The sequence below is a fragment of the Endozoicomonas sp. genome (assembly GCF_051008435.1).
In the GTDB taxonomy this organism is placed as follows: domain Bacteria; phylum Pseudomonadota; class Gammaproteobacteria; order Pseudomonadales; family Endozoicomonadaceae; genus Endozoicomonas_A.
Genome location: NZ_JBPCXO010000344.1, coordinates 1 through 55,179, shown reverse-complemented (window position 1 = coordinate 55,179; position 55,179 = coordinate 1). Strand labels below are relative to the sequence as shown.

Below are 55,179 nucleotides of genomic sequence, written 5' to 3'. Positions count from 1 at the left end.
CCCTGCCCAGGGTTTCACCTGAAACATAAGTGCCTGCTGTCCAAAGGGCTGCAGCCAGGGGCATATTTCCCGCTTTTATGGCCATCAGGTCGGCGGTGACGAAACCAACGCCTTCTATGCCCGCCAGAATTATATGAGCAACCGCTGTTGCCCGGCTGGCCCGGATGCTGTCTTTCCAGCCATCAGCGTTGCTGTAAGTGAACAGGCCGGTGGCCTGCAGTTCCAAGATCTCCTGGCCGAAGTTTGAACCCACTTCCTGCCAGTCTTGCAGTTGATCGTGGTAGGCGTCCGAGGGGTGAACACTGTCCGCGCAGTGGGTCAGAAAACAGGCGGCTGCTTTGTACCGATCCTGTTGCTCCGGTGTCCTCTTCTCTATCTTCTGCCACAGAGCACCCACTTCTTCTGAGTGCAGCTGGCGGTTATACAAGTGCTGGGCCTGACCAATGTCGGCCCCGGTTTCCGGGTCACCGCCCGTTATCTGGGCCGCTATTGCCGCACCAAGAGTGCTCAGAACTTCAAGCACTTTTGTATAAATAGACTCCTGCTGTTCGGACGATAAATAAAATCGCTCCGCTTCTGGCGCACAGGGGGGTTCCCAACATTCATCTATATCCCATGGATCCGCGTCCCCTGGAATACTGATTCTGGCCACTGCCTGGGCGGCTGCGCCTGCTGCTGCGGCAGCCAGTGGTTTACCGTCTTTCAACAAACCATACAGGGCTCCCGTACCGGCATGCAGTGCTACTTTTTCCAGGCTGCCTTCTTCCCAGCCCTGTTGTTGAGCGTAATTGCCCGCCCAATAATTCAGCTGTGCAGCCAATTGTGTAAAAGCTTCTTTGCTGGCTGCATCTTCAAGAGCCCCGCCCAGGGAACCGCCTTTAATAACAGCTCCTGCCGAAGCCCTACCGGAAATTCTTACCGCCGCATTTTGGATCTGCAGTGCCAGAGGCGCTTCAGGTGTCATTCGATAGGGTACGTCAAATCCACCCATGATAGCGCCAGCCAGTACTTCAACGCCGACCGATTTTATGGCCTCTTCTGCAAACACTTCCTCAATAGCCGCCGCCAGGTTACCTCCGTGGTTGACCACCGCTACAGAGCTACGCGCCACCATAGACGAAAAGGCCGCATTGGCTACATTGGTGGCAATCAGGTTAGAGCCCATGCTGACCGGCAGGAAAGATGCGCCTACTCCATAAGTCGCCACGGTAACCGCCGCCCCTATCACGATACCTGCCAATGGCGATAACCCCGAGTGTTTCTGGTTCCAGGATCGATAACTGGTTTCCAGTGTCTGCCAGTGGCTGTGGTGGCTCCCGACCTGGTTTAACCAGGCCAGTTCTGGGTAGGCGACCACCAAGCGACCAAGGGATTGCTCCAGAGTTTCTCCCGGCACTATGCCCACCTGGGCTTCTATGGACTGAGCATTGATCGTCACCTCAGGCGCGTCGAGCCGGGTATGAACAACATTTGTCCACTGCTGGCCACTGACTTTATGCTTATTCTTTAACCAACCTTCCCGGCGCGTTTCGTCCTGTACAAAGTGTTCTTCAAGGCCTGCCAAAGCAAACCATTGCTCAGTATTCAAGGTAATTCCCGTACCAGCCTTGAGATAGGCGGCTTCTGAAACAAGCGTACGAACCTGAATATTAATGTACCCAAGTGCCTCGATAGCACTTGGGTTAAGTCGAGAATGGTGCTCGGTATGAGTTGCTATCTTCTTGCTGCCAAGACCTCTCTTTTTACTGGCACTCTGCAAGTCTTCTGTATGACGGCTGGCCAGCAAGTGCAGTTCCGAAGCCGTCACGCTCACGGATTCTGCCTTAACCTGCGTATTGGTGAGTGAGACGGCTTGTCGGGGGACTTCGAAGGTGATGGGCTTGTTGGATGAAATCTCGGCACTTTCAATGCGTATATTGCCGTTCTTGTTATCGTTGGCCGGTTTTATTATAGTGCCTTGCTCACTGCCAATAATATCAATGAAGCCACCATCATCGCTGGTAATGCTACCACCTTTGAAGTGAAAAACCGTCTGAGCCTGGGTCGGGGCTACAAGATTGAGCACAAAAAACACCAGCGCGACAGTATTGAACAGGATTCCTTGCATGCTTTATGGCTACCAGTCAGTTTATTGGTTTTTAGTTAAATGCTGGACAAAATTTAGATGAACTTTTCCTGAATTCCCAACCCACCTGTCCAATGTATCTGGTAGCCAAAAGGGTTATCTGCCGCTATCATAGCGCCCCCTCAATGGCTCGTTTAGTTTGTCAAAAGCATGGCTGAAATTCCCTATCACAAGGCCCGTAAACGATTTGGGCAGAACTTTCTGCACGATCACGGAGTCATTCAACGGATTATCCGTTCCATACACCCAAAAGCGGGTGATCGAATCGTGGAAATCGGCCCGGGTCAGGGCGCGCTGACTGAATTCCTGCTGGACGGCGCCGGTCAACTGGATGTCGTTGAACTGGATAGGGATTTGATCCCAACCCTGAAACTGAGATTTGGTTTAAACCCTGAATTCCGGATTCATGAAGGCGACGCTCTCAAGTTTGATTTCTCTTCTCTCATCAATCAAGGCGGGAATAAAGGCGAGACACTCAGACTGGTAGGCAACCTGCCCTACAACATCTCTACTCCCCTGATTTTTCATCTGCTTGAGTTTCAGGGATTGATCAGTGACATGTACTTCATGTTGCAGAAAGAGGTTGTAGAAAGACTGGCTGCCCAGCCGGGTGAGAAGCATTACGGTCGACTGGGCATCATGGCTCAGTATTATTGCAGGGTAGACAACCTTTTTGTTGTAGGTCCTGGTTGCTTCAAACCAGCACCTAAAGTTGATTCTGCCATTGTACGACTTTCGCCTTATACTGAATTACCTTACCCGGCAGATGACGTAAAACTTCTGGAGAGAGTGGTTCGTGAAGCCTTTCAGCAAAGACGCAAGACCATGCGCAATACACTGAAAACGTTGATTAGTGCTGATGAACTGTCAGAACTGGGCATTGATCCAGTCAGCCGACCTGAAACCGTGACTCTGCCAGAGTTTGTTTCTATCGCCAATTATCTGCACAAGAAAACCACCAACCCATGATAGACGACAAGGCAACTTGAAAGCCTGCGGGTGAGTGAGTTACTACTATTCATAGGGAAATAAAATTTTCAAAACTGTTCAGATCGCTGACTGATATCCGATAACTCAGTCAGCTCTCCAAAGGACAGTATCAATCCGGTCAACGAAGAAAAGGATGATTTTTCGAGCCGGCCATAAGCCCGTCCTGAAGCGGTCACACATTCAGAACAGGCTTTTGAGCATTTCAATCAAGAATTCCTTAATTTGATGTTAAAGGCCAAGAACCTTTATAAGACCTGTAATGTGGATAGCTACCCCACGTGTACAGGTTCAGGAGATTATTGTTAATGACCGTGTACGCTGTAGGTGATATCCAGGGATGTTACGAGCCTCTCAGACGCCTGCTGGACAAAGTCCAATTCAATCCAGGCCGTGACCAGTTATGGGTGGCGGGCGATATGGTAAACCGTGGACCAGACTCCCTGGCTACGCTGCGCTACCTGAAAAGTCTGGGCAGCAATTGCACTGCTGTGCTTGGCAACCATGACCTGCATCTACTGGCTGTAGCAGCCAGAGTGCGCCGAACCAAGAAGAAAGATACCTTTGCCCCCCTTCTCAGCGCCCCTGACAGAGACTCTCTGATTGAATGGCTGAGGCATCGCCCACTCATCCACCATGATAAAGAGCGGGAAGTCACTATGGTGCATGCCGGCATTCCTCCGATCTGGACCCTGAAACAAGCGTGTCTTTATGGAGCAAAACTGGAGAAAGCGCTAAGGGGTGAGAACTATGCCGAGTTTTTGCAGTTTCTCTTTAAATCCGACAGCATCAGCTCAATGGAAGAAGCCTATACACGCCGGGCGAAACTTAAACTGACTGCGGCTTATCTGACCCGGATGCGATTTTGTGACCAGTACGGTCGGCTTGATCTTGATAACAAGACGGCTTCAGCCAGCAAGAAGTTTGCGCCCTGGTTCAGCTTTCCTGATAGTCCGGTATACAAGGAACGTATTATTTTTGGCCATTGGGCAGCACTGGAAGGCAACACTGAGCGTAAAAAAATCCACGCCCTTGATACTGGCTGTGTCTGGGGACGCTGCCTGACCGCCCTAAACCTGGATGACTACAGCCTGACTTCAGTAGACTGCTGTTATCGATAAGGATTCGCTGAAGGATGACGACCTAACTGAAATGAGCTTATCAACGACCTAACCCTATGATTACAGTGCAAAAAACCATCAAACTTTAGGACTTTTGTCACCTTTTTCTGATTTTGTTCCCTGCTTCGTATCAAGTTTCTCTAAGGTCTCGTACAATAGACGCCGACAAAGCCTATAGCGGACTCCGTTAAAAGCGGTACAACGACACTGCATTTAAAGCAGTGGCTTACTAAGAATTACAAAGAAGCTACGGAACGGGCTAGATATGGCACGTAAACCAACGAAAACAGCCACATTCGTCTGGGAAGGTAAAGACAAGAGTGGACGGAAGGCCAAAGGAGAAATTCAGGGCACCAGTATTGCCCTGGTAAAGGCCGAACTCCGTAAGCAGGGAATCAATTCCGCCAAAGTCAAAAAGAAGGGTATGACTCTGGGCACCAAGGGCGGCAAAATCAAGCCCATGGATATCGCTCTGTTCACCCGTCAGCTCGCCACCATGATGAAAGCAGGGGTTCCCCTGCTGCAAGCTTTTGAAATCACCTCAGACGGTTTAGAAAAGCCTGCAATGAAAGATCTTCTTGGCAAAATCAAAAACGATGTTGCCGGGGGCACTACACTTGCTGACTCACTGAGAAACCACCCTCTTTATTTTGATGATCTTTATTGCAACCTGGTCGCCTCCGGTGAACAGTCAGGTTCATTAGAATCACTGCTGGACCGAATTGCCACCTATAAAGAGAAAACCGAGGCCCTTAAGGCCAAAATCAAGAAAGCAATGAAATACCCCATTGCGGTTGTGGGTGTTGCCATGGTCGTAACCGGTATTCTGCTGGTCTACGTAGTGCCTCAGTTTGAAGAAGTTTTCCAGGGTTTTGGGGCAGAATTGCCTGCCTTTACCCAGCTGGTCATCGGTATTTCTGAAGTCGTCCAGAATTCATGGCACATGGCCATTGCAGGGCTGGTTGTCTTTGGTTTCCTCTTTAAGAAATTAATGCAGAAATCCAAAGCAACTCGAGACAGGATGGATCGTATTCTTCTTAAGATACCGGTCATTGGCGTGATTCTCGACAAATCGGCTGTTGCCCGTTTTGCCAGAACGCTCTCAACAACCTTTGCAGCCGGTGTCCCCTTGGTAGATGCTCTTGACTCGGTAGCCGGTGCTTCAGGAAACGTCGTCTATTCAGACGCTACTCAGCGCATCAAAGAAGATGTATCCAGCGGTCAGCAGCTGCAGTTTTCTATGAAAAACTCCGGCATATTCCCAGCCATGGCAGTCCAGATGGTAGCCATTGGTGAAGAGTCTGGCGCCCTGGATGAAATGCTCGATAAAGTCGCCACCTTCTACGAAGACGAAGTTGACAACATGGTTGACGGTCTCACCAGCTTGATGGAGCCTCTGATCATGTCCGTACTGGGTGTACTGGTTGGCGGCCTGATCATTGCCATGTATCTGCCTATCTTCCAGTTGGGTGCGGTCGTGTAAAAAAGCTCAGATTTTCTACACATCGCAGAACAAGCAACCATAACAGCACAGAACCAAACTCTATGCTGTTATGGTTTTTTGATTTTTCAATTCCATCCATACCTTTCTGGCAACCCACTCAACAATGCACTTACCGGTAAAATCAAGTAGAGTAAGGCCAGAAACAGCCATGAAACAAAGTGTCGCCAGCCTCAAATTAAAACGCGTTTCTTAACCTGATCGAGCGGCACTTTCATACTAAAAAACCGGACTTATTGACTAATGGCACTCCTAGAGTTACTGCAATCGTCACCCACTTATTTTTATATCACCCTGACTATTATTGGTTTGCTGGTCGGTAGTTTTCTCAATGTTGTTATTTTGCGTCTGCCAACAATGATGGAACGCCAGTGGAAACTGGAGTGCCTTGAAGCTCTGCATCCGGACAAGGTTCCTTCGGAAATGGAGCCCTATAATCTGATCAAACCGGATTCCACCTGCCCAAGCTGTGGACACAAGATCAGGGCCTGGGAAAATATCCCGGTACTCAGCTATCTGTTTCTAAAAGGTCGCTGTGCTTCCTGCAAAACCTCTATTTCTGCCCGCTACCCCACCATTGAAATCATTTCAGCCGTATTAACTGTATCTGTGGGTATCTACTTTGGGGCCACTTTGCAGACAGTTTTACTCTGCTTTATGGTCTGGGCACTGATCGCACTGACCATGATCGATCTGGATACCCAATTGCTGCCTGACAGCATCACTCTGCCTTTGCTCTGGCTGGGACTGCTGGCCAACAGTTTTGATCTGTTCATTCCATTGCAGGATGCTGTGCTGGGAGCTGCTGCTGGCTATCTCTCCCTATGGTCGGTCTACTGGTTATTCAAGCTGATCACCGGCAAGGAAGGTATGGGCTATGGCGACTTTAAACTGCTGGGTGCCTTAGGGGCCTGGATGGGATGGCAAATGCTGCCACTGATTATCCTGCTGTCATCACTGGTAGGAACAGTTGTGGCCGTTGTACTGATTATTCTAAAGAAGCAGGAACGCAGTAACCCTATTCCTTTTGGTCCATATCTGGCCGCTGCTGGTTTTATTGCCCTGCTGTGGGGAGAAACGCTGGTTCAATCTTATCTGCAGATAATGGGACTGTGAGCTGAGTATGAGTAAGCTGGTTATTGGGGTTACAGGTGGCATCGGCAGTGGCAAAACGGCAGTGACTGACTACTTCTCCAGCCTGGGTATTACTGTGGTTGATGCAGACCAGGCTTCACGTATGGTTGTTGAACCGGGTCGCCCAGCTCTGGTTAAAATTGCAGAGAGACATGGTCAGGATATTCTCACAGACGAAGGTACCCTGGATCGCAGGAAACTCAGAGACATTATCTTTGATAGCGACAATGAGCGTGTATGGCTGGAACAGTTACTGCATCCGCTGATTCGCAATCAGATTGTTCAGCAATTGGAAGAGTCCGAATCCCCATACACGATCATGGTTTCCCCCCTGCTGGTTGAAACCGATCAGCATGTGCTCACTGACCGTATTCTGGTTGTGGATGTGCCTGAAGACATTCAACGGGAAAGAACCATGAGCCGAGACGGCATGAGCAAAGAACAAACTCAGGCGATTATGGCCAAGCAGGCTTCCAGGAATCAAAGACTGGAAAAAGCCAACGACGTTGTTGATAACAGTGGCTCTCTGGAACAACTGTTTCAGCAACTCGATCAAATTCATCAGACTTATCTGGGTCTGGTAAAAGCATAAGCCATATTGGGAGTCGCATCCTGAAGCCCGAGTTTAACCAGCCGGGCTTCTATGGCAAACGGCGTTCTTTCCAAAGTCTCTGCCAGCTCTTTGGTACCCAGTCCATTGTTATAATCCGCTTTCAGTTGTTCATCTTCCTCCCTGCTCCAGGGCTTACCGGCCTTAATGGGTTTATTGGCAGCGGCTTTTCGTCGTGATGGTTCCAGCAGTTGGATAGCAGAATAAAGGGAACGAATGATCAGTGGATGCTGGTAGGGAGCAGAGTCCGGAAAGATTTCCCCAGTCGAAGGATGAACACCTTCAGCCAGTTGCTTAGCCAGTTGCTTAAGTACTTCAACCGTTGTTTCTTTGTCCATGACAACCTCTTGCACTGTTCATATATACAGTGCAAGAGTAGAAGAAATTTTGCGCTCGTCCAGTCAGAAGATCAAATCCCTGGTCGCCAGCCATTAGTAATCGGGTAACGTCGGTCACGTCCAAAGCCACGAGGGGTGATACGAACACCCACTACTGCCTGACGACGCTTGAACTCATTCACATCGATCAAGCGAAGAACCCGATAGACTGTATCCCGCTCAAAACCGGACTCAATAATGGCTTCAGCACTTTTATCCTCTTCCACATACATCTCGATGATTCGGTCCAGTTCATCGTAGGGAGGCAGGCTATCTTCATCGACCTGATCCGGAGCCAGTTCAGCTGAAGGTGGACGATCAATCACTCGTTGCGGAATAACATAGCCCAATGTATTGCGGTATTCAGACAATGCAAAGACCAGGGTTTTTGGCACATCTTTCAGGGCATTGTAACCACCACACATATCGCCGTAGAGCGTGGCATAACCTACCGCCATTTCACTCTTGTTACCGGTGGTGAGGACCATGTAACCTTTCTTGTTGGAAATGGCCATGAGCATGACACCACGACAACGGGACTGAAGGTTTTCTTCCGTCGTGTCTTTCTGAGTATTCTCAAATTGGGTGCTCATGGTTTCCATGAATGCATCAAACATAGGCTCTATGGGCATGATGGAATAATCCACCCCCAGAATGTCAGCTTCTTCCTGAGCGTCTTCCAGACTCATGTTTGAGGTGTAGCGAAAAGGCATCATAACGGCCTGAACCCGCTCAGCCCCCAACGCATCAGTGGCAATGGCCAGCGTCAACGCAGAATCAATCCCGCCGGATAAGCCAAGCACGACTCCTTTAAAACCATTTTTATTCACATAGTCACGAACACCTGTGACCAGAGCCTTGTAGACTCTTTCGTGCAAGCCAGGCAGCTCCGCAATTTCTTCCTGATCAAAAGCCTTCTCAGCTTTATCGAAACAGGTTTTGTACAGACCTTCCGTAAAGTAATCTGCTCTAACGGCTAACTGTCCATTGCCGTTCATTGCGAAAGAGCCGCCATCAAACACCAGCTCATCCTGACCACCGAGAAGGTTGACATAAAGCACGGGTAGACCCGTTTCCTGGCAACGATTTCTGATGGTTTCGTACCGGATAGACTGCTTGTCCATGTGGAATGGAGAGGCATTCAGACTCAGTATCAGATCAGCACCCGCATCCAGGGCCTGCTGGGCAGGAGATTGATACCAGAGATCTTCACAAACCGTCAGAGCCAGCTTTACGCCTTTACACTCAAAAACGCAGGGTGTTTGCCCGGGCACAAAGTAACGCTTTTCATCAAACACCTGATAATTTGGCAGATGCTGCTTAGCGTATCGGGCCACAATCTGACCATCTCTCAATACTACTGCCTGGTTTTCAAGGCCATGAGCACCTATGGCTGGCAAACCAATCACCAGGTCAATACCTTTAACCCCACAGAGCTTGTTAATAGCCTGCTCAACTCTCAAGACCATACTGGGCCTGAGCAACAGATCCTCAGGTGGGTACCCACAGAGTGTCAGTTCCGGAAAAACCACCATATCGGCCTGATGACGATCACGAGCTTCTTCAGCCGATTCGATCACCCGGTTGGTGTTGCCGTCGATATCACCCACTTTGAGGTTCAATTGGGCCATGACGATATTGAGCTTTGCTGACATTGAAAAGCCTGATGTCTTTATCTTCAATCTGGAAGCGGGCTATTTTCAACGATGTTGCAGTCAGTGTAAAACTCAAAATCAATCTGCAGTCTTTCTAAAACTCCCCTTCAAAGTCGAAATCCATGTGTTCTGCAGGTTCTTGCAAGAAGTCACCCTGTATAAAATCAACACCCGTGTGCCAGAGCGGAGCCATTTCAACCGCACTTTGAACCTGAGGCACAATCACTTTCTGACCTTCTTCCGACAGCGCCAGAATCATTTCCTTGAGTTCTTCACCCTGACTTTCGCTGGTCAGGTCTTTTGTGAAGGAGGGATCTACCTTGACGTAATCCAGTGCCAGTGGCGCTATGGTTTCCATGGGATTTAGGCTACAACCGAATTCACTGATACCGGTACTGCAGCCCAGCGCCTTAACCGCTTCGAAAAAGCCGGGAGCTTGCTTATTGAAACGAACGATGTTTTGTTCACTGACTTCCACCACAACCGATGAAGTCGGAATACCGGCAGCCTTCAGAGCCACACCCATCCAGGGAAGAAATTCCTTCTCCAGGATGGCGTTTCCGCCAAGATGCAGGAAGAGTCGGATTTTATCCTTACTGCGGGTAGAGTTTAGAAGTTCTTTACCGGCTTCTATAACCTGCCAGCGATCAACTTTGCTCCAGAGAGTATTTTTATCCAACTTATTTCGGAAAGTCACCGAGTCATGCTCACGACCTCTGACATCAATCATACGCAGCTGAACTTCAAAGTGCTTTTCGGAAGAACCTTTCAGGCTGACAACAGGTTGATACTTCAGTTTAAAATTATCATGTTTCAGAGCCTGACTGACCATACCAGCCAGATGCTTCTCGACCGAACTGACGGCATTAATCTTGCGTTTCTGGTAGAAGCAGAGTTTGCTGCCACCTTCTTTTTGTGCCTGTGTGGCTGCATGTCTGGCCCTCACCAGCTGGGTCTTGAGGTCACTGCTTGAATCGGTCAGTATGACACTCCCCAAACTGAGCTTAACCGGAAGCTCATTATTACCCAGGACAACCGCTTCTTCCGTGACGCCTTTAATAATCTGGCCTGCCAGTTCCCGGACCGCTTTTTCATCACCCGCTTTGACCAGAGCCATGATGCAGTCGCCACTCCAGCTGGCAGCCTTGTGCTCAATCAATTCCAGACCGAGACGAGAACTGACTTCCTTATGATAAGGTTGACTGACTCTTTTCCCCCCTTTGGCATGAAGGGCACGCAGTGAATCCAGAGTAATACAAAGCAAAGCAAATTTGTCTTTACCTGCCACCACTCTCTGCATGGCAACATCCAGCTGCTCCTTGAAAGCATTCTTGTCATAAAGATGGGTTTCACTGTCAGGGCGCGCAACCTCAACTTCTTCCTGCTCTATTTCCGGTGTATCTTCCAACTCCTGAGGCCTCACCAGCAGGCTCAGGGTGTAGCGACCATCGAATGATGTAGGACTGACCATTGCCCTGACGGGAACTTCTCCTTCCTGATCAACCAGCAGTGGACACTGAATGGCAGCCAGAGCCTGACCACTGTCTTCAATACTGATCAGAAACTCTCCCACATCCTTGCGATCGTTTTCAGCGACCAGATCGCTGAAAGTCTTACCTGCCAAGCTGGCTCCAGCGTCCAGGCCCACTAATTCATTGAAAGCCGGGTTTGAATATTTCACCAGACCTTCGCTGATATAGATGATGGCATCAACCTGGTCATCCAGCAGGTTACGTCTTTGTTTTTCTGATTCATTCAGGGCAACGCTCATTCGCCGGTAATGCCGACGAGTATTAAGATCTTCTATTTCTCGATCGGAAGTCAGCAGCAACAATTCATCATTGTCCCGTGCAATGACACTCCTTACCCCCAGTTTGAACAATTCCAGATGCTCTTCTTCAGGATGCTCTTCTTCAGGATGCTCTGCCAGAACAATGGAGGGAATATCCCTGCCCTGTTGATCGACCCGATCAAGCACCAGGCTGACGGTCAGACCTTCTGGCAACTCTGCAGCAGAGATGATCATCAGATCCCATTTTTGATGACCCGACAGAGCGTCCTCCAGATTCTCCATTGAGGTGACATGGTGGGCTCTGGTCGAATATCCGGCGTCCCGATAGACATTCAGCAGTGCTTCGGCTTCTTCAGAGGAGGCATCAACAATCAGCAGTCGGACGGTATCCCTGTTTTCCTGCTCCATGGCATTGACCTGATTCAGCGAGAGTTTAAGGGTTTTCTCCCCCTTATAGCTGCCGTTACTTTGAAATCATTAGAGGCTGTCAATTTCCCGCCTCTGTTTTTATCCGGTTGATTGCTTTGTTATTAATTCCACAGATTCTCTGACCCTATTCCCAGATCCGGAAAAACCGCTTCTAGACTGATTAGATAAGCGCTAAAAACCGGTCAGATACTATAGGTCTGTAAATGCTATGGGGCAGTCAAACAGTCTTGAATCCAGAAACAGCCATGAGCGAAAAAAACATTTTTTCGTCACCCTTTGTGATGAAAAAATGTCCACGGTAAAAAAAACAGCAAAAGGATTTTCGTTAATAGAACTGATGATCACTCTGTTGATCGCAGCGATTATTATCGCCATGGGGCTGCCTCAGCTGAGAGAGATGTCTAACACCATCCGCTTCGCAAACCTTCAGCAAAACCTGATCTCAAGCTTGCTCTATGCCCGCAGTGAAGCGGTAAAGAACGGCAGTAATACCATTGCTTGTGCTTCTACTAATGGAATTAACTGTTCAGCTTCAGCAAACGACTGGAGTCAAGGCTGGCTCATTTTCACCGATGAGAATAATAATGGCCTTTATGATGGTGAACCTGTGGATACTCCAAGACGCTCCCAGACTGTCGATTCCATTGCGTCCATTACCTGGGGTAACACTACACCGATCGTGTTTGAAGGGGATGGCACCGTCAATAATACCAGCTCTGGTACCTTCCTGATTTGTGACGGTCAAGCTACATCGAGCATTGCTCGAGGTGTGACGATTAACCTGTCTGGTCGGGTCCGCTCTACCGATTCGGTAATTTGTCCATGAGTTCAAGAGTGTCCATGAGTTCAAGACGCTCCCAGACGGGCATGACCCTGGTGGAAATTCTGATCACCGTCATCATCCTGGCTTCTGGCCTGTTAGGTATGGCTGCATTACAAACCCGAAGTATCAGTTACAACAGCATTGCCTACCTTAATTCCCTCTCCAACATTATTGCCTACGACATGCTGGACAGGATCAAAGCCAATCCGGTTTATGCCGTCGACGGACCCGGTTACTCCGCCAGTGTAGGGAACGTGCCTGCTTCCTACCCTGATGACTGCAATACCGCAGACTGCACACCCGCTGAACTGGCTCGCTATGACGTAGCCCAATGGAAATTCATCCTGGATGCACAATTACCTAATTCAGATGGATCAATTGTCAAAACCGACACCCCGGAGGGTCGGAATTACACAATCACGGTCTTTTTTGATGACAGTAAAGGTCAACAGCCCCGTCGTCAGGTTATTCTCAGGAGCACAATGTAGCCATGAGCCGATCTAATCAGTATGGACTCAGCCTGATTGAACTGATGATTTCCATGCTGTTGGGCATATTCATCATTACCTCTGTCACCCAGGTGTTTTTAAGCAGTAATGACTCCAATCGATTGAACTTTCAGTTGGGATTAATGCAGGAAGCAGCCCGAATTGCGATGAGTTCGATGTCCAATGATGTCCGAATGGCCGGATACACTGGCTGTGATCACGAAGCATTGATTGGAAACGCCCTGCTTCAAAACAATGCCACCAACGAATGGCTGACGGCAGAACAACCGCTTCAGGGTATGAACCTTTCCGAAACCCAGTCAAAGATGGATGCTCTGGCCACGTCAGAAAGCCTGCTGATCTTCAAGGTGGATCCTGACAATGTATTCGCCATTACCAATCATGATACCTCCACCTCCACCCTGACACTGGACAGCAATATCGGCTCAACTCTGTCAACAGGCGACGCTGCCGCTCTCACACGTCAGGACTGCTCTCAAGTCGCACTGATAGCACTGAGTTCCATCAGTGGCAGTACTGTCACGCATACCACCAGCGGCGGGGGAGATTTCAGAAACTGTGTGACTCAACTCAAGGGCAGCTTTCGCTGTTATGACAGCTCTTCCCCTACCGGAGCCTTGTCTTTTAACCCTGGCTACCTGAAACCGATGGAATCGGTCGGATATTTTGTAAAACTGGACAACGGTCTACCCACCCTGTTCAGAAAAGAAGCGGGAAATGCCAACGCGCTGGCTGTCGTGGACGGAGTTGAAGATGTTCGGATTCACTATGGTCTGGATACCGATAATGATGGGGTGGCTAATCGCTATATCAGCGCCGGTGACAGAAGCTTCCGCCATGCCGATTGGCTTCAGACAACATCGATACGAATACATTTACTGACTCGAAGTGAGTCAGAAGTATTACCCATACCCGCTCCCGCTGCACCGCCCAGGACCTATCTTTTTGACGGTATTGAAGTCACCCAGTTCGATCGCTTTTTACGCAGGGAATATGTCATGACCATGGCCTTGAGAAACAGGGGATAATCATGAACCGTATCAGAAAGCATCGTGATGAACAGGGTACCGCACTGCTGTACACCATGATCTTTCTTACGCTCATGGTGATGGCCGCCCTGACTGCGGTTCAGTTCTCAAGCCTTGAGCAGAGAATGTCCGCCAGCTATCGAACTCATCAGGCTGCGTTCATTGCTGCAGAAACCGCTCTGCTGGAAGCGGAACGTTGTGTCAAAGGCCAAAATAGCTGCAATGACATTACAACGTTTGCCAATGACTGCGGTAATGGTCTCTGTTTCAATGGCACCGACAGCACCAGCATTATCAGCTGCCGGGCCGGTAATGCCCGCCCCTGGGAAAACACCTCACTCTGGACAGATACCAACAAAACCATTGCAGCCACAACACTGCCTTCCGGCACTTCTGCCCGTTATATTGTTGAATTTCTTTGCTATATCCCAAGAGCCCTTTTTGGTGTTACCCCCAACCCTGCCAACCCTTCAGACTGGTCAAGGCTTTATCGTGTGACAGTGCTCGCTTCAGTCGATAACCTCAATAGTCAGGTCATGTTGCAGTCCACCTATAAACGCTAAGCAGCAGAAAAAGGATTTACATTGTGAATAGATTGAAAGGGATCAGCCTGCCTGCTCTCTGTATACTTACGCTGTTTTGTCAACAGGTTATGGCGGCCTCTACCGACTATTCGGCAATCCCAAGTCAGGGAAGCACTACCTCTCCGCCACTCGTGATGCTGGCCATGCCTGTAGATCAGCAACTGTTCCAGAGAGCTTACTCTGACTACACAGATCTGGATGGTGATGACCTGATCGACACGACTTATAAAGACGATTTTAATTATACCGGTTACTTCGACAATAACTGGTGCTATGAATACAGCAACTCCAACAACTTCTACCGGCCAGTGCAGCAGGCAACCGGAACAAATGGTCATTTCTGTGAGAATGCTTTAGCTCCCTGGAGTGGCAACTTTATGAATTGGGTTGCCATGTCTAGAATAGAAATCTTGAGGTCGATTCTTTATGGCGGCCAGAGGTCAACCGATACCAGCTCACAAACTGTTCTTCGTCGGGCACCTCTCTCTACCGATCTAAGCGGTGCCTTTGCCAAAGTCTATTCGGCTTCCGACATAAACAAATATACGCCCTATAATTCACCGACATCCTTTTGCAGCGTATGGACAGGCTCTCCTTCTCTGAGAATTGCCAATGGGCAATTTCCCCGTTGGGCCAGTACTGAGAGTGCTCAGTGTCAGTGGGGCCGGTCTTTCAGCCCAGACAGCAGTAATGAACTAGCCACTCTCACCGTTCAAGTAGAGGCCTGCGTGTCTGGCAAAGATGCCAGTAATACTCAGCGTTGCAAACAGTATCCCACAGGGGTTCCAAAACCTATTGGCCTGCTCCAGCTCTATGGAGAAGATAACCGGATTCATTTTGGGCTCATTACCGGCAGCTATGGACGGAATAGTTCTGGGGGGTTACTAAGGCGTAACATCAGACAATTTGCTGGTAACACCAACGCCAGTGATGATGAAATTAATCTTTCCAATGGCACATTCAACACCGGTGTTCAAGGCATTATTCATAATATCAATGCCATTGGTTTGACAGCCTGGCGCAATCCGATTTCTGAAATATACCTGGAAGCGGTCAGGTACTTTTCCGGAAGCAGTGCAGGCTCACCCGCGTTCAGTACTTCTGATGCCGGTCGCGGCATGACCAACGAAACCTGGGTAACCCCTCTTGATACCACCAATGCCTGTGCCAGCTGCGCCATTATCCTCATTTCCAGTGGAACCAATGTATTTGACCTCGACGACCTGGGCAGCAGTTCAGATGTCACTGGTTTGAGCGGTGTATCCGACCTTGAAAGCAAGACCGATCTAGTCGGTAATATTGAATACAATGGCAGCTTTTCAGGCAGTTATTTTTATGGTGGCAATAGCAACAGCTGCACTGCTAAACCACTCTCCACACTTTCAGACGCCATTGGTATTTGTCCTGACGCGCCTCGCCGGAAAGGTAGCTATGCGGTTGCTGGCCTGGCATTTCATGCTCAACAGACAGATCTGAGAACAAATCTGGATGGCATCCAGAATATCAAAACCTACACCATTCAACTAGCCGATGATCTTCCTTCCCTGGGTTCCAAGGTCAACGGTAATACGTTCAACTTTCAACCCCTTTGCTCCTATTGCACCTTTAAAGATCTTGTTGTGGATAACCTGGCCGTCGATGGTTCAACAGGTTCATTTACTTTTATCTGGGAAGACTGCCAAGAAGGTTGCGACAATGATTATGACTCCAGCTCAAGTATCAGTTACTGCACTGCCAACGCTTGCTCTCCTTCTTTAAGCGCATCCCAGATAAAGCTGACTTCACGATTTGAAGGCAAACTCACATCAGGAAACCCTTCATTCTCTTTCAGCATATTCGGCACAAATAATGACGGTTTAGCCACTCCCTTCGCTTCGGGTCCTGATGGAGGAAATGCTCAGGGTCAAGGCACGCCCATAGCCCATACTTATGAAGTGACAGGAATGACTTCTGGTGTTTTACCAAACCCTCTGGAACTGGCAGCGAAGTACGGTGGCTTTAATGATCTGGATAATGACGGCACTCCCAATCATGACGCCAATGGTGATGGTGTACCTGACAATGACTCCAGAGAATGGGATATCAGAAATAATGCCACCGGCGCGCTGGGAACCGACAATATTCCTGACAATTTTTTCCTGGCTAATAACCCCTCTCTATTACGCACCCAACTGGAGCTGGTTTTTAGAGACATAGCCAGCCGTATTTCCTCTGGCACCAGCGCAGCCCTGGTATCCAACAGTGCCAGTGGTGTGGGCTCAGCCATTCAGGGGCTGTTCCGCCCCAAAGTGACGGTCAATGACATTGAGATCAGTTGGGTCGGCCTGGTTCACAGTTTGTTTGTGGACGCTAAAGGTCACTTCCGGGAGGACACCAATGCCAACCGGACACTGGATGACTACACTACCGACCGGATTGTGACACTGTTTTTTGACCCTACCAGTAACTCTACCGTTATTCAGCGCTATACCTCTTCAGACGACGGCGTCACATTGACCCCCGATGGCAGCACAGTCGACCTGACCGAACTGGAGCCTGTATGGGATGCCCGGGAACGCTTGATGGAAGTCAGTAATATTACCAGTCAAAGAAACTATACGGCTCTGTCCAATACCGGCCGACATATTCTGACCTGGCTCGACGCCAATAATAATGGCCGTGTCGATACCGGCGAAGAACAGTCTTTTGTCTCAGCTACTTTCTCCGGCACCAACAGTGATTATCTGGGTGTCAATGTTTCAGAGTCGGATAAGCTGGTGAAGTACATTCGAGGTGATGATCAAACAGGCTATCGCTCCCGTTCGGTGGATTTTGATAATGACGGTGATCTTGAAGTCTGGCGGCTGGGTGACATCATTCACTCCAATCCCATTGCTGTTTCCAAGCCTGAAGGTTATTACTCCGACAGCAAACCGTTTAACAGTAACGACACCACCTTTATCGAGTTTCAGAATCACTACGAAAACCGTCGTCAGGTGGTGTATGTCGGTGCCAATGACGGCATGATTCACGCCTTCAATGCCGGTTTCTGGAACGACAGCAACCAGCGTTTTGATCTGAACAGTGCAGCAGAGTCTCAACACCCTCTGGGCGGAGAACTCTGGGCGTACACACCAATGAATTTACTGCCTCACCTTCGCTGGTTATCCGAACCCGACTATCCCCATGTTTATTACATGGACGGTGAACCCCTGATTTTTGATGCCAACATTTTCACCCCGGATACCGATCACCCAAAAGGTTGGGGGACAGTGCTGGTCATGGGCATGCGGCTTGGAGGAGGGCCGATTGATGTTTCAGTCAACAGTGCAACCCGGACGATGCGTTCGGCCTACGTCATGCTGGATATCACTAATCCGGAAAAGCCTCCCAAATTAATGGCAGAAATCACCCACCCTGAACTGGGCTTCACCACCAATCGACCGGTTGTGATACAACGCCGTCAGCCCAATGCATCCGGTGACTTTAATTTCCCTACAGAAAACAACTGGTATCTGGCCTTTGGCTCAGGCCCCACTGGCACCGGCCTCAGCGGTATACGACAAGCCCTGGACGATGCCACCAGTGACCAGAACATGAAAGTCTTTGTCTATGACCTGCAGAACAAAAACTTTCTCAGTGCCTTTGACCCCATGGACAGTGGGATAGCCACGGCTTATGCCGGTAACATGGCAACCGTCGACTGGAATCAGGATTATTATGACGATGCCATCTATTTTGGCAGTGTGGAAACCACGGGCAATCTCAGTGGCGAGCTGTTAAGGATTAACCTGGAAGATCCTCTGGCCTCCAACTGGACACTGGGAACACTCACTCGTCCACAGAGACCCATTACCGCTCGCCCCACGGCGGTGACCAACAGTGACAACGAACGCTGGGTCTTTGTCGGTACCGGTCGGGAACTGACCCAGACAGACAGTCGCAACATCCAACAGGAATATTTCTTTGGTGTGAAAGAACCCACACTCAATGGCGTGTTCTCTTTCGGCACCGTGCCTTTCAGTGGCCTGGTGGATACCACCGACATTCAGGTGGAAGCTGATGGAGATCTGGTTTCGGGTTTCTCTGTGGGTAGCTCAACAGTCAATAATTTTGAGTCCCTGCGCAGTGCCCTGACCCCCGAAGCCGGTTGGAAAAACCGTTTGATCTACGATGGTTTGGACCCCGGTGGCAAAAGTGTCAGCTCTCCGGCTAATGCTTTTGCCCTGTTGCTATTTACCGAATACCAGCCACCGGCAGATCAATGTCTGGTGGATGGCACCAGCTTTCTGAATGCTCTGCACTATCAAACTGGCACTGCGATACCCGCCAGCATTCAGGCCGTGCTGACTCCGGATGGATTTACGGACGACACAGTATCGAATAAAAAAATCAGTCTGGGAGCGGGTCTGGCACCGGCACCGGTGATCCATCAGGGCAGTGATGGCAAGACCAGTATTATCATTCAGGGAGGAGCCGGTAATATTTCCAGCACCGACCTGGAATACACTCTGACGGATGATGGCCGACAATCCTGGCGACAGATATTTAATATCCCCAGATAAGCACGCTATAGTGAAAACAGCCGTGAGCGAAGAAAACAGCCGTGAGCGAAGAAAACAGTGCGAAGGAGCTGAGTTATGGACAACCAGCAGGCGTTTATCAAGAACAATGGATTCAGTTTAATCGAACTGATGATTGTCGTCGCGATCATCGGCATTATTGTGGCTGTTGCCATCCCCTCCTACCAACAATATGTCTTTGAAAGCCGCAGGACAGATGCTCATGTGGCGCTGACTACAGCAGCTGCTGAGCAGGAGAAGTTTTACACCTACGACAATGCCTATACCACTGATATCAATAACCTTGGCGGGGCAACTTCTCCGGACGGGCATTATACGATCGCAGTGATTGCTACAGACACCACCTACACACTGACCGCAACTGCCATCAGCAGTAGCACCCAGTTTCAGGATACTGACTGCCGCACCATGACGTTGAATCACTTGGGAGCTAAAGCCAGTTTTAACAGTATCGCGGCAGCATCAACAGATTGCTGGTGAATAAGCTCTATTCAAAATTATTTCCAGGCATCCAGGGGCGTTCTGGTTCCTCGACTGTTCAGTGTCAAATCACCATCTGATGCCTGAACCCCTTGGGGCACAGCAGTCAACACGACACATTGGGTAATCGTCAAAGAAGCACACGACGCCGCACTGATCAGATAGTGGTCATTCTCGGAAACGACTTCATTAGAGCCATTCAGGGTATAACCCAATTCTGAGAGATCATCGGTATAACTCAGCTGCTCGGTAAAATATCGTTCCTGCTGCTGCATAATTGTTAATAGAGCCGATATACCTTCACTGCGTCGGGATTGCATGACATATTCGTTGTACGCTGGAACAGTGATGGCAGCAAGAATACCAATAATGGCCACCACAATAATAATCTCAAGCAGTGTAAATCCTTTTACCTTACTCACTGGTTTTCCCTCCAGAAGGTTTTGTGAAAAGGTATCGAACCCGCTTCCCGGAGAATATCCTGAAAACACTCCCCTCCCACACAGATATCCGCGCCCTCACTGTTCCGGTTAAGAATGGCAGGTGCTGGAGATAACGTGCTGTACTGCAGTTGTCGCTTACGATCCCCCTTAACCACAGAACTGTCACCATCAAGATCAAGCACTGCACTGCCATTATCAATATTCAAAACATACAGAAAGTTAGAGCCACCGCCACCGGGAGCATAGGTGGTGAACGTCAGAACATTGTTGAACACGACGGGTCTGCCCAGTAACTTTTCCCCAGAAGTCTCAAAGCGGATATACCAGCCTTTCTGACTGCCAAGAGAACTCAGTGCAGTCGCTCTCTGGCTTGCATTGCCCTGCTGAACCAGATTCGCGGTGGCATCGTAAAGTGCCGATTCATTGATGATGGAGCTGCCACTGTAGTTGTAGCTGGAAGGGGCATTATAGATATTTGGATCTCTGAATACGTAAAGCCGATCATTTACCTGAGTGCCTAATGGCTTTGCCCTGAACCCACTGCCAACCACGATATTCAGGTGCTCAACCGATCTGGAAAGTGAAACATCCGGTCCTTCATAAAATCGTCGGGCATCCGCCTGAGAACTGCCAGAGAACTTGGCGATACGCCCTCCGGTAGCAAAATTCCCTGCCCCGCTATTACTCTGGTTGACATCAAATCGCCAGACCTGCCCACCAATATCGGCAGCAAAAAAGTAGTCCGTCAACCCATTCCTGTCGATATCGATGACCGCCAGGTCAGCCGGAATACTGTAATTCATATTCGACAGATTCAGGTTGGTACCACTGATGCCTGCTGACCAGAGCTTCTGGCCTGTACTGGCGTCCACCATGTAGATAGCACGACCGATGTCATTGTTGCCTATAGTCGTTTGTTCATCTGCATCCTGATCGTAGCCACCGCCAAAAAACAAAACCTGTCTCTCAGAGCCGTTAAAGCGAACCTTCGCCAGAACAGGGGCTGACCAGGTCTGACCCAGTTCCGGAAAATCAGGATTAAGGGAAGTGCTATCCGCCTGACGGTTTTTATCTTTATCACCCCGGATAACCCATTTCAGTACAGGGCTGTTTCTACGGGTAACATCCAGAGCATAAATATTACTGCCACCGCGCCTCATGGAGAGATAAAGATAAGCATGCTCACCGGAGTCGGGGGGACCATTATTAGCCTGTAGAATATCGCCGTCTCCGTTAGCATCGTTGATCCAAACCATCATTGGACCATCCATGCCGTAAACCTTGACTGGCAAGCTGTCCACGGTAGGAGGGGGAAGCTGTGGACTACTCCTGACCCTGCAACTCTGATCCAGGTTGGTATCTCCAAATCGATAGCGATACTCGCAGAACTCTCCATTCTGACAGCGGGCTGCTCCATAATCCCAGTTACAGTCACCATCGGACCCGGGGGCTATCAAACGACAACTTTCCGAAAGGTGAATATCAAACAGGCGATACTGGTAACTGCACCAGACGTCAGGAATACATTTACCTGGGATTTTGTAGTTCCAGACACACCCCCCATTGGAGGATGGACCGGTATCGTAGTCTGCGCCTTCAGCCAGATTGTCCTTGTAGATTTTCAGGTTAACCAACAGTTCTTTGGGAATGAACGAAAACTCTGTGCTGCCATTATCGGTATTCACACCATGCGCAAAACCATCATTGGTTGTGAAATACACCGTTCGATCCACAACAGATCCAGTACTGTTCTTGAAATAAGTGATGACTTTAGGCTGAGTATGAAGGGGATCACCAATACTGGTCCGATTATCTGAGGAAGACCCGTCGCTGTCTTCATCATCAACATCGACCCCTCTGGCCCATCTGAGAACATTGGTACGGTTTGTAGCTGCTGCACTTCCGGCCAAAGCCAGAATCTCAGTGGTAATACCCGAATTGCTTTCACTGACATGATTGCCGGAAGTATTAAGGGTGACATTGCTATCACCCGTGATATTGGAAACCACGAGCCTGTCTTGACTCAGATGAGCAGCCATGCCTCCCGAGGTAGCACTATTTCCATCATTGGTACTGCCCCAAAAGCTTCTGGAACCACTGGTGAAAAATCCGGTGGAGGAATCAATCGCCAGGCTGTCATTGTCATCATAAACCTTGTTATCCGTTCCCAATCGGTAACGCTTCAGATTCCCGCGCCAACTGGGACCATTATCAGATCGAAGAAGAATGTAATAGATTTCGTCTGAGCTTTGCAGGCGGTTCGCCGCATCACTAACCGAGCCTGGAGCAGCAAATCCCAGGGCGTGCACCTGACCACTGCCCAGAAGGTCAGTATCATCAGACTGAACCTCTGCAAAGCACAGCATACAGAGGACAACGACAAGAGACATAGGATGCTTCAAGAGGCGAAACCTGCGTCTGGCGTTTTTGTATTTTTCTTTGCTCATGGCTGCTTCCATCGGCAGAACAGCCTTCAGATTGACTCAGAGAGAGGTAACGTAGGTAAATCCCAGGGTTTGACTGGATCGTGCGCCTGTCGTACCCAGTGTTGCAACACTATCAATTTCAAACATCAGACCAATGAATTTTCCCAGGCTGTAGCCGGGAGGAGGCGGGGCTTCACCAATGTATCGCAGAGTGGCAGTCTGGCAGACTTGAGTGGGATCAGAACAACCCGTTGGGTTTTGAAAAATGGTCAGGTTGACGTCTGCTGCTGTGGCATCCAGCAAAACACTGGAGTTGGCTATCAGAGATTCATACTGTGCATCCAGCTCACTGTAGGCCACCTGATAGACCTGCAACCTTCTCTGCTCATTACTAACAGCCATCTCCTCAACAATGGCCATTTCCATGACAAACAACCCCGAAAATAACATCACCAGCATGATGATCATGGTCATTAACATGATCGCACCCTGCTGCCTGGTTTTCTGAATGTGTCCCATACTAGAACCCGGTATTGTTAAGTTTGGAGGCCGTGGTAAAGACATATCGGGGGCGCGCATCGTTCAGAGTCAGAGTGCCACTCTCCAGCAGGTTATAGGTTCTTGTTCGCTGATCAAATGAGCGAACCTGCTGACCGGAATTCACCAGAACCCCTACCCTGACACTTCTGACATCCTGCCAGTCAGTCACCGCACTGGCAGCCAGATATTGATGCACATTCCCGGTATCGTTATTAGTGACTCCGTAGACGACCTGAAGTCGTTCAATACCGATGATCACTGCTCTGGCTACTCCCCTTGCCGTGGAGTTGGCCGGGTTGTAGCCTCGACAGAACAGAGTGTCGATGTTGTCATTTGCCGGATCAGGTGCCACATAATAGACATCGGCCGTCAGTTCTCCTGCAGGAACAGAATTACCGGCACAGTCTTCACCATTTTGAGGCAGAAACTGGACTGCGACCTGATCACTGTCGGTACCACCGCCATCAAACGTACATTGTGCTGCACTGCCACAACCTCCAGTAAAAAATGGTAGTACCAGACTGTTCACTTCATTGCTGTAGCCCGCCAGCCTCATGGCCCGACTCAATAAATACATTGTATGTCGACCGTTTTCCTGGGCCAGGGCCAGATCTTCATGAAAGTATGTGGAGCGACTGCTGTTCAGCATAAGCTGCAGGAAGGTGCTGCTGATCAGTAGCCCAATCACCAGGGCCAGCATCAGCTCAATCAGCGACAATCCCTGCTGTCGGGAAATGGATTTCTTGATCATTGGCGTCGGTAAGTCAAAGTCAGTGACTTCTGAGCCAAAGACAGACTACCTATTCCGCCTCTGGCTTCCCATAAGAGAGTTATCGACACCGTTTCACCAGAATTACAGGGGGTTGCCGAACAACTGATGGCCAGCTGCTGGTCCGAGACTCTGGCATTGCGACACATAAGATCATGAACATCAAAAGCTGCCATTTCATCAGCTGTACAGGCATTGGCAATACACTGTCTGGGGACAGTTCCGGCACAATAAGAGGAAACATTGTTACTGGCGGTTTGGGCCGTGCTCTGATAAAGGCCAGAATCCAACCCTGCAACATTGACTTTGATACGCTCAGACATTTCATTGGCCAGCCAGGTGGCCTGGGATCTCTGCAGACTGTCTTGAGTCGCTCTAACTGCTTGTGCTTGCATACCTGCCATACCGAGTATGCCCACCAGAAAAATCAACACACTGACCAGTACTTCTATCAGGCCAAAACCGGCCGCTCTGCCCCAACCTGTCTTTCTGATTACCTTTTCCTGAACTTCCATCAGCAATCACCTGTCGAAGAAGCTTTTCGAATTTGTCCGGTCGGTGTCACCGAAACCTCTCTTATTGGAGTACCTAAGCCACCCGTAGGACAGAGCCTGATGGTTCGCACCACAGCCGGACTGCCTCTGGGTATAAATGTCACCGTATCTCCTGCGTCAAGATTGATGGTGACTTCCCTGTCAATCACGCCGTATACCCGGATAACGTCTTCACCTGGATCAACGGAGTTGTTATTGTTGGGATTAACGAAAACCAGCCAGCCTGCTTTCCAGTTACTATCAGAGGTATCACAACTCATGCCATTTTGACTGCGACACATGCTGACATTCTCTCCTCTCTTAATGGCCTCACTTCGGGCCAGCACCGTGCTGCTGAAAACACGCTGGTTGTAAAAATCCATTCGAAAAGATTGCACAAGGGTATCCAGGGATACCGTCATTGAACCAATAATACCCACAAGAATGATGGTGATCATGATCTCGATCAGGGTCAGCCCTTTCATAGTCGAGGGCCTGATCATTTTGAAGCTACACCTGGACACAACCTGATTCCTGCACAGAATGACACTTCAACTTTAGGAACAGACTTAATACCGGGGTTTCAACGAGTGACAGGCGGCCAATCCGGGCGTGAGCCGGATGCTGCCTGAAAAGATATCTACAAAGAATTGACGTGACTCTTGAAATTAATGGCTTCCCCAGGGAATGCCAAAGATTTGTCGCCAGGACATTCTGCCGGATGTTTGAAAGCGATAATTCAGTTCATGACTGCTGATACTGCCTCCCGCTCCTTGGGTCACTGCCGTACGATTACCTCCGGCTCCCTGATGAATAACGGGAGACGACGCATACCCCAGACCCAGATTGACCCTTTTAATGGAAAGGTCATAACTGACCTGCTCTCCCAGATCCTGTTCACCGAGAACAGCGTCCGGTGATGCTGTACCTGTTTGGTAATGCAATCCGATCAGAGCACTGGAGCCATCGACTCGACAGCTATCTGCTGATGGTGTGTATTCAGTAAACAGAATCAGTGAGAACAATCGGGAAGCAGAAGTAATCGCCCGGCCTGCAGGGATAACTCCATCACCATTCAAGTCGAGCATCCAGCCACTTTTAGCTGCAATGACTGACTGAAGCGCGGTAAAACTGCTGACGGTTGAGGAATCCACTGTAAACGCCACATTACCATTACTGGTTTTTTTATTGATGGATCCGTTGGTATTAACCTGCACATCTGTAGTGTTCACCAGACCTGATAAAAGGACTGAGCCATAAGTCAGATCACCACTGCTGCTCTGCGGTTCTTTGAAACCATAAAAAGACTGTGTCTGGACTGTGCGGTTATCATCGTACGTCAGTAGTCTACCACTCCCCACATACAGCCAATGATGATTTTTATCTGACACGGCAATGGGAGCGGCTGAAACAGGCTTACCTGTATCGAGAAGAGTCGCCAATGTTGAATGGGTCAAGGTCTCCTGCAGACGTAACCTCAATAGTTTGCCATCCAGGTTAGAGGCTCCGGTTTCAATAGCTCCCAGATAAACCGCATCGTCGTTATAATCCCGATCCCAGTCTACCGCTGTAATGCTGCCCCCATAAGCCATTGAAATACCAGAATCCACAGGTGCCATACCAGAAACAAAGTCATTATCTTTCAAATCATAAACAAAGAGTTTCAGGTTCTGATTACTCGACCCATCATCCAGTGCGGTACGAGTTCCAGATTCCCCTGTACCAATGGGTCCTGAGCCGAATACCAGATACCATTCATTGGTGGTAGGTGTTTGACTCCAGTCGTCTTCTCCCTGACTGTTCTTGACCGCCACACGGCGCTTCACCAGAGCCGGACGGGAAGTAGTAAAGCCCAGTTCCGGATGGGTGATCTCAGCCAGAAGTTTTGGAGGCTCTTCCGGATTGGTAATATCCAGAACGACATAAGCTGAACGCAATGTTTTCGTGTTGCCACCAACAGTGACATCATAGTTACCTCCCCCCAAACGCATCCCCATCACCAGAATGGTTCCCCAACCTCCCGGATAGTCACTGTCATTACTGTCAAAAATATTGGCCTCAAACGTTACAGGCTCTGCATCCATATAATAAACATGGGGATAATCCGGCTCCCTCAACCATTGCAGATGAGGCAGAAGATTCATGGGTGTATAAGCCCAGAGTTCAGAACCCAGAGGATGACTGACTTCGTTGCTATCGCCCGTGACGTTATAGCCATAGTTACTTTCATCCCAGAATCCACCATTAAAAGCGTGAATCATTCCATCATTAGCTCCAACATAAAGGACATGACGACGGTTTTTATACTGGTTATAAAAAGAGGTATAGGTGGTATCGGAATAGAGGGCATCAAAGCGGCTGCCTGGAGAAGAAACCAACTGAGGCGTTGAATGAACAATGTCACCAAGACGCCAGATATCATCGTCTCCGTCTTCATCGTAATCAATGGCTCTTGGGCGGGTTCCGGAAATTTCCTCACCTCGAACATAATTAATGACGTTCGTTACCTCAGAAGCTGAAACGCCGAGATAGCCTTCGGTTCCACTGAAGGTATCAGGCGTCAGTGGCAAAGTCTCACCAATATCAACAACCCCATCATTATCTTCATCCAACCAGGTCAGAATATGACGGCCACCTGAAGCCAGTGCACTGAACGTGCGCTGACTGGTAAGATTGGAAAGACCGGACAACTGATCCCTGGCATCCCAGATCGCATCCAGCTGACTCAAAGACTGCAAAGCACCATCTGGAGTCAGAGTGACTCCTGCATCAGAAGTAGTGTATCGCTGGAGCAGAGTCTGGTTAGAGTTAGGATCAAAGACGAGCTGTACGATTTTATCTGCAGAATAATCATCAAGCCTATCGTTACCATTACTGTCTTCCCTGAGCAAGCCTTTGCTGTCCACAAAAAGAGCATGGAGCATTCCACCCCAGGAAATAGTCTTACCGTTGTACTCCATAGTGGGTTGAAATAAAGCCTGGTAAAGAACTCCCGTACCCGTCTGACTGTTTGAAAAGAGAGCCGCATTGGTGGCAGAAGAAACCCTGCTGGAAATATCCTGAAGAACCTGCCCTAACTGAGCCTCCAGTTGACTGGGGTTACGTGCAAAATAGTAGTTATCAGGTAAGCCATCAGAGCCAATGGAACCGGTCGTGTTATTTCGACTGTCCCACTCCCGATCATCGTCTGAAACCCCATCACCATTTTCATCATACTTGGGAGTGCCATCGCCATCGAGATCAACAAAACCACCGTATTTAGCAGCAAACCAAAGAGGTTTTTCAAGAAGGCCTGCCGAGTTACCACTGGCAGTGAAATTATTCACTTCATACTGGCTTTGTCCTTTGTAGACAAAATCATTACTCAATCCATCGTCGTACGTACCCGTTATTGTATAGCTGAATCTTAAGTTTAACCCTGCAAAAACACCGTCTACCTGGACAGCCATTCGCACCTGATCACTGCCAAAACTACCCATACTCAGGGTTGAATCTGAAGTAGCTGAACACTGTGCACCCACACAAAACTTGATACGGGATGAAGCATCGTAGTCAAAGTCATTGCCCCAGAGTGAATCCTCCCAGGTAAACAACAAACTGCCTTCTACTACGTCACCATCAGAATTCAGTACCATATTTTCGACTACTACGTCGGTTAGAGTACAGTCGCTACCACTACCAGAGAAGTTGGTTCCTGAACCAAAGTTGGAACTGGTATGACAGACAGGTTGGAAGGTGACACTCTTACCACCGGCATTCAGTGTAAAGCTGGGCATACTCTCTGCAAGTTGGATGGAATAGGTTTTCACTTTCTGTAAGCCATCAAGAGTGCCATTCAAATCGGTCTGGTTACCATAGAAGGCCAGCCCGGAAACCTGATAACTTCCCTCAAGCTGGGGCAGCTCTGGACATAACCCCTTGGCTTCTGACAACCCATTGAGATACTTTGCGGTACATTGTCGTGTGCTACCGGTACCACCCACCAGATAGTTACCTGCAAAACTGTTGTTATACTCCAGCTGACCCACCTCATCTGTTTTGCTATTGACACTGGAAGTCCCCGACAACCCGGGCAAATCCGAACTACTGGCCAGCTCATCAGAATCAAAAGAATTCAGTCCACTGGACAGCAGGATAATGGAACAGGTGGCGCAGGCATTCGCCGAGGTAACAGGAGAAATCCAGGACTCAGTGGAAAGACCTGAGACGAACTGATCATCTGAGTTGGTATTAAAATCACTGGTGGATGATGACTGTCCAGCAAAATACCTCAGGGCCTCAAGATACATTTCAGCAAGAGGATTCCCCCAGTTACTGCAATGTCGATTGGAATAAGTTGAGCGTCCTGATTTGAACGTATCGATCGAGATACCATAAGTACTGCAATCGGTATATTGATTCTGACTGTAGCTGTATTTGGCAATTCTGAAACTGTTAATGTGCTGGATAATACCGTTGACAGAACTGTTAAAAATACCGGTTGAAGCATTCAGTTCATCATCAGAAGACGACTCGTTACCGCCAATTTTAGAAATGTTCCTGCGCAGCAAACCACCCGAAATATTTTTGTCATAGCTGCCACTGATCAGACCAAAACGAATACTACCGTCTTCACCATAGCGCTGCAGTATGCCTACGGGCTTTGCCTGATTATTGGGATATTGTCTGCAACGATCAGAGGTTGATGCATCCTTGCCGGAAACACAGGACTCTACTCTAACCGTATTTTCTGTTAACAGATAACTGCTGGAGGGACTGTTAGAAGCTCCCCACTGGCACTGGATAACTTCAGTTGACGCCCAGCGGGGCCATTGACCACTGGCTACACGAATCTTAGGGTCGCCATTTTCGCTGGTTGCCAGATTACAAAGGCTCACTGAGCCACTGTAAGGTGTCAGACTGGATAGATCACTGCCACTGTAGACTTTGACAAAAGCGTGAATATCTCTGGGTAAATAGGCTCTTTCCAGAACGGTCAGCGAAGAGGTATCTGAAGAGCGTTTACCACCAAATAACACTCTTCTGAGGATATCTATCCGGCTCATAGTGGCCCAATTCAAAAAGTTGCCACTCCACTGCGCCGCCGACGTTTCACAAAAGTGGTTATTTGTTCCTGTGGCTTGTGACACGGGTGAATAGCGACCATTAGAAGAGCTGTAGGAGTAGCACCACTGACTGTCGAAGTAACCCAGGTACTTAAAGCTGTCTTTATAGGTCACATCCAGCTGGCCATCACCATCCAGATCGGAATAATCCGGATAAGCTTTTTTAAACAGCTCATGATCAACCGACATGACCAACATCACCAAAGGCTCTGAACTTCGACTTAATAAAGGTGGAACAGAAGAATAGAGATTGGAAGAAGGATCAGCTGATGCAACGGATGACCAAGTCACCCATATTAACAAGCTGTTTATCAGGGATTGTATTATCTTCATGACAGCACTCCTTACTTAGCTCAAGGCTGCTTAAACGACAACGATCTTCTAGTCATTCTTTTTATAAGTGGTTTGCAGCATCACCCTGGCATCTGTAGAGCCACCGGTGGCCAGAACAGTAATTCGATAAAACTGGGCCCAGTCAGTGAAACTGGCTGGATCAGGAATAGGACCATCACTTTCCTTGGGGAGATAGCAGCGGAACTCAACAATGTATTTGGCCTGTGCAGAAATGCCTGCCAGATTGATGACCGTGGTTCGATGTTTTGAAGAAGTAGTCCAGACAGACTCATCTTCCCAGGGCTTGGCAGTGCCGTTTATGCAAGTTCCTACGTCTGTGCTGTTGGTGCCGCTGAAGCACAGTCCATTAGTACAGCCTGAGTCAAAGTTTGAAAGAGAAAAAACAGTATTCGCAACATGACTTTCTGCTTCCAGAACCGCTACTTCTGCAGAGTGAAAAGCCAACTGTTCATTTCGGAAGTTACCTGTCATTTTCTCTTCCAGGCTGGTCATTCTGATCGAAGTAATGCCTGCCACTGTGAGAATCAACAGCAGCACCAGACTGACTAATAGAACACTTCCTTGTTGATACTTCATCTGGCTCTTCATTGAACTCTTCATTGAACTCTTCATTGAACTCTTCATTGAACTCTTCATTGAACTCTTCATTGAACTCTTCATTGAACTCTTCATTGAGCTCTTCATTGAGCTCTTCATTGAACTCTTCATTGAGCTCTTCATTGAGCTACCCTCACTGCGGAATACGATTCCGCAACTCCATCGTGATCACAAAGCTTCTGCGTAAATAATTATCTGTCGGCGTTACCCGAGTACCGGCAAAAAAATAGGACTGTGGGGTATCGGTGACTTCCTGAAAGCTTCTAACCAGTATCTCCATTCTGACACTGGTTACGTTTCGCCAATCCAGACTGAATAAGCTAATATCGGCAGCTGTTCGATATTGGTTTGCAATACCATCTGCATCACTGTCATAGCCATAACGCAGGTTTAAACCCTCTACCCCTTCGAGCAGAGCTTCAGCAGAATTTATGGCACCGGACGTGGTTTCGCCTGCCAAACGGCGATATAGATTGGGTACACCATTGCTTTCTCTCAGGTAATACACAACTGACGACAGTGGTAGGATCTGTGAGCCTGTATGATTCTCACCTTTGGCATCAGCAGCAGAGGTTAAACAGTTATAGGTACCGCCTAGCTGACTGGTACAGTTATACAATGTACCACTGGTACCTGACTCATGAGAGACGGTTGAACCCGTAGTATTGGCTCCTGCTTTGAAAACAGAAACCCCCTGACAGTCAGAGCGAACAGCTGCAAGAAGATCACCCTGATTAAAATCATGAGGGGCGGAAAGCGTCATGCGTGCTGTTCCGGTATTGTGGCTGGTAACCGATAAGCTGTTTTCTTGATCGACTCTATGAATCACAATACTTTCTGATATGGCGTCACTATCGACTCTGGAATTATTCGCCAGTGGGATGCCCAGAATGCCCTTATCAAAATGAGCCATCCAGGTACGGTTATCTGTACTGGTAAAGACTGCATTGGCCAACTCAGAACTGAAAGGACACCCTGTTGACCCCGCCATACGAACATCACGAGCAATCAGGTCAATAGCAAAACGAGCGTTTTCCTGGATACGGGACAGTTCATCCTGCAATAGGTAAGTGCGATTGGCGCTGAGAAAAAGATGCCCAATACCGGCTATTAGAATCAAACCCAACAGCATGGCCACCATCATCTCGACCAGAGATAGACCTGCTTGTCTGATTATGCCCACATTCATAAAGCACTCCTCAGCACCACTTCTCGTGCTGCCTGAGCGCTATGGGAATCATTGAATTTCAGAGTAATGACATAAACACGGCCGGAGGAAGTATTCTCTATAGCAATAGATCCTGTTGCATCGGGCAACTGACAGGCCATCTGGAATTTCCATTGCTGCAAATCGTAAGTGGCCAGTTGAGATTCGCTGCAGGATCCCGATTCGCAGCTATTAATAAAGTCATTGGTGGTACAACCAGCAGCAACATGTTCCGTCTCAGTAACAACGTAATCACTGTCACTGGCCGCTATCGTTCGGTTAGCACGAATTCGGTCCATCATATCGTTGACGATAATGACAGCCTGGGAGCGGAGATAAGCAAACTGGTTATGCTGAAGGCTTTTGGTTTGAAGACCAGCCATGCCCAGCACACCCACCGATATCACCAGAAGCGCCACCATAACCTCAATCAGGCCAATACCTCTCTGGTATACCGTTCTTTTTATATTGAAAAACTTTTCGTCAGCCAGAGCGACGAAAAATTGTTTCAGCCGCTCATGGCTGCTCAGGTTGCGTGTACTTCCTTTCATACGCACCTCACTGCTTGTCACAATCTGATCAATTACACGTTCCCGACTCTGACACCCTTGCTCTACCGGTGAGACTCAGGACAATCTGTCTGGCTTCAAAGCCACTGGAATTGGCTTCGCATAAAGTAAAAGTGCCTGCCTTCCTGGCTTGACCATGATGATTGAAGCCCAATGTATTGCCATTGTTCCACTGCATTGAAACAAGGGGATCTGAATCATCAAATACTCTGATTAATCGATCATCTGCTTCCAGAGCCCCATCGGCGTCTTCATCTTCAAACACCAGCCACCCGGTGTTCCAGTTAGTGAGTGAGTTATCACACCCAGTCCCGTCACTGGACTTGCAGATTGAAACCGGGCTGCGTCGTTTAATTGCCTCACTGCGAGCCAGCAGCATGCTGCCAAAAAGCGACTGAGTATTGGCCGCTACACGACGATCGGCCAGCATATCTTTCAAAGAGGGAGCTGTAATAGCGATAAGAATTGCAAAAACAGACAGTGTGATCAGCATTTCAGGAAGAGTCATCCCTGCTCTACTCATCCGCTTTTGACCGGGTCCGAACACCATAATCAGTTCCCTGCACCGATGCCTATAGCGCAAGAAAAACATTTTTTGCTCGCCTCAAAATAATAAGAACAATGCGAAAAATATTTTTCATAAAAATGCGAGGAAGAAGGTTTCCCAACTTCATAACGCACTTTAGCTGTACTTGAGGGAAAACCTGAAAAGCCCGACCAGAGAGCCAGATAGCAAGATCACTTCAACCGACTAGCGGCTAAAACCTCGTTATTTATAGGGATAAAAACCTGCGATAGATCACATAAAGTCACGTAGTTACCGCAGCTTATCCGGATCAATTACCGATTATCGGTATCAACTGCCAACTGAAAATGCATTGTGTTCAACTCTGCCATGCAAAGATGCAGCACACTGCCTGGTGCATAGAAGCACCGATAACCAAGAATAAGAATTACTTTCTCATGGATGTTCAAATTCCAGCTAAATATTCCGGCTTTACATTGATAGAGCTGATGATCACCGTAGCAATACTGGCGATTCTGGCCAGTATTGCCTATCCCAGCTTCGATACATCGATCCAGAACAGCAGGATTACATCTCAGACCAACCGTATTTTGGGTGCGCTTCAGTTCGCACGAAGCGAAGCATCGGCAAGAAATACAGATATAAGGGTTTGTGGATCAAACGATCAGGCGAATTGTAATAGTGTTGACTGGTCAACAGGGTTTATTGTCCTAGATGTTGACAATGCAAACGCTCTTCAGATTTTTGCTCCTCTTGAAGGAGGCAATCAAGTCAATTTAGCCCAAGTTGATTTTGGCCAAGACGGGCAAATTAACGTACCTATTCAACTAACTATTTGTGACGCCAGAGGCGCAGCCTTCTGTGGAACGATTCAGCTGAATGGTTCCGGACAAGCGAGGATACAATGATCAAGAATAAATTCACCTCAAAGAAGGTACAGGGATTTACTCTCATTGAAATTCTTGTAGCGGTCCTGGTTTTGGCCATCGGACTTCTGGGAATGGCCAGTCTTCAGCTTCTCGGTAGTCAATCTTCTCAAGGGGCAGCCTCAAGAACACAAGCAGCCCTTCTAGCATATGACCTGGCGGAGAGGATGAGAAATAACAGAGAAGCAGCTCTCGATGGTAGCTACGGAAATGGGCAGCTAGCTGCCCCTAATGATCCTGCCTGTATCTTTGCTGGAGGCTGCAATCCAGATCAACTTGCAGCGCATGATATCAGAGAGTGGCTGGATCATATTGTTGATGTGAATAACATAGGGTTGGATGGCAACAACTGGCAGCCCTCAATTGCCGGTGCCACGGCAACGTTAACACAGAACAATAACCAATTTACTCTGACAATCAACTGGCAGGAATCCGATAGCGGATCAAGACAACTTTTACAACGAAGCTACGAAATGGGTTTTGAAATATGAAGTCAAACAATTCAAAACAATTGGGTCTTAGCCTTGTTGAACTCATGGTAGCAATTGCTCTTAGCGCTCTATTAATGCTGGGAGTAACCCGAATGTTTGCTGACTCATTAAACTCCAATGCGACTGAAACTGCACTTTCTGAAATCAGAGAGAGTGCTCGAATAGCTATGGATATGATTAAGCGTGACATCAGAATGGCTGGCTTCCAGGGAGATTGTGCGCCATCTACTATGACCTCAATGAATAATTCCGTGCTCAATTTTGCAGCTCAGGCATTAGGCGGAACAGAAGGCAATGGCACAAACAATGATACTTTAATGATGTTTACAGCATCAGAAGAGTTTGCTGATACTGAAGTCAGCAATTTTTTTGCTGCGGGTAATATCACTCTCGAAAACTCTGTTACATACGATGCCAATGATATATTCCTTGTTTCCGACTGCCAGAACGTTGCCATATTTACTCCAAATGCGGGTGCGGTAAATACGACTCAAATCACCCCACAACAAAATATTGATACCAGTGATATGGTTCTCCAAGCTACATGTACTCCGAATACCCCATGTAATCAGAGACATCCATTATTTAGAGTGGGCAGCATGGTAGGAGGTGCACCACAAGGTCTAATATACGACATTAACGGAACGACACTGCGCCGTGATGGTGTTGACATGGTCGACGGCATTGAAAACATGCAAGTTCTGTATGGCGTTATCGATAATAGTGCCCTGAGATACTGCGACATAAACGACTTTGGTAATGCCGCAGGTGACTGCCAATGGCAAAACCTAAGAAAAGTCAGAATCAGTCTAATTGCCGTCTCCAGAGCAGTTGTACTTCCTCAGGCTAATCAGCAAACTTTCCCTATTCTGAATACGGCTGGTGCAAATGATCAATTTGTTGCTAATGACCGTCTCCTCAGAAGAGTTTTTACCACAACAATTAACTTAAGAAATCGGGGATAATCAGAAATGAATACAAGAGCCCCCTATAACTCTGAAAGAGGTGCAATTCTATTCATCTCTTTGATTATCTTGCTTCTGGTCACCGTTATTGCAATCGGATCAGTACGCTATTCAACACTGGATCAGCGCATTTCTCTGACAGTTCAACAAAAAAACTCAACGTTTCAAGCTGCTGAAAGCGGCTTAAGCCAGAATGAAAACGCTATGAACTTTAAGTTTGCTGTTGATCAGGCAGGAGAAGACGAATACACACAAGATTTCACATTTACTGACACCTCTGGTTCTCAAGTTACAGCTCAGGCAACCACCACTCGAGTAGGCATTGTCCAGGGACAAGGTTTGCGTTCGGATGGTCTTAAGCTCTACCGCTTTCGAACTGTCAGCAATGCAAATATGAATAACGCGAATACAGTCACAGAACTTGAGGCTGGTTTTATTAAAGCCGTACTGGAGTAATAGGAACAGCCTCCATGAAACTTAAATCAATAAATATAACGCTACTTACGTCTCTTTTACTGACCTCCAGCACTTCAACCTGGAGTGATGATACCGATATTTTTTTGAGCAATCCTAATTATGACAGCTCAATTAAGCCCAATGTTCTATTCATCCTAGATAACTCAGGTTCGATGGATTGGTCACTTACAGATAACTACGATGCTGGCTATGGAGAAGACTCTCGTCTTGATGTTCTCAAACAGTCATTTGGCGACATTATGGCAAATGCATCTGATATTAATGCGGGCTTAATGAAATTGCACGCTCGATCAGGAGAATCAAGCCGACTTACTTTTCCTGTTTCGGATATTGATGCACTTTACGGTTCAGATATTCTTCTGGCTGGAACACCTGAACTTTTAGATTCGACTGACGATGCTACTGAGGATCTAACAACAGGAGCCGTAACCACATCTTCGAATATCCTGATTCTTGGTGAAGAAAGTAACCCTGCTATAAACGATCAAGAACAGACATATCAGCTTGAGCATTATTATGATAGCCCTGAAGGGCTAATTATAGATAGTTCAATCTGGTATAACACATCATACTATTCATTTTATAATACTCAATTGAATGGGCTTTATTTCAGAAATCTCGATATACCGCACAACGCTATTATCGAAGAGGCCCATATTAAATTTCGCAGCACGAATACCACAGATGAGTTTGTAGAAATTAAAATTGATGCGGAGCTGGCGAAAAACCCACAACCTATGGGACCAAACCATAGTAGTTATGGCCATAGAGCCCGAACTTCCGCTAGTTATATTTGGACTCCTGATGATTGGTCAGATAATACCAACGGAGAAACTGAAGATATATCAAATGTTATACAATCAATTCTAAATGATTCATCACTCAACTGGACTGCTGGTGAGAAGCTGAATAATCTGGCACTGTTTATGGAAGTCATTGGAGGGTCACCAGAAAATCGCCATATATATAAAGAACACGCTAATGGAAACAATGCAAACTCTGCCCCTAAGTTATATATAAAATATTCTGTACCCGAGAGCATTACAGAAAAAATAGCGGGTGTTCGCTTCCAGTCAGTTGGTATACCCAGTGGCTCAACAATTAACAGTGCAAAAATAGAATTTACCTCCACTGAGAATAGTTCTGACTCTGTCTCTCTTAATATCTATGCAGGAAAGCCGACGGGCAACCACAATACCCCATTTTCTCAAAGTCATCAGAATCTCAGCAGCAGGCAAAAATATGGCCCAATATCCTGGACCCCCGGAAGCTGGTCTGAGGGAACTTCCGAAGACCCTAGTGTTCATGAGGTCGATGTAGCAACCTTGCTTCAAGAGGTTGTTAACGATAGTAATTGGTGTGGAAATGACAGCAGCACCTTTTATATCAGCAAGAGCTCTGGCAGTGGAAACCGGACTGCCTACAGCATTGACGGAAACAATGCTAAAAAGCCTCGCCTTGTGGTTCAGTACACTCCACCCGCAAACGGAGCAGGTTGCATAACTTCTACCATTAATACACGTATTAATGGTTCAGATCAGGATGCCTATGAGTGGAACTCTAGCGGAGGTATATATTTATATAACAATGAAATCCGCATGGGTGGTAATTCCAGCACCTATTCTACAGGCGGTCTTCATTATCCAAGATTACCCCTGAAGAAAAATGCCACCATTCTGGAAGCCTATCTTGAGTTAACCTCACATAATAATAAATCAGGCAACATGTCTATCCGCATTCAGGCAGAGGATCAGGATACTTCGTCAGCATTTGCCAGTGGCTACAGAAATATCACACATCGCAGCAGCTTAACTTCTGCAAAGGCTGACTGGTCAATTCAGGAAAGCTGGAGTACTGGCACCACCTATCGCTCACCAGATATAAAAAATGTCATCACTGAAGTCATCAGCAGGAATGGCTGGCAGGCTGGCAATAATCTGACCTTGATCCTTAAGGCCACAGGTGGTGAACGACATGTAAGAAGTTACGACAATAGCCCCTCCTCTTCCCCTCGATTGATACTCAAAGTTGCAAACGGAGGCATCGACACAAGTGCAGGCTACAGAGTTAAAGATCATCTTGTATCCCTTGTTGAAAATATGTCGGCTGGAGGAGGAACCCCCATTGTTCCGAGCATGTACGATGCTGCCAATTACTACACAAGCAGCTTTGGAGGAAGCAACAGCCCCATCGTTAACTCCTGTCAATCTAACCATCTCGTATTACTGACTGACGGACAAGCAAATAGTAATACCAATACAGCCAAAAATGGTATTGCCAGCCTTATTGGCCAGACTTGTTCTGGAGATGCATACTACGATGGTGAAAAGTGTGGTAGATCTCTGGCAAACTGGATGGCTACGAATGATCTTGTCGATACTGTTGACTCTGATAACGTAGTAACCACTCACACAATCGCTTTTGCAACACAAGCTGATCAGAACGCCAAACAGTTCATGCAGAATTTAGCCTATCAGGGAAGAGACAGAACCAAGCCCGATAGCGAAGCAGGCTACTATGAGGCAAGCAACGCTCAGGATCTTGCAGATGCTTTCACTGACATCGTTAATGGCATTCTTGATAAGGAAAGTACTTTTGCAGCACCAGGCGTTGCTGCAAACTCATTCAACCAGTCCCAGCACTTGAACAAGATTTTCTACAGCGTCTTCAAGCCCTCTCTCACCGATCGCTGGATAGGAAACCTTAAAAAGTACCAGTTGCTCACTGACAGTAATGACTCCACAGAAATTTATGACGGAAGTACCCCCCCTTTACCGGCTATCGATCAGGAAACAGGTTTCTTTGCTGACGCTTCCAAGAGTTTTTGGAGCGCTACGCAAGATGGAAAGAATGTTGATGTAGGTGGTGCAGCCAGTCGTTTGAATTCTATAGACAACCGTAAAATTTTCACCTATGTCGGCCAGAATCCTGCCGGCACATCCATCTCTATTGCAGCCGATAGCCAACAACTGAAAGTAACGAATTCAAATCTGACACCAGACCTTTTTGGCCTGGACGATGCCAATGTTTCTAGAAGGAATGAGTTAATAAACTGGGTAAGAAACCCTAACACCTGGATGGGAGACCCCCTTCACTCAACACCTGCATTGGCAAATTACCGTTGTCGTAATCAAACTGAAGACAACCTCTACAGCTGCAGTGAAGAAAACCTAGAGCTTGCTCTGTTCATTGGAAGTAATGACGGAATGTTCCATGCATTCAACACCACCCCTATATCCGGTCAAGAGCACAACATGGAATACTTCTCGTTTATTCCACAAGAGTTGTTGCCAATACTGGATACTCTCGAGGAAGACAATACAACAAGCCGCGTACCTGGACAGCAAGGTCGACCCTATGGTTTGGATGGTGACATTACCTTATGGGTCAATGATTTAAATGGTAATGGTGTAATTTATGGTGGTGCAGACACTCTGGACTACGATGATGACAGCGATACTAAACTGATACCCAGCGACACTTTGAACCCTGGTGAGTTTATTTATGCCTATGTGGGTATGCGTCGCGGCGGACGCAATTATTATGCATTGGATGTAACGGATTTAAACAACCCTAAAATGCTTTGGTTTATTCGGGGAGGTGATGGTAATTTCAGTCGCCTTGGACAAACCTGGTCTAAACCCATTAAAACAAAAATTAGAATAGGCAAGACATTCGACAGCTCGACAGATAACAAAACCAGCAGTAACTTTACTGAAACCATCGATGTACTTGTCTTTTCGGGCGGCTACGATAACAGTCAGGATGCCTCTGCAATTTACAAGACAGACACAATGGGTAATGCAATATACATTGTTGATGCAAGTTCGGGAGAGCTCTTATGGCATGCAAGTCCTGATAATACTGCCTCACTAAAACTGGATAAGATGCAATACAGTATTCCTGGAGGGGTTAGCCTGGCGGATGTTCAGGGTGATGGATTCCCCGATCAGATTTTTTTCGGAGATACTGGAGGTCAGATTTGGCGCTTATACCTGAATCAGTGCATACCCATTTCAAATTCTGAAGGTGTATACAGCAACTCTCATTGCACTGTTACATCAAGAAGTGAATTGGATAATCTCGTCTGGCCAAGTGACTCTGACGACAGTGGTACTTGGGATACCGACGATGGTGTCATGGCATACATCGGTTATCCAACGGCTCAAGGCACATCTCAGACCATACAAGCACAGAACGCGCGCAAGTTCTATACTCGCCCCGATATTACAACTTTCGGAAGAAACGGACGCCTTAATATTGGTATTGCCATGGGCAGTGGAAAACGCTCTGACCCATTGGGAAGAATCAACCAGCATACTGAAGATCGCTTTTTCTTCATTACCAGTGAGGAGTTATACAACCCCAGTTTTAGTCCTGACAGCAACGACGGCAACCATAAGTCCAAACTATCTGTACCTGAACATACTATGTACAACGTGAATAATAACGATCTGGTAGAAATCAGTTACTCACAAAATAGTGATGGCGATCATGTGACATCTGTACCAACAGGCTCTGACACTCTTGAGAACGGTTGGTATCTCAGAATGTCGACCATACCTGGCTTGCATGAAAAAGTTCTGAGTGACCCCACTATTTATAACAGTGGAATTTATTTCAGCAGCTTTACACCCGAGTCGGATGCTACAAACACTTGTTCAGCAGTAACTGGCCGAAGTTGGGCATGGAAAGCAAGTCTGGACGGACACGTTATTGATCGCGACCGGATTAATACCAATGGTATTGTCGATGCCAGCGTATTCATTCGCTTACGAAAAGATGGAGCAACTCCTCCACCAGGTGGCGGTGGTGAAACTCCTCCTCCAGGTGGCGGTGGTGAAAATCCTCCTCCAGGTGGCGGTGGTGGAACTCCACCAGGTGGCGGTGGTGGAACTCCACCAGGTGGTGAACCATCAGGAAGCGACTCAACATGCCTGATGTTTAATGGAACCGATGGTGAAGAAGTAGCTTGCCCGAATTTTGAAGGCAGCAGTTACTGGAGACAGGTTAGATAGTCATGAAAGATGTAAAAACCAAAGAAGTAGGCTTCACCCTGATAGAGATGATGATTGTTATAGCAATCATTGGAATCCTAGCTGCAGTAGCAATTCCTAGCTATAACCAATACGTTCAGGATAACGCTACTACTGATGCGCGTGCTTCGCTTGTAGGGCTTGCAAATGCTATGGAAAGACACAGAGCTCAGAATGGTTCCTATCTAAGTGCTGCTGTTGGAGGTATAGATAATGGAGCACCTGATGTTTATCACAGACAAAGCCCTGAATCTGGCCAAGCAAACTTCAACCTTACTATTGCTGTTCCCAATGGAGCAGCTTACACCCTGACTGCAACAGCTACCGGTGCATCAGGGATAACTGCCGGAGACACCATAACTCTGACCTCCCTGGGACAACGAGGCGGCAGTGGAACTCTCGCCAACGCCTGGAACTAACCACAAAAAAAGCCCTCAGCAAAAATGAGGGCTTCCTACCTAAAACAAAAAACCAATCACTCAACAAAAATCTCAGCAGTCAAAACATGACTTTGCCCAGGCTCCAGCTCTACTGGAACTTGTGGGAGGGTGATAGTTTCTACACAAACCATGGACTTGTAATCATGAGTGGGCACATCATGCATTTTTTCAGCGCGAACCGGTCCTGGGTTCCAGACAACGGTACCATTGCTACCAGATTTCTTGATAGTGATTTTTCTGCCTAACCCCGGGTCGTGAAGGATGCAGGTTTCGGTGTCGTCAATATAGGTTCTGTCGACTTCCCCCTGTATGGTTACATCCCCTTCTTGAATACAGGCTCTACTCTCATCGGCTTCATCCAGATAACGCTCACCGTCCAAGCCTTCAATCCAGATCAGATCAGTGTTTGAAACAGTGAAATAGGTGTGTAAAGCCTGACTGATTTCTACTTTCTTCTGGCCAGTATTTTTAGAGGTCAGACTGATTTTTAATGTTTCACCCACGATTATTTCTATTCTCAAACCTGAATTCCCCTCCCATTCTGAAATACTTTCAATGGGCAGAGACAGCACCACTCTTGTTTCATCATTTTTCAGAGTTTCAGCCAGCTCCAGCTTCCAGAGTTCGGTGCGGGCAAAGCCATGATTGGGGCCACCTTCCTTTCGAGGGCCAAACCAAGGCCAGCATACAGGGACTCCACCACGAATCGCCTTACCCTCTGACATGTCTGCCAACGGGCTCATCCAGAGGACTTTTTCCTGACCTTTTGGCTGATAACTTAAGACCTGCCCCCCTTGCAGGGAAACCATCGCTTTGGCAAAACCGTTATCAATTTCAAGTACAGGCACAGCACCCATCATTCTTGGTTTGAAGGCAGAATCAGTTTGAAAAGTCATAGCGAAACTTCCTAGTTAGAAAAATCAGAATAACAAACCCACCCTGCATTAAAATGAAAGCAGCCACATTATTCTGACACTATCAGTTCACTCTGCTAATCTGTATATACACAGATATATATACCCTATTGAAATAAGGATTGATCATGGAAACAACCATTTTTCTCAACAACCAAACTCAATCGGTCAGAGTGCCTAAAGAACTGGCTTTCTCCAGTGACATAAAGAAAGTCAATATTCGAAAAGAAGGCAAATCATTAATCATTACACCCATCGAAAATACTTGGGATGATGTTTTTAAAAGGCTGGAAGCACTCCAGCCTGAACCCTTTGAACGAGATCAGGGAGAGCATCAAGAAAGGGAGCCATTGAAATGATCAGTTACCTCCTGGACACATGCACTTGCATCTATACGTTAAACAATAGACCCAAAGAAGTTGCACAAGCCTTAACAGAACACATCAATTCAGTAGCCATTTCAGCCTTAACCTACTACGAGCTAATGTATGGAGCCTTCCAATCCAATAACCCTGACAGACAGCTAAAAGCCATTGAGGCCTTTACTGCCCTTTTGCCTATCCTGAGCTTTGATCAAAGTGCTGCCAAGCACTCAGGGAACGTAAGAAGTGAGTTGAAAAAGCTTGGCACACCAATAGGTCCCGTAGATACTCTGATAGCAGGGCATGCTCTCAGCCTGAACCTCACTGTTGTAACCAACAATACAAAAGAGTTTGAAAGAGTATCAGAACTTCAGATAGAGAATTGGGTAAACACCTGAAGTCCTGCTAATTGATGTATCAGGCTTCTACAATCCGAAGCTCTTTAGGCATGGTGAAAACAACATTCTCTTCTTCGCCTTCAAGCTCTTCAGGCTCTTCTGCACCTAATTCAATCAAACGATTGATAACGCCTTTAACCAGCACTTCCGGAGCCGAAGCACCGGCTGTGATACCCAGGCTTTGTTTACCTTCCAGCCACGCAGGCTGAATATCGTCCGCACCATCGACCAGGTAGGCAAAGGCACCGGTTCTTTCTGCCAACTCACGAAGACGATTGGAATTAGAACTGTTAACAGAACCCACAACAAACACAGCATCGCACTCTGTTGCCAAAGCTTTCACAGCATCCTGACGATTCTGTGTGGCATAGCAGATATCATCTTTGCGTGGTCCCTGAATTTTCGGAAACTTGGCTCTCAAGGCATCAATCACCCGGGCGGTGTCGTCCATGGAAAGCGTTGTCTGGGTGACATAAGCAAGATGTTCAAGATCTTTCACTTCAAGCTTCTGTACATCGTCTTCTGTTTCAACGAGATACATTTTCCCGCCTTTGGAGTCATCGTACTGACCCATAGTACCTTCCACTTCGGGATGACCATCATGACCAATAAGTACACACTCCATGCCATCACGAGAGTAGCGAACCACTTCCATATGGACTTTTTTGACCAGTGGGCAGGAAGCATCAAAAACTTTCAGACCACGGCGATCAGCTTCCGCTTCAACAGCTTTGGATACACCATGGGCACTGAAAATGACAATCACATCATCCGGTACCTGATGAAGCTCTTCGACAAATATGGCGCCACGGTCTTTGAGGTTTTCTACCACAAACTTGTTGTGAACAACCTCATGACGCACATAGACAGGAGGCCCAAAAACATCCAGAGCCCGATTAACGATGTCGATAGCCCGGTCAACGCCTGCACAGAATCCCCGGGGATTTGCCAGCCTGATTTTCATGCCTCAGCACTCTTTTCTGGTGTATGAGTTGCTTGAGTGATATTCAGAATTTTCACTTCAAACAACAACTCTTTACCTGCCAGTGGGTGATTGAAGTCCACCTCAACATGGCTGTCTGTCAGACCTGTGACAACTCCAGCCAGCTCAGTATTGGCAGCGTCCGCAAATGAAACCACCAAACCTTCCTGCAGTTCCATATCGCCAGAGAAAGTGTCTCTGGAAAATTCCCTGATGTTCTCCGGGTTAGGCATACCAAAGGCACCAGCGGGTGGCACTCTGTAACTGCCCTGACCTCCCACTGACAAACCATAGATAACCTGTTCAAACCCCTTAGGCAGATTGCCATCACCGACGACAAAGGTGGCAGGCTGACTATCAAAGTTGCTGTCTACCACCTGCCCGTCTTCCAGCTTCAGAGCAAAGTGCAGAGTTACCTGCCTTCCTGGTCCTACCACAACATCAGACATTATTTTTCTAAACCTGCTTTCGAAAAATCCATTCAAAGACATTGGCAGCCGCATCCTAGGAGCCTGGCCGAGAATAGACAGCTCGGCCTAAAGTCCAGAAAGAACGGCCATACTTTCCACTCAATTTGTTTAAATAGGTCAACTATTCGCACAAATTGAGTGAAAAATTTGCCTCGTTCTACTGAACTTTATGCTCAAGCGCTATTCTCGGTCAGGCTCCTAGATGTCGGCCGCCTCATCATCCCATAAAACTCAGTTCTGACTGGTTTCCGGATGAGACCGGAACATATCCAGAATCAGCATGGCAGCTCCGATGGTGATCGCCACATCGGCCAGATTGAAGGATGGGAAATACCAGCCATCATAATACACCAGCAGAAAATCCACGACGTAGCCATTCATGACCCGATCATAGAGATTGCCCAGAGCACCTCCGAGTATCAGAGCCATTGAGCAAGCCTGCCAGCTTTCCTCTTTCTTCATCCGGATAAGCCAGCTGACCAGCATCAGGCTGACGACTGCCGCCACAGCAACAAAAAACCATCGTTGCCAGCCGCCCTGATCACTCAGAAAGCTGAAAGCAGCGCCGGTATTATAGGCCAGAGTCAGTGAGAAAAAGGATGGAATGACAGTCATCTGCTCATAAAGATAAAAGCTGTCTACTATGCGGTGCTTGACCACCTGATCCAGAATCAGAACCACTCCGCTGATCCACAACCAGTGGAGCATTCCCCAGGATTTGTTTCTCATACCATTGAGGCCCTGTTTTAAACTATTGTTCATTTGCCATGGGCACTAGCCTGTCCCAGTCTAAATCTTATGTCGAGTCACATAAATAACGATATGGTAACAAACCGAAATAGAAGATAATATTCTAAGACAATAACCAAAGAAACTTACCTTTCCACTGCCTGACTCGCTGCTCTTGTGGTCCAGAAATAGATAACCACCATATACAGTACAGCCACCAGAAGAGAAACGATTGTACCAAATTTCACCCCTAAAGAGGGATAGCTCCAGTGAATGGAATAGGCGTAGAGCACCAGTGAGCCCAATCCGTAGGGAAAATTCTTGATCAGTGTCTGAGCATGCAATGGTCCGTAAGTCTTATGAATAATTAATATCAGCGGAAAAACAGTGACAGGAAATGCACTGAACAGCCCTGACCAGGTCGCACCCACACTTTCCGCTACACCTGTAATCAGCAAAACAATCAATGTGGCAAGCACCGCCCTTATCAGCAGAAGCTTCCAACTGGAACGAGCTCGACCTTCAATCTTGATATTCTTTACAGGCGCCAGAAACCGTACAGACAGATAGATGCCTAAAAACGGCAGCAAGAGTGCGGTCAAATGATTGGCCGGGATGAACTTCAAGACCAGAGCAATGATCAGAAAGACCAGGACTGAAATGAGCGCTGCATAAAAAGCCGCCCCTTCTCTGATTTTCTGGCTGACCAGATACCAGCTGACTGCCAGCATTAGTGAAGCAACAAATCCAAGGCAAGTATGGAAAGCCCCCTCGGCTACAAAATCTGGCCCCTGATCAAGACCAATAAAATAAATGGTGATAGCCGTACCCAGAGGAAAACCCGACAGTACGCCCGCCACTCGGGTACTGACCCGTTCTGCAATGACCGAAAGAGCCATTACCGCCGCCACCGAGACCACTATTTTTGCCAATAGCAACGCCACTCGCATTCCCCCATTAACAGCCACGTGCATTAGCAAGTTCAGCTTAAAAAAATGCCCGAACAGTGTCGGGCATTTCTTCAGGCTTCATTCAAGATATCAGGCAAATTGTCTAACTTCGCCTTTACCCTCAACATTCTCTACACAACGCCCACAAAGAGTAGTGTGTGCTTCGATAGTGCCAACGTCTTCACGACGGTGCCAGCAGCGGTCACACTTTTCATGTTCGGACTTGCGAACCGCAACTTTCAGACCTTCAATATCAGTATCCACAGCGTCGGAGCCTGCTGCTTCTGAAAGAGGCTTCAGTTCAGCCTGAGAAGTTATCAGGACAAAGCGCAGCTCATCACCCAGCTTGCCCAGAGCTTCCAGCAGTTCATCATTAGCATACAAAGTGACTTCTGCCTCAAGACCACCACCGATAACGCTCTCTTTACGAGCATCTTCAAGAGCTTTGTTGACAGAATGCTTTACTGTCATGACTGAATTCCAGTAGTCACGACCCAACTCATCACCTTCCAGGCTTCTCAGGTCGTCATACCAGGTTTCCAACAGCACAGACTTACTGCGTTTGCCAGGGATAGCCTGCCAGATTTCATCGGCCGTAAAGCTTGTGATCGGAGCAATCCAGCGAGCAAATGCTTCCATAATATGGAACATCGCAGTCTGACAGCTACGACGCGCAAGGCTGTCTGACTGAGTCGTATACTGACGGTCCTTGATGATATCCAGATAGAAACCACCCAGATCCAGAGAACAGAAGTTATGCACTTTCTGATAAACATTCAGGAAGTTGTAACTGTCATACCCTTCAATGACTTCTTCCTGAAGGCGCATGGCACGATCAACTGCCCAACGATCCAGAGATAACATATCGTCCCAGGCCACACTGTCGGTTTCAGGGTTGAAGCCGTTCAGGTTAGACAGCAGGAAACGAGCCGTGTTGCGAATACGACGATAGCTGTCTGCCGTGCGCTTGAGGATCTCGTCAGATACAGTCATTTCTGCAGTGTAATCAGTCGCAGAAACCCACAGACGTAGAATATCGGCACCCAGGGATTTGAACACCTTCTGAGGTGCAATGACGTTACCCAGTGATTTCGACATCTTTCGACCATTGGCATCGACAGTGAAACCATGGGTCAACAGCTGCTTGTATGGAGGCACGCCTTTGGTAGCAATTCCGGTCTTCAGGGAAGACTGGAACCAGCCACGATGCTGGTCAGAACCTTCTACATAAATATCCGCAGGTGAACGCAAACCATCGCGACGATCCAGTACAGAATAATGAGTTACACCCGAGTCAAACCAGACATCCAGAGTATCCGTTACCTTAACGTAGTTTTCAGCATCTTCTGCTGACAGAAGGTCCGCAGGCTGCAAGTCAAACCATGCATCCATGCCTTCCTGTTCAACTCTCAGGGCAACCTTTTCTATCAGGGCAGAAGTCTCTGGGTGCAGCTCTTCGGTTTCCTTGTGGATAAAGAGAGCAATAGGCACCCCCCAGGTCCGCTGACGTGAGACACACCAGTCAGGACTCTGTCCCAGCATCGACTCCAAACGATTGCGTCCCCAGTCCTGAGTGAACTGTACATTATCCAGAGATTTCATAGCTGTTTTCAGCAGGCCTTCTTTCTCCATGCTGATAAACCACTGTGGTGTCGCACGGAAAATCAGTGGCGTCTTGGTTCTCCAGCAATGTGGATAACTGTGTACCATTTTGGCCTGAGCCAGCAGACGACCTTTTTCCTCAATCACGTCCACAATCTTTGGATCGATTTTGTAAACATGCTCACCGGCAAACAATTCAACATTACTGCGATAAATACCGGCATCGTCCAGATAGTTCAGTGTGTCTATGCCGTATTTTTTGCCGACATTAAAGTCGTCCACACCATGGTCAGGTGCTGTATGAACACAGCCTGTACCTGCATCCGTAGTGACATGATCACCCAGGATCAGTGGAATTTCGCGATGGTAGAAAGGATGAGCAACTTTTTTGCCTTCCAGTCGGGCACCCAGACTGCGGGCAATAATAGTGTAATCTTCAATGCCATAACGCTGCATGGCAGACTCAACCAGCTGCTCGCCCAGAATCAGTCGTGCAGGCTGACCGTTAACCTGACACTGTATCAAGGCATAACCCAGCTCTGCCCCCAGAGTCACTGCCTGGGATGATGGCAGAGTCCAGGGAGTGGTGGTCCAGATAACTACCGCAACTTCACCTTCACCCTGATCCTGAGTTTCAAAATCAAAAGCAGAAAGCAGTTCAGCTTCATCCAGAGCAGCGTAACGCACATCAATCTGGGTGGAGGTTTTTTCCTGGTATTCCACTTCAGCTTCAGCCAGAGCAGAGCCACCGACCACACTCCAGTAAACAGGCTTATAACCTTTTACCAGGTGACCATTGTCCGTTATCTTGCCCAGCGCCCGAATAATGTCGGCTTCGGTCTGGAAATCCATGGTCAGGTACGGTTTGTCCCAGGTGCCCAGGATACCCATGCGCTTAAAGTCTTCACGCTGGCCATCAACCTGCCTGGCAGCATACTCTCGACACTTGGCACGGAAAGTTTTGAAATCAACCTTGTCACCCGCCTTGCCCAGCATGCCCTCGACTTTGTGTTCGATTGGCAGACCGTGACAGTCCCAGCCTGGCACGTAAGGCGCGTCAAAACCGCTGAGGGTCTTGGACTTGATGATCATGTCCTTGATGATTTTATTGACCGCGTGACCGATATGAATGTTGCCATTGGCGTACGGAGGGCCATCATGCAGAATGAACTTGTCACGACCGTCAGACACCTTGCGAATCTCTTCGTAAAGCTCTTCGTCGTACCAGCGTTTGAGCATTTCAGGCTCACGCTTGGCCAGATTTCCACGCATCGGGAAATCAGTCTCCGGCAAGTTCAATGTATGCTTATAGTCGGTCATAGTTGGATCTCATCATCACACGTCTTGTGAACCAGACAGTTCGCGGGCTTAATTGCCAGACACAAATGTTCATAGCTCACAAAAGTCATCCCAAACTGTTTTAAGAACTTCCGTTCAGGGAAATCTGAACGACGTTCCTCGTCAATCTTCACTGCAACATTTTCCACCGTAGAGAATGGATGAAAAATGTTAATAAACTCATCAGGCTGTTTGGTGAAAGAAGCTTCTTGCGGCTTCTACATCATCAGCAATCGCTGCCTTGAGGGCATCCAGCGATTCAAACTTTTTCTCATTGCGGATCTTCTTGATAAATTCAACCCGCAAAGTATGACCATAAAGGTCACCCTGGTAGTCCAGAAGGTGCACCTCCAGCATGGCCCGGGTAGCATTCACGGTAGGCCTGACGCCCAGGTTCGCTACTGCATCATGGCTTCGCCCGTCTAACCATACCCTGACGGCAAACACGCCCTGTATGGGCAGTGTTTGCCTGCAGACACGGATATTTGCTGTCGGAAAGCCCAACTGCCTTCCCAACTGTTGGCCTTTAATGACACGCCCCATCATGGTAAAGGGACGTCCTAACAGTTTTTCTGCCGCTTCGAGATCCACACCCGTCAGCTGTTCACGAATCCGGGTACTACTGATACGGTCCATATCCATGGATACGGTTCGTGTATCACAGACTTCAAACCCGAACTGATCGCCCATTTTTCTCAGATGAGCAAAGTTTCCCTGCCGGTTCAGCCCGTAGCGGAAATCATCACCCACTATCAGATAGCGTATATCCAGCCCATCCACCAGTACCTTCATAACAAATTCGTCCGGTGTCAGGTTCTGCAGCTTCTGATTAAAAGGCAGACAAAGTACCTCATCAACGCCAGCTTCTTCCAGAAGAGTCAGTTTTTCTCTCAGACTGGAAAGCCTTGTCGGCGCCTGATCGCCCTGAAAATACTCCCGGGGCTGAGGCTCAAAAGTGATCACACAGACCCTGACGCCCAACTCGAAGGCCTGCTGTCGCAGTGTCTCCAGGATAGTGCGGTGCCCCAGATGAACACCATCAAAATTACCAATAGTCGCAACACAGGCGCGATGCTCTGGTCTGATATTGTGCATTCCGCGAATCAACTGCATTGGGCGGTTTATTCTCTGTTAGGCTGGCAAAAGCAGGGATTATATCTCAGGAGCGTTTTGGACTTAAGAGCCATGTTCATGAAATCACCGCTCTTTTTTCATGAGCTGACGGCTCAGCTCATGAAACTTAGCAAAGAACGCGTGACATACAGAAAAAATACACCTGCCAGATACGAGCGATCAATGCCTGAAATGAGCAGGTCTCACACCGGCAATTAACAGTGCCACCAGGTATACAGACAGCCCTGCAATGACAACCTTCGTCATTTCCAGTGCTCGCTGCCAGAGTGTTGCATCCAGCCACCAGACAGTATCACCTGCCATCCAGAGCAACAATAAAGCCATAGCCAGATTCGCAAAGAGCAAACGTCCCAAGAGCAGCAGCCAACCCGATTCTGGAGTCAATACCCCCGAGCGCTTTAATCCCCAGAACAACAACCCGGCATTCAAGAAGGCGGATAAAGTGGTAGCCAGAGCCAGACCAGCATGTTTGAGCCAGAAAACCAGCATCAAATTGAAAACCATATTGGCCACCATCGCCACAATGGCAATTTTGACCGGAGTCTTGGTGTCCTGTCGGGCAAAATAGCCCGGTGCAAGCACCTTAATCAGCATAAAGGCAATTAGCCCGAGAGAATAAGCTCTCAGACTCATACCTGCCATAATGACATCCCGGTTCTGCATTTCGCCATAATCAAACAATGTTGCCAACAAAGGCTCTGACAGAATAAATAACGCCACACCGGCAGGAACACCAATTAACAAGACAAGACGAATGGCCCAGTCCAGTGTTTTTGAGAACTGCCCTACGGAGTCCTCCGAATGTTTTCGAGAGAGACTGGGCAGTATCACTGTAGCAATGGCAATACCAAAAACACCCAGTGGCAACTCTGACAGGCGGTCAGAATAATAAAGCCAGGACACACTCCCGGTTTCCAGAAAAGAAGCCAGTACGGTATCCAACAATAAATTAATCTGGCTGACCGATACCCCGAATAGTGCAGGAATCATCAGTTTCATGATTCGCCTGACACCTTCATGCTTATGATCCCATTTTGGAGCAGGCAGCAAACGAATCTGTAAAAGGAAAGGAATTTGCATGAGCAACTGAGATACGCCGGCTATCACAACCCCCCAGGCCAAAGCCATAACAGGCTCATCAAACCAGGGCGTCAGAAACAGTGTGGCGCCAATCAGGCTGAGATTCAGCAGAACCGGGGTAAAAGCAGGCACTGCAAACCGGTTATAGCTGTTGAGAATGGAGCCAGCCAGGGCCGTCAATGAGATCAGCAAGAGATAAGGAAAAGTAATTCTCAGCATCTCTCCGGCCAGCAAAAGCTTTTCAGGGTAATCCATGAAACCGGGAGCAAACAGGCGGATCAATATCGGGGAGGCCAGCATACAGATCATTGTGACCAGCAGCAGAAAAACAGCCAGAGTGCCGCTCACCCGACTGACCAGGTAACGTACCTCATCGAAGCTGCGCTGGGTGCGATACTCTGATAACACCGGAACAAAAGCCTGAGAAAAAGCCCCTTCCGCAAACAGCCGACGAAGAAAATTCGGAATTTTAAAAGCAACAAAGAAGGCATCGGCCGACGCAGTGGAACCAAAGTACCCAGCAATAACCACATCCCGAGCCAGTCCCAACACTCGGGAAAGCATGGTCATTATGCCCACCACCAGGCTCGATCTCAGCAAACTGGGCGATTTCCCCCCGCCCCCGCTCTTCTGAGGGCTTTCTGATAAGTTCTCTGTGGACATTCAGGTCGCTCAAACGATCAAAAACCGGCAATACTACTCAGTTGTCAGAACCATTAACAGCATCATGCGGGTTTGCGCGCTATAACGTCAAGAAGCCTTATTGACAACCCCAGTCCAAATAGGCATGATTCCGCGACTTGACTGTATGGGTATGGCACTGGTGAAACCCTTGCCCGGGGGATTTAACCAGTGACGCGGCAAACTCCATACTCCAACAGGGTGCCCGAAGCAGCCCTGTTTAAAGACAGTGCAAACGGTTAATTAAGATTCTTAGGAGCACCACAAATGGCTAACTCACCATCCGCCAAGAAGCGCGCCCGTCAGGCTGAACAGCGTCGTACTCACAACGCTTCCCTGCGTTCCATGGTTCGTACTTCCATCAAGAAAGTAGTTCGCGCCATCGAAGCTAAAGACGCTGAGCTGGCTAAAACTGAATACACTGCGGCTGTGCCAGTGATCGACCGTATGGCCGACAAAGGCATCATCCACAAGAACAAAGCTGCTCGTCATAAAAGCCGCCTGAATGCACAGATCAAAGCTCTGTCTGCATAATTGTGTGCCCTTGCTATGCAAGGGCATGATAAAAAAAGCCGGTTTTTACCGGCTTTTTTTATGCCTTTACAAATTGAAACTTAAAATTCACAACTATACTTCCGCATTGTTTCTTCCTACCCCTCTCAACGAGGATCTTAACCATGCGGTTTGTTTATTCCTTATTCTTACTAGCTCTCACCTGTCTCACCACAACACTCTCTTACGCCTCGCCCACCCCAGAGCAGAGCACTCTGGTATTTTGCGCCCCGAAAGGCACCGCTACTGAAATGATTACTGAGATGGGGGTAGCCAAATTTGACTACCGAATAAACCCCGTCGAGGCTGCCGCGATAGCACAAAAGACAGTATCAGACTTCCCCACACTCCCCAACGTCGTCTGCACAGGCGAGCTTTCAAAGATCAGGGCCAGTGTCAAAATTGACAATAACACGGTCGCCAGCAGCGCTGATCAGGAAACCCTTCAGAAGATCTCTGACGCCTTTACGAGAGCCGACTTGGAACTCACCACCCTGAGCTCCAGAGACGGTTACGAGTTCACTTACCGCACCATCCCTGCAGAGGACACTATAGAGATCTTCAAGCGATCTAACGACATGATGCCCCCGGAAGATATGGAGAAAGTGAAAAGATCTGGCGACATGATGCCTCCAGAAGATACACAGGAGAAAATTAAAAGGTCTGGTGACGTGCACTTGGATCAGAAAGGCTCCACCGTTTCAAGCAGTGGGCTCAGCAGCCTGATAAGCAGAAACACCGGTATGCTTCTCTTGATTCCACCTCTGGTCTTCACCATGAGCGGAACGCCCGAATACACCATTTACTATGTACTGTCATTAGCAGTAGGTATTTCATTCCATCAGACAGGTGTCTGGAACTCACTCACCATACTGGCAATGAACACCGCCGGCATTGCAGCTCAAGCAGGCCTTCTCTACCAGCAAAACGAGGGGGCAGACTATGATAACGGCTGGGAGACTGGAGGATACGCCCAAGCCTCAGTAAAAGAAGAATACCAGAAGCTACGTACTGCAAAAGCAGACCACGCCACCGTACCCATCACGTCATGGGCCGTTCTGAGCCAACAAGTTGCCATAGGTGCATTTACCGTTAACTCCATTAGAACAGCCGCAGCCAAGTACTTTGGTATGACCTCAACTCAGGCCATGGGCTTTGCACTGGCTCAGGCCGGTTTTAATATTGTCTTCGAGAGAGCTACAGGTTACCCACTGGAAGACTGGATCCCCATTTTCAACTACGACGAAAACAGCGATCGCATCAGTGCAAGAAACTGGCCTTATTACGGCAAAAAGTTCGTAGCCACCAACTTCCTCATGATTGGCTGGGCAGCCAAACAATCAAAATGGATTGCGGGTAAGGCTGGCTGGATTGGCGGCCACTTAGGAAAAGCTGCGACCTTAATGTGGAAAAAGAAACAGAAATAACAGTATGAGAACTGGGATCAGATCATGAAGCCTCATATCTGATCCCACTGCAGAATTAATGTCCGTCGAGCACCATGTCGAGCACCATGTCGAGCACCATATTGTCTCGATGCAAAAGCTCAGGCTCGCCCGAATAACCTAACAGCTCACCAATCATATGGCTGGGCTTGCCGATAATCTTCCGGGCTTCATCGGATCCATAATTGATCAGGCCACGAGCCACTTCATGGCCTGACTCATCAACGCAAGCCACCATCTCGCCACGCAGAAAGCAACCCTCTACAGCCTTTACTCCCACAGCAAGAAGACTCTTACCCTGGTTTTTGAGCACATTTACCGCTCCCGCATCCAGCACCAATTGACCAGAGGTCTGCATATGCCCCTGCAACCACTGCTTGCGAGCAGCCATTCGCTCATGCTCCGGAGTCAGCAGAGTTCCCAAAGCTTCCTGCTCATAAAGACGACGAATGACATTATCGATCTTGCCACCCACGATTACCGTCGCCGCGCCTGAAGCCGCTGCCTGACGGGCTGCCCGGAGCTTGGTTTGCATGCCTCCACGACCCAGGCGACCACTGCCACCACCGGCCATTGCATCCAAAGCTGAATCCTTAGCCCGAACCTCACTCATCAATTGTGCATCCGGATCTTTGCGAGGATCAGCGGTATACAAACCGTCCTGATCCGTCAGAATCACCAGAACATCTGCTTCCACCAAATTGGCAACCAAAGCCCCGAGAGTATCGTTGTCACCAAATCGGATCTCATCGGTCACAACAGTATCGTTCTCATTAACAACGGGAACCACGCCCATATCCAGTAAGGTTCTGAGAGTACTGCGAGCATTAAGATATCGCTGACGATTACTGTGGTCAGCATGAGTTAGCAAGACCTGCGCCGGCTGAACATTACGCCTCTGAAAGCTGCTCTCCCAGGTTTGAACCAATCGCGTCTGACCTACCGCAGCAGCAGCCTGAAGTTCATTCAAAGCGGTCGGTCGCTCCTTGCACCCGAGCTTTTCCATACCCGCCGCTACCGCTCCGGATGACACCAGAACCAGCTCAATACCCTGACTGCGCAGTTCGCACAACTGATCAACCCAGCCATCAATCTGGTCAATGGCCAGACCGCGCCCTTCATCGGTTAACAGGGCACTGCCTATTTTGACAACCCAGCGCCGGGCTGTGTTCAGCCTGCCACGCTCACTCATGCCTCTCTCCTGCACTTTTTATCGTGAAAAGCACTCTGCTACGTCAACTTTTTCTATCCTGGTCGTTTCAGGATTAAGCAAAATGCTTTTCTTCGCTCATGGCTTTTCTTCGCTCATGGCTGTTCTTCGCTCATGGCTGTTCTTCGCTCATGGCTGTTCTTCGCTCATGGCTGTTCTTCGCTCATGGCTGTTCTTCGCTCATGGCTGTTCTTCGCTCATGGCTGTTCTT

General features: G+C 48.1%; 45 protein-coding genes. 21 read left to right on the top strand and 24 right to left on the bottom strand.

What is annotated here, in order from left to right; translation table 11 throughout:
• The coding region (locus ACR2PX_RS17510) for a DUF637 domain-containing protein (protein ID WP_434000650.1) at window positions 1-2,107 on the bottom strand (2,107 nt) is incomplete at its 3' end.
• A 168-nt stretch (window positions 2,108-2,275) separates the two neighbouring features.
• Between ACR2PX_RS17510 and rsmA the strand changes: the two genes are divergently transcribed.
• The 5 genes from rsmA to coaE all read left to right on the top strand — a co-directional run bounded on the left by rsmA (window position 2,276) and on the right by coaE (window position 7,460).
• A complete protein-coding gene (gene rsmA, locus ACR2PX_RS17505; RefSeq protein WP_434000649.1) occupies window positions 2,276-3,094 on the top strand; it encodes a 16S rRNA (adenine(1518)-N(6)/adenine(1519)-N(6))-dimethyltransferase RsmA in 819 nt (272 codons plus the stop codon).
• A 326-nt stretch (window positions 3,095-3,420) separates the two neighbouring features.
• On the top strand, window positions 3,421-4,233 hold the full coding sequence (locus tag ACR2PX_RS17500) for a symmetrical bis(5'-nucleosyl)-tetraphosphatase (protein WP_434000648.1): 813 nt from the start codon (window positions 3,421-3,423) through the stop codon (window positions 4,231-4,233).
• Between the two features lie 265 nt (window positions 4,234-4,498).
• A complete protein-coding gene (locus ACR2PX_RS17495; protein ID WP_434000647.1) occupies window positions 4,499-5,716 on the top strand; it encodes a type II secretion system F family protein in 1,218 nt (405 codons plus the stop codon).
• Between the two features lie 261 nt (window positions 5,717-5,977).
• Window positions 5,978-6,850: a prepilin peptidase gene (locus ACR2PX_RS17490; protein WP_434000646.1), complete on the top strand. Its 873-nt coding sequence runs from the start codon at window positions 5,978-5,980 to the stop codon at window positions 6,848-6,850.
• A 7-nt stretch (window positions 6,851-6,857) separates the two neighbouring features.
• Window positions 6,858-7,460, top strand: a complete 603-nt coding sequence (gene coaE / locus ACR2PX_RS17485) for a dephospho-CoA kinase (protein WP_434000645.1) — start codon at window positions 6,858-6,860, stop codon at window positions 7,458-7,460.
• On the opposite strand, the gene ACR2PX_RS17480 is transcribed toward coaE, so the two are convergent.
• The 3 genes from ACR2PX_RS17480 to ACR2PX_RS17470 form a co-directional block, all read right to left on the bottom strand.
• On the bottom strand, window positions 7,436-7,816 hold the full coding sequence (locus tag ACR2PX_RS17480) for a hypothetical protein (RefSeq protein WP_434000644.1): 381 nt from the start codon (window positions 7,814-7,816) through the stop codon (window positions 7,436-7,438). The two genes, coaE and ACR2PX_RS17480, sit on opposite strands and share 25 nt — an antisense overlap.
• A 71-nt stretch (window positions 7,817-7,887) precedes the next feature.
• Window positions 7,888-9,510 (bottom strand): NAD+ synthase, encoded by a 1,623-nt coding sequence (locus ACR2PX_RS17475; RefSeq protein WP_434000643.1) that lies wholly within the window; start codon window positions 9,508-9,510, stop codon window positions 7,888-7,890.
• 94 nt (window positions 9,511-9,604) lie between these two features.
• Window positions 9,605-11,710 (bottom strand): EAL domain-containing protein, encoded by a 2,106-nt coding sequence (locus tag ACR2PX_RS17470; protein ID WP_434000642.1) that lies wholly within the window; start codon window positions 11,708-11,710, stop codon window positions 9,605-9,607.
• 310 nt (window positions 11,711-12,020) lie between these two features.
• Between ACR2PX_RS17470 and ACR2PX_RS17465 the strand changes: the two genes are divergently transcribed.
• From ACR2PX_RS17465 to ACR2PX_RS17440, 6 genes are all read left to right on the top strand, one after another.
• Window positions 12,021-12,557, top strand: a complete 537-nt coding sequence (locus ACR2PX_RS17465; protein ID WP_434000641.1) for a GspH/FimT family pseudopilin — start codon at window positions 12,021-12,023, stop codon at window positions 12,555-12,557.
• Window positions 12,558-12,571: 14 nt separating this feature from the next.
• Window positions 12,572-13,042 (top strand): type IV pilus modification protein PilV, encoded by a 471-nt coding sequence (gene pilV / locus ACR2PX_RS17460; RefSeq protein WP_434000640.1) that lies wholly within the window; start codon window positions 12,572-12,574, stop codon window positions 13,040-13,042.
• A 2-nt stretch (window positions 13,043-13,044) separates the two neighbouring features.
• Window positions 13,045-14,091, top strand: coding sequence for a PilW family protein (locus ACR2PX_RS17455; protein ID WP_434000639.1), 1,047 nt, complete (start codon window positions 13,045-13,047; stop codon window positions 14,089-14,091).
• Window positions 14,092-14,093: 2 nt separating this feature from the next.
• On the top strand, window positions 14,094-14,654 hold the full coding sequence (locus ACR2PX_RS17450; RefSeq protein ID WP_434000638.1) for a pilus assembly PilX family protein: 561 nt from the start codon (window positions 14,094-14,096) through the stop codon (window positions 14,652-14,654).
• Between the two features lie 23 nt (window positions 14,655-14,677).
• Window positions 14,678-19,219: a pilus assembly protein gene (locus ACR2PX_RS17445; protein WP_434000637.1), complete on the top strand. Its 4,542-nt coding sequence runs from the start codon at window positions 14,678-14,680 to the stop codon at window positions 19,217-19,219.
• A 75-nt stretch (window positions 19,220-19,294) separates the two neighbouring features.
• Complete coding sequence (locus ACR2PX_RS17440) at window positions 19,295-19,717, top strand: type IV pilin protein (RefSeq protein WP_434000636.1); 423 nt, start codon at window positions 19,295-19,297, stop codon at window positions 19,715-19,717.
• Window positions 19,718-19,734: 17 nt separating this feature from the next.
• Here ACR2PX_RS17440 and ACR2PX_RS17435 read toward each other — a convergent pair whose 3' ends face one another.
• The 11 genes from ACR2PX_RS17435 to ACR2PX_RS17385 form a co-directional block, all read right to left on the bottom strand.
• Window positions 19,735-20,139 carry a type IV pilin protein gene (locus tag ACR2PX_RS17435; RefSeq protein ID WP_434000635.1) on the bottom strand — a complete coding sequence of 135 codons (405 nt, stop codon included), beginning with the start codon at window positions 20,137-20,139 and terminating at the stop codon, window positions 19,735-19,737.
• Complete coding sequence (locus ACR2PX_RS17430) at window positions 20,136-22,607, bottom strand: pilus assembly protein (RefSeq protein WP_434000634.1); 2,472 nt, start codon at window positions 22,605-22,607, stop codon at window positions 20,136-20,138. Before ACR2PX_RS17430 ends, ACR2PX_RS17435 begins: the two co-directional genes overlap by 4 nt.
• Before the next feature lie 36 nt (window positions 22,608-22,643).
• Window positions 22,644-23,105, bottom strand: coding sequence for a hypothetical protein (locus tag ACR2PX_RS17425; protein WP_434000633.1), 462 nt, complete (start codon window positions 23,103-23,105; stop codon window positions 22,644-22,646).
• Window position 23,106: 1 nt separating this feature from the next.
• Window positions 23,107-23,877, bottom strand: coding sequence for a PilW family protein (locus ACR2PX_RS17420; protein ID WP_434000632.1), 771 nt, complete (start codon window positions 23,875-23,877; stop codon window positions 23,107-23,109).
• Complete coding sequence (gene pilV, locus ACR2PX_RS17415) at window positions 23,874-24,410, bottom strand: type IV pilus modification protein PilV (RefSeq protein WP_434000631.1); 537 nt, start codon at window positions 24,408-24,410, stop codon at window positions 23,874-23,876. Before pilV (ACR2PX_RS17415) ends, ACR2PX_RS17420 begins: the two co-directional genes overlap by 4 nt.
• Window positions 24,410-24,931 carry a GspH/FimT family pseudopilin gene (locus tag ACR2PX_RS17410; protein WP_434000630.1) on the bottom strand — a complete coding sequence of 174 codons (522 nt, stop codon included), beginning with the start codon at window positions 24,929-24,931 and terminating at the stop codon, window positions 24,410-24,412. Before ACR2PX_RS17410 ends, pilV (ACR2PX_RS17415) begins: the two co-directional genes overlap by 1 nt.
• Window positions 24,932-25,096: 165 nt before the next feature.
• The gene (locus ACR2PX_RS17405; RefSeq protein WP_434000629.1) at window positions 25,097-29,866 is read right to left on the bottom strand and encodes a pilus assembly protein; all 4,770 of its coding nucleotides are present in this window, start codon (window positions 29,864-29,866) and stop codon (window positions 25,097-25,099) included.
• A gap of 48 nt (window positions 29,867-29,914) precedes the next feature.
• On the bottom strand, window positions 29,915-30,463 hold the full coding sequence (locus tag ACR2PX_RS17400; protein ID WP_434000628.1) for a pilus assembly PilX family protein: 549 nt from the start codon (window positions 30,461-30,463) through the stop codon (window positions 29,915-29,917).
• Between the two features lie 154 nt (window positions 30,464-30,617).
• The gene (locus tag ACR2PX_RS17395) at window positions 30,618-31,673 is read right to left on the bottom strand and encodes a PilW family protein (RefSeq protein WP_434000627.1); all 1,056 of its coding nucleotides are present in this window, start codon (window positions 31,671-31,673) and stop codon (window positions 30,618-30,620) included.
• Window positions 31,670-32,242 (bottom strand): type IV pilus modification protein PilV, encoded by a 573-nt coding sequence (gene pilV / locus ACR2PX_RS17390; RefSeq protein ID WP_434000626.1) that lies wholly within the window; start codon window positions 32,240-32,242, stop codon window positions 31,670-31,672. The genes ACR2PX_RS17395 and pilV (ACR2PX_RS17390) overlap by 4 nt, the downstream gene beginning before the upstream one ends.
• Before the next feature lie 28 nt (window positions 32,243-32,270).
• On the bottom strand, window positions 32,271-32,810 hold the full coding sequence (locus ACR2PX_RS17385) for a GspH/FimT family pseudopilin (protein WP_434000625.1): 540 nt from the start codon (window positions 32,808-32,810) through the stop codon (window positions 32,271-32,273).
• Window positions 32,811-33,223: 413 nt separating this feature from the next.
• Here ACR2PX_RS17385 and ACR2PX_RS17380 point away from each other — a divergent pair, with 413 nt between their 5' ends.
• Genes ACR2PX_RS17380 through ACR2PX_RS17355 form a run of 6 tightly spaced genes read left to right on the top strand, consistent with a single transcriptional unit; the run spans window position 33,224 to window position 41,100 of the window.
• Window positions 33,224-33,694, top strand: coding sequence for a GspH/FimT family pseudopilin (locus ACR2PX_RS17380; RefSeq protein ID WP_434000624.1), 471 nt, complete (start codon window positions 33,224-33,226; stop codon window positions 33,692-33,694).
• Complete coding sequence (pilV, locus tag ACR2PX_RS17375) at window positions 33,691-34,203, top strand: type IV pilus modification protein PilV (protein ID WP_434000623.1); 513 nt, start codon at window positions 33,691-33,693, stop codon at window positions 34,201-34,203. The genes ACR2PX_RS17380 and pilV (ACR2PX_RS17375) overlap by 4 nt, the downstream gene beginning before the upstream one ends.
• A complete protein-coding gene (locus tag ACR2PX_RS17370; RefSeq protein WP_434000622.1) occupies window positions 34,200-35,168 on the top strand; it encodes a PilW family protein in 969 nt (322 codons plus the stop codon). The genes pilV (ACR2PX_RS17375) and ACR2PX_RS17370 overlap by 4 nt, the downstream gene beginning before the upstream one ends.
• A gap of 6 nt (window positions 35,169-35,174) precedes the next feature.
• The gene (locus tag ACR2PX_RS17365; RefSeq protein WP_434000621.1) at window positions 35,175-35,624 is read left to right on the top strand and encodes a PilX N-terminal domain-containing pilus assembly protein; all 450 of its coding nucleotides are present in this window, start codon (window positions 35,175-35,177) and stop codon (window positions 35,622-35,624) included.
• A 14-nt stretch (window positions 35,625-35,638) separates the two neighbouring features.
• Entirely contained in the window at window positions 35,639-40,663 is a 5,025-nt protein-coding gene (locus tag ACR2PX_RS17360) for a pilus assembly protein (RefSeq protein ID WP_434000620.1), read from the top strand.
• Between the two features lie 2 nt (window positions 40,664-40,665).
• Window positions 40,666-41,100: a type IV pilin protein gene (locus ACR2PX_RS17355; protein WP_434000619.1), complete on the top strand. Its 435-nt coding sequence runs from the start codon at window positions 40,666-40,668 to the stop codon at window positions 41,098-41,100.
• A gap of 56 nt (window positions 41,101-41,156) precedes the next feature.
• On the opposite strand, the gene ACR2PX_RS17350 is transcribed toward ACR2PX_RS17355, so the two are convergent.
• Window positions 41,157-42,017 carry a D-hexose-6-phosphate mutarotase gene (locus tag ACR2PX_RS17350; RefSeq protein ID WP_434000618.1) on the bottom strand — a complete coding sequence of 287 codons (861 nt, stop codon included), beginning with the start codon at window positions 42,015-42,017 and terminating at the stop codon, window positions 41,157-41,159.
• A 146-nt stretch (window positions 42,018-42,163) separates the two neighbouring features.
• On the opposite strand from ACR2PX_RS17350, the gene vapB reads away from it, so the two are divergent.
• Window positions 42,164-42,394, top strand: a complete 231-nt coding sequence (gene vapB, locus ACR2PX_RS17345; RefSeq protein ID WP_434000617.1) for a type II toxin-antitoxin system VapB family antitoxin — start codon at window positions 42,164-42,166, stop codon at window positions 42,392-42,394.
• Window positions 42,391-42,795, top strand: coding sequence for a type II toxin-antitoxin system tRNA(fMet)-specific endonuclease VapC (gene vapC / locus ACR2PX_RS17340; RefSeq protein WP_434000616.1), 405 nt, complete (start codon window positions 42,391-42,393; stop codon window positions 42,793-42,795). The genes vapB and vapC overlap by 4 nt, the downstream gene beginning before the upstream one ends.
• A gap of 19 nt (window positions 42,796-42,814) precedes the next feature.
• On the opposite strand, the gene ispH is transcribed toward vapC, so the two are convergent.
• The 7 genes from ispH to murJ all read right to left on the bottom strand — a co-directional run bounded on the left by ispH (window position 42,815) and on the right by murJ (window position 51,743).
• On the bottom strand, window positions 42,815-43,759 hold the full coding sequence (gene ispH / locus ACR2PX_RS17335; protein WP_434000615.1) for a 4-hydroxy-3-methylbut-2-enyl diphosphate reductase: 945 nt from the start codon (window positions 43,757-43,759) through the stop codon (window positions 42,815-42,817).
• Window positions 43,756-44,226: an FKBP-type peptidyl-prolyl cis-trans isomerase gene (locus tag ACR2PX_RS17330; RefSeq protein ID WP_434000614.1), complete on the bottom strand. Its 471-nt coding sequence runs from the start codon at window positions 44,224-44,226 to the stop codon at window positions 43,756-43,758. The genes ispH and ACR2PX_RS17330 overlap by 4 nt, the downstream gene beginning before the upstream one ends.
• A gap of 252 nt (window positions 44,227-44,478) precedes the next feature.
• Window positions 44,479-44,976: a signal peptidase II gene (lspA, locus tag ACR2PX_RS17325; RefSeq protein WP_434000613.1), complete on the bottom strand. Its 498-nt coding sequence runs from the start codon at window positions 44,974-44,976 to the stop codon at window positions 44,479-44,481.
• Window positions 44,977-45,122: 146 nt separating this feature from the next.
• Complete coding sequence (locus ACR2PX_RS17320) at window positions 45,123-45,950, bottom strand: hypothetical protein (RefSeq protein WP_434000612.1); 828 nt, start codon at window positions 45,948-45,950, stop codon at window positions 45,123-45,125.
• Between the two features lie 66 nt (window positions 45,951-46,016).
• Window positions 46,017-48,848 (bottom strand): isoleucine--tRNA ligase, encoded by a 2,832-nt coding sequence (ileS, locus tag ACR2PX_RS17315; RefSeq protein WP_434000611.1) that lies wholly within the window; start codon window positions 48,846-48,848, stop codon window positions 46,017-46,019.
• Between the two features lie 201 nt (window positions 48,849-49,049).
• Complete coding sequence (gene ribF, locus ACR2PX_RS17310; protein WP_434000610.1) at window positions 49,050-49,979, bottom strand: bifunctional riboflavin kinase/FAD synthetase; 930 nt, start codon at window positions 49,977-49,979, stop codon at window positions 49,050-49,052.
• 180 nt (window positions 49,980-50,159) lie between these two features.
• On the bottom strand, window positions 50,160-51,743 hold the full coding sequence (gene murJ, locus ACR2PX_RS17305) for a murein biosynthesis integral membrane protein MurJ (protein ID WP_434000609.1): 1,584 nt from the start codon (window positions 51,741-51,743) through the stop codon (window positions 50,160-50,162).
• 285 nt (window positions 51,744-52,028) lie between these two features.
• On the opposite strand from murJ, the gene rpsT reads away from it, so the two are divergent.
• Window positions 52,029-52,295, top strand: a complete 267-nt coding sequence (gene rpsT, locus ACR2PX_RS17300) for a 30S ribosomal protein S20 (RefSeq protein WP_062268589.1) — start codon at window positions 52,029-52,031, stop codon at window positions 52,293-52,295.
• A gap of 143 nt (window positions 52,296-52,438) precedes the next feature.
• Entirely contained in the window at window positions 52,439-53,740 is a 1,302-nt protein-coding gene (locus ACR2PX_RS17295) for a hypothetical protein (RefSeq protein WP_434000608.1), read from the top strand.
• Between the two features lie 55 nt (window positions 53,741-53,795).
• On the opposite strand, the gene proB is transcribed toward ACR2PX_RS17295, so the two are convergent.
• Window positions 53,796-54,950 carry a glutamate 5-kinase gene (gene proB, locus ACR2PX_RS17290; RefSeq protein WP_434000607.1) on the bottom strand — a complete coding sequence of 385 codons (1,155 nt, stop codon included), beginning with the start codon at window positions 54,948-54,950 and terminating at the stop codon, window positions 53,796-53,798.
• Window positions 54,951-55,179: the final 229 nt, after the last annotated feature.

Coding starts and splice junctions, on each gene's coding strand:
- rsmA (WP_434000649.1), top strand. CDS start 2,276: ATGGCTGAAATTCCCTATCACAAGGCCCGTAAACGATTTGGGCAGAAC.
- ACR2PX_RS17500 (WP_434000648.1), top strand. CDS start 3,421: ATGACCGTGTACGCTGTAGGTGATATCCAGGGATGTTACGAGCCTCTC.
- ACR2PX_RS17495 (WP_434000647.1), top strand. CDS start 4,499: ATGGCACGTAAACCAACGAAAACAGCCACATTCGTCTGGGAAGGTAAA.
- ACR2PX_RS17490 (WP_434000646.1), top strand. CDS start 5,978: ATGGCACTCCTAGAGTTACTGCAATCGTCACCCACTTATTTTTATATC.
- coaE (WP_434000645.1), top strand. CDS start 6,858: ATGAGTAAGCTGGTTATTGGGGTTACAGGTGGCATCGGCAGTGGCAAA.
- ACR2PX_RS17480 (WP_434000644.1), bottom strand. CDS start 7,816: ATGGACAAAGAAACAACGGTTGAAGTACTTAAGCAACTGGCTAAGCAA.
- ACR2PX_RS17475 (WP_434000643.1), bottom strand. CDS start 9,510: ATGTCAGCAAAGCTCAATATCGTCATGGCCCAATTGAACCTCAAAGTG.
- ACR2PX_RS17470 (WP_434000642.1), bottom strand. CDS start 11,710: ATGGAGCAGGAAAACAGGGATACCGTCCGACTGCTGATTGTTGATGCC.
- ACR2PX_RS17465 (WP_434000641.1), top strand. CDS start 12,021: ATGTCCACGGTAAAAAAAACAGCAAAAGGATTTTCGTTAATAGAACTG.
- pilV (WP_434000640.1), top strand. CDS start 12,572: ATGAGTTCAAGACGCTCCCAGACGGGCATGACCCTGGTGGAAATTCTG.
- ACR2PX_RS17455 (WP_434000639.1), top strand. CDS start 13,045: ATGAGCCGATCTAATCAGTATGGACTCAGCCTGATTGAACTGATGATT.
- ACR2PX_RS17450 (WP_434000638.1), top strand. CDS start 14,094: ATGAACCGTATCAGAAAGCATCGTGATGAACAGGGTACCGCACTGCTG.
- ACR2PX_RS17440 (WP_434000636.1), top strand. CDS start 19,295: ATGGACAACCAGCAGGCGTTTATCAAGAACAATGGATTCAGTTTAATC.
- ACR2PX_RS17430 (WP_434000634.1), bottom strand. CDS start 22,607: ATGAGCAAAGAAAAATACAAAAACGCCAGACGCAGGTTTCGCCTCTTG.
- ACR2PX_RS17425 (WP_434000633.1), bottom strand. CDS start 23,105: ATGGGACACATTCAGAAAACCAGGCAGCAGGGTGCGATCATGTTAATG.
- ACR2PX_RS17420 (WP_434000632.1), bottom strand. CDS start 23,877: ATGATCAAGAAATCCATTTCCCGACAGCAGGGATTGTCGCTGATTGAG.
- pilV (WP_434000631.1), bottom strand. CDS start 24,410: ATGGAAGTTCAGGAAAAGGTAATCAGAAAGACAGGTTGGGGCAGAGCG.
- ACR2PX_RS17410 (WP_434000630.1), bottom strand. CDS start 24,931: ATGATCAGGCCCTCGACTATGAAAGGGCTGACCCTGATCGAGATCATG.
- ACR2PX_RS17405 (WP_434000629.1), bottom strand. CDS start 29,866: ATGAAGATAATACAATCCCTGATAAACAGCTTGTTAATATGGGTGACT.
- ACR2PX_RS17400 (WP_434000628.1), bottom strand. CDS start 30,463: ATGAAGTATCAACAAGGAAGTGTTCTATTAGTCAGTCTGGTGCTGCTG.
- ACR2PX_RS17395 (WP_434000627.1), bottom strand. CDS start 31,673: ATGAATGTGGGCATAATCAGACAAGCAGGTCTATCTCTGGTCGAGATG.
- pilV (WP_434000626.1), bottom strand. CDS start 32,242: ATGAAAGGAAGTACACGCAACCTGAGCAGCCATGAGCGGCTGAAACAA.
- ACR2PX_RS17385 (WP_434000625.1), bottom strand. CDS start 32,810: ATGGTGTTCGGACCCGGTCAAAAGCGGATGAGTAGAGCAGGGATGACT.
- ACR2PX_RS17380 (WP_434000624.1), top strand. CDS start 33,224: ATGGATGTTCAAATTCCAGCTAAATATTCCGGCTTTACATTGATAGAG.
- pilV (WP_434000623.1), top strand. CDS start 33,691: ATGATCAAGAATAAATTCACCTCAAAGAAGGTACAGGGATTTACTCTC.
- ACR2PX_RS17370 (WP_434000622.1), top strand. CDS start 34,200: ATGAAGTCAAACAATTCAAAACAATTGGGTCTTAGCCTTGTTGAACTC.
- ACR2PX_RS17365 (WP_434000621.1), top strand. CDS start 35,175: ATGAATACAAGAGCCCCCTATAACTCTGAAAGAGGTGCAATTCTATTC.
- ACR2PX_RS17360 (WP_434000620.1), top strand. CDS start 35,639: ATGAAACTTAAATCAATAAATATAACGCTACTTACGTCTCTTTTACTG.
- ACR2PX_RS17355 (WP_434000619.1), top strand. CDS start 40,666: ATGAAAGATGTAAAAACCAAAGAAGTAGGCTTCACCCTGATAGAGATG.
- ACR2PX_RS17350 (WP_434000618.1), bottom strand. CDS start 42,017: ATGACTTTTCAAACTGATTCTGCCTTCAAACCAAGAATGATGGGTGCT.
- vapB (WP_434000617.1), top strand. CDS start 42,164: ATGGAAACAACCATTTTTCTCAACAACCAAACTCAATCGGTCAGAGTG.
- vapC (WP_434000616.1), top strand. CDS start 42,391: ATGATCAGTTACCTCCTGGACACATGCACTTGCATCTATACGTTAAAC.
- ispH (WP_434000615.1), bottom strand. CDS start 43,759: ATGAAAATCAGGCTGGCAAATCCCCGGGGATTCTGTGCAGGCGTTGAC.
- ACR2PX_RS17330 (WP_434000614.1), bottom strand. CDS start 44,226: ATGTCTGATGTTGTGGTAGGACCAGGAAGGCAGGTAACTCTGCACTTT.
- lspA (WP_434000613.1), bottom strand. CDS start 44,976: ATGAGAAACAAATCCTGGGGAATGCTCCACTGGTTGTGGATCAGCGGA.
- ACR2PX_RS17320 (WP_434000612.1), bottom strand. CDS start 45,950: ATGCACGTGGCTGTTAATGGGGGAATGCGAGTGGCGTTGCTATTGGCA.
- ileS (WP_434000611.1), bottom strand. CDS start 48,848: ATGACCGACTATAAGCATACATTGAACTTGCCGGAGACTGATTTCCCG.
- ribF (WP_434000610.1), bottom strand. CDS start 49,979: ATGCAGTTGATTCGCGGAATGCACAATATCAGACCAGAGCATCGCGCC.
- murJ (WP_434000609.1), bottom strand. CDS start 51,743: ATGTCCACAGAGAACTTATCAGAAAGCCCTCAGAAGAGCGGGGGCGGG.
- rpsT (WP_062268589.1), top strand. CDS start 52,029: ATGGCTAACTCACCATCCGCCAAGAAGCGCGCCCGTCAGGCTGAACAG.
- ACR2PX_RS17295 (WP_434000608.1), top strand. CDS start 52,439: ATGCGGTTTGTTTATTCCTTATTCTTACTAGCTCTCACCTGTCTCACC.
- proB (WP_434000607.1), bottom strand. CDS start 54,950: ATGAGTGAGCGTGGCAGGCTGAACACAGCCCGGCGCTGGGTTGTCAAA.